Genomic DNA, 57,671 nt, shown 5'->3' with positions numbered 1-57,671 from the left:
ATACCCATTACTATGTCGTGCTCCCCAGTTTCGGTTGGAAGACTGCGCTGGAAGTGATGATCGATTCTTTGCGCCATCCCCTCTTCGATCCGGAAGAGATCGAACGGGAGCGCTCCGTGGTTCTGGAAGAGATCAAGCGCAGCGAGGACAATCCCTGGTCGAAGATTTACGACGAATTCACCAGTTTGGCTTTTTCCCGCTGCCCGTACCGGCGCAACGTGCTGGGAACGCAGGACTCGCTGCAAACGATTACGCGCGATTCCTTCAACGATTATTTGCGCAATCGCTATCATCCCAAAAACGTTACGATATCCATCGTGGGCGATATTGGATTGCAAGAGACGCAGGACGAGCTGAACCGTCTGCTTGGCGATTTCGTCCAAGAAGCGCCGTCCGAAGCGAATCGCGCTTGGGACGTCATTAACGCTCCTTCCGAAATCGTCATTGAAAGAGACGTAAACCAATCCTATCTTCTTATCGGCTACCCTACGCCAAAGTTATTAGGAACTTCTCGCGAATACGCTCTGGATATCCTTTCTATGATATTGGGCGAAGGGCGCTCATCCCGTTTGCACCGGAGGCTGAACGATGAATTGGGCATCGTTTCTTCGATCGGCTGCGACGCCTGGAACCTGACTCACGCTGGACTGTTTATGATTGAGGCCGTGACGGAACCTTCCAAGATTCCGCAAGTGGAAGCGGAGATCGAAAGCGAATTGAAAAAAGCGCGGGAAAAGATTACGGAAGAGGAATTGGAAAAAAGCAAGAGCATGTCGCGCGCCGATTTTGCTTTCTCCAACGAAAAAATGATCTCGATCGCCCATACTTACGGTTATGGCCGCATCACGGAAGGGATCGATTACGCCGTGCATTACCAGGAAGAAATTGAAAAAGTTACTCTCCAGGATTTAGCGGAGGTTTACGATCGCTACCTTTCGCCGCAGAGGCGATGCCGGGGTTTGTTGCTTCCGAAACATCCATAAGGCGGCAAGGGAAAAATTAGTCGAAAATAAGCGTAATACTATTCGAGCCAGGCGCTGGACGCAAATTTACTCTTTGGTGATTTCGCCGATAATGGATGATTATCCCCATCCGATTGGGGGGGCATAATTATGCTGATCGTCTTCATCGAATGGCTATTGGCGTGGTTTGGGGCGAACGTTAGCGGGGATGGCGTTTCGACGCTGAATGGAAGCAGCCTATCGATCTGGCTTTCCTCGATCGAAATTGTCGTATTTTCCTCAATGATGGGGTATTTATCCTTTTCGTTAGATCGGGCCGAATCGAAAATCTCGCGAAAGCCGACGGACGATTGGATCCCGGCGGCTTTTACTCTTCTTTATTTGTTAGTATTGATCGCCATTCACTTCGCCGCATGGGTTCCCGTCGTTTTAGTCGCCTTGCTGGCTTCGCCGATCATTTTGCTTCCACCTCTCTTTCATCGGGTGACGGCGAGGCCGCCATCGACTCCGCCGCCGTTTTTATCGATCGAAGAGAGATGCCGATTGCATGACAATCTCGCGATTCCCAGCTTGCCGAAAGAGTTCATCGAACGGTATCCGAATGCGTCGGCCTACGTCTACAAAAAAAAACTGCCTCACACCGCGGGCGGCCTTTTTCTCCACAACCGCAACCGCTTGCCCGTGGCGGCCCCCACCGATCTCGAAATCACCTTGGATTGTCCATTCACGACTAAAACGGGAGAATTGGCTTTTGGCCGGGAAGTGTTCCGAGCCTATCTTGCGAGGCACAAGAAAGAAGGAAGCATTGTCTCGTTTCTTCCCCAGGAAAACTGGGGGGATTGGCTTACAGGCTTGGAAGCGCGGGTTTGGATGGAGCGAATCGAAAGTTTGGACTTCATGCCGCCGAATCATCCCTGTCTCGGCGGCCTGCCCTACCAGTTTATCGGCGGAATCGGCGAATGGCAGGCGATTTCGCTGCGGCAATGAATGGCGACAATTCATAAAAGGTAAATAATCATGAAACTACACGAACTTGTCCGCCTTATCGAAAACGCCGTTCCGTTGGAATGGGCATTGCCGGACGATCCTGTAGGATTGCAAATCGGCGACCCGGACCGCGAAGTTCACCGCGTTCTTGCCGCTTTGGAAGCGTCTACCGAAATTATTCGGCAAGCGGTTCGTCAAAAGGCGGATTTGCTGCTGGTTCATCATCCGCTTATTTATTCGCCTCTGCGCAAGTTGTTAGAAAATCATCCTATTCAGCGCCTGGCCCGCGAACTGGTGCGCCAAGACATGGCGTTTTACGCCGCTCATACCAACATGGATTTGCATCCGGAGGGAATGGCGAAAGTATGGGCGGAAAAATTGGGCTGCGAGCAGGCGCATCCCTTGGCGTCCAAACCGCAAAGCGGACGGCTAAAACTGATAACCTTCGTCCCGCCGGATTTTACGGATCGCGTACGCCAAGCCTTGGCCGAAGCGGGAGCAGGAGTTATTGGCGAATACGATCTATGCTCCTTTTCCTTGCGGGGAACCGGAACTTTCAGGGGATCGGATCGCTCCAATCCTTTTATTGGCCGCGCTGGCGCGTTGGAAAAAGCGGAAGAAGACCGGCTGGAAATGATCCTGCCTAATGAAAAAAAACACGCCGTCGTCAACGCCTTGTTCGCTGCGCATCCCTACGAAGAACCCGCTTACGATCTTTACCCGCTGGAAGATTTCCGCGATATCGGCCAGGCCGTATGGGTAGCGGAGTTTCGCAAAAAACTAACATGGAACGCTTTTATGGAGAGGGTGAAAAAAAGCCTGCCGCATCCACCGGAATTCGGCGGCGTCCGTCCCGATGCCAAACGAAAAGTCGGACGCATCGCTCTATCTACCGGCAGCGGTTCCAGCGTTTTACCTATCGTAAAGAAATTGGATGTCGACGCCTATCTCACTGGCGAGATGGGGTATCACTATTTATGGGAGGCGAATGAGGAGAGGCTCAATACGGTTACGGTAGGACACGGCGTCAGCGAATCGTTATTCCCCGAAACGATCATTCCTTTATTGCAACGCTTTACGGATAAAATAACCTGGATCGCATCCTGAATGGAGAGGTTGGAGCGGAGTTCACGTCCGGCATATAACCATGAGAGTAAAATCGTCCAAGCGGGTTTTGCCTTTGCGGAAAATTTCCGTATCGTGATAAATGGTTTGGACGAGAACTTCGGGCGATGTGTCGCAATTGCGCAAAAACGTCTCTTTCAACCGTTCGACGCCGTAAAATTCTTTTTCCAGATTGAAGACATCGGTCACTCCATCCGTAAATAAAAGAATTTTGTCGCCCGGCTTCAGCGTCTCATTTTTTTGTTCGTAGCGCTCCGAATTGAATGTGCGAAGAGGGAAGCCAGGCTCGATTTCCAACATTTTCACTCGATGTTCATGGGCGGAGTAAAACATCATGGGATAGTGGCCGGCGGAAGCATAAGTCAATTCCATGGTTCGCAGGTCTAAAATGGAGTAGAACATCGTGACGAAATGTTCTGACGAAAGATGTCGATTCAATTTTTCATTGAAAATTTTCAATGCTTCCTGAGGACTGTTTGCATCCGAAGAAAATTCCTTGACGGCCATTTGAGTCAACGCCATAACCACCGCCGCGGAGACGCCATGCCCGGCGATATCCGCGATTACGATGCCCCATCGATTCTCGTCAAGGGATACAACGTCGTAATAATCGCCTCCCGCTTGCGTAGAAGGCTGATAACGGGCGGCCAAGCGAAGATTCGGATGGGAGGGGAAAGTGCGCGGCAGGAACGACCGCTGAATTTGCCCAACGATGTTAATCTCTCGTTCGATAATCCTTTGCGCCCGTTCCAATCGTACATTCGTCTCGCGCAGATTGTCTTGCAGATCGCAAACGCGCAGTAAATTGCGGACGCGTGCGAGAAGTTCTTTGGGAGAAGGCGGCTTAATGAGAAAATCGTCCGCTCCGTTATCTAGGCCAGCGAGTTTGTTATCGAAATCGCTCAAAGTGAACAGAAGAATAATGGGGATGAATTTTCCTCTTTCCACACTATATTTCTTTATTTCTTTACAGAGGTCGTCTTCAATTTTTTCGGTCATCGAATAATCCATAAGAACAAGATCCGGTTCTATATTTCGCATAACCTCTTGGATTGCTTTTGGGGATTCTTCGATGAATAATTCATATCCGCCTTTCTCTAGCACCTGCCATAATTGCTTGTTCATCATTTGCAGGTAAGAGCTATGAGAACTATCTAAAATAAGAATTCGGCGGGATTTCTCTTCCATTATCGATGCTCGTTGGCAATTTAACTTTGCCAATATTTTTCGCGTCCTAAATACGCAATGGGAAGAAAATTCTGTTTCAAAACTTCTATTTCGAAACAATAAGTAATAAATAATTATTTATATTAAACAATCGCTTCTTTAGTTAAGGAAGCCATACTCTGTTAATTGCATCCAGATAGCTAGATAATCTCATTAACGATTTTCAAAAAGATATATTGCCTCTACCGATGACAAAATTCATTGATTCCTTCCTTGAATCAGAGGGATGCCCAGAGAATGCCATCAACATAAGCACAATAATATCAGTGAGTTAATCTCTATGACTCCTATCTGAGCGAAACGGAACAAATAGATTTTATTCCCAAGCGGGATTTTCTAATTACTCACCATTATTTATTAGTCGGCGTCATCAGGATGCGAATATCTCTATCCTCCGCTTGATCGATAGACCGGCAAAACTCGACGAATCCTTGATATATCGACGGTTCGATTTTCTGCGGGGGAATTAAAAACGAACGCCTCACTACGATTTCCGAACCCTCCCATTCGTAGAATAATGAATAATATCCATATTCCGTCAACAGCAATACATTTTCCGGCAGTTGGAATTGGGCGCCTTGCTCCAGAAAAGCGGAAACGTCGAATCGCAAGATCAAGGGATCGCGGACAGGGCTGGTAGTGAAAACGATCGGCGTTTCCCTCGTCGGTTCGCTTACAAGGCCGGAAGCGTTCGCCCGCGACAAAACCGGCGAAATTTTCAAAGCATTACCGTCGGCGGATTTTATTCCATCCGGCATGACGCCGGAAAAAACGAGCCGAGGCGCCAACGATAGATCGTCCAAATCCTCGATGGAATATTGGCCGATTTGAATACCCGGCAAATCGCGGGTAATCTGGGAATCGGCGAGCCGCTTTTTGATTTCGGGATTGGTCAGCGCTTCGCGTATCTGACGGTCGTAAATTACGTCGTAAGCAAATTCGCCTTGAACGGCGGCGCTGCGGTCGGCATTGATTTTCAAACGCGCCTCCCGCCGGATCAATCCGCTTTCCCATAATTTCGATTCCAACGGTTCGAAATAAGGAATATTCGCATCATAAACTAGGATTACGAATTTTTGCACTTTGGGATCGATATCGTTCAACGGAGCGAATCGGCTGGAGAAATCAGAGGCCAATTGCCGATCGATTCCATCCTGCCGTGGGATGACGAGCATGGTTTGACCGGGGAAATTGAGAAACGGCAAAGGCCGGAAACCATCATGTTCGTCGTTTTCCAGCGCTAGAACCAGTTGCGAGTGGATATTCTCTTTCCGCAGCAGATGCATCGCCAGTTTCATTTTCTGATAGCGGCCCCCCGCCTTTAACGCCACGGTATCCGCCGTGGTTTGTCCGCCGCCCGATTCTTCGATGTTCAGACGTATCCAGTCATAAACCTTCTCGGCGTACTCCCTCGGCGTCTTCGCTTCTGTCTTCAATTCCTTCACCAGGCGATCTACTTCGGGAGACGCCTCTTCGAAGCCTTCCAGCGAACTGCGCAGCCGCTCTACGAAAGCCAGCCAGTCGGGACAAGTCGTCCATTGGAGCGCTGGAACCCGCTCGGAGAGAGTCGGCCCGAAGCGTTCCGGCTTAAGGCCGTCCTGCAGCCGGTTTTCCCATTGATAAATCGTTCGGCCTTCTTCCTTAATAATGTTGGCATGGAAATCATCCGGGTTGCTATCGAGGTTCAGCGGGACGCCATCGGGCTGGATAAGAGTTAGTTTCGAAAGCAGCATAGGATCGTCGTCCGAGCCGAAGAAATAGCCTCCGGCGGAGTAATTGGCGCCGGGTTCGCGGCGTCCGGTTCGTTCCAGATAAGCGTATTCCACAATTGCGCCCTTATCGACGCCGTACATGGAAAGGGATTGTTGGCCGCTTAAATCCTGCACGTTGGATACCGCCCATTCCGTTCCGTCTGGGGCGATGGTGCGTCCCATGATAATTTCAATGTGCTGCCCTTTGGGGATGACGACTTCCGCCCACTTTTGCATCCCTTCCTGGTTGAGAATTTTGATGGCCTGATGGATGTATTGGTCGTAGGTTCCGTCCTCGTGCAATTGCATGACCATAATGTCCAGTAGGTAAATGACCGAAGCGCGCGACGATTCCCACTTATCGGCTTCGTCGATATCGACATCATCCAATGGAACGTCGTATTTCATATAATCGAAATCGCCCTTGTCCTTCACGTCGCGGAAGAAGCGGAAGGGTTTCATGTTATTAGGTTCTTGTTGGCGCCATTGGCGATAAATCTCTTCGGCTGTGTCTTTGCCTTGCGTCAAATAGGCCAAGGCGGCTTGGTTATCCATAATTCGAGTATTATGAGGGAAGCGTTGGCGCAGCTGGGCGTACAACTTTACGGCTTCGTCCAACTTTCCCTGGCTTTCCAGAAAATCGCCGTAGAATAGCCCGTAATTCGCTTCGTAAGGATGGATTTCCATCAGACGCTGGAACAATCCTCCAAGGTCGATTTTGCCCGCCAGTTTTTCTGGGAATTTTACGGCGCGTTCCAGGATAGGCGAATAGGCGGGGAAAACCTGCAAGGCTCGGACAATAATATCTACCACCCGTTCGAGGCTGTTGTTGCTTCCATAATAATGGAAGAGATGGCGGAAGACTTCGTAGGAGGGAAGGAAGCCTTGCAGCGAACGTTCGTAATAGCGGGCGGAATCGGGGATAAAATTTTTCTTGGCGTACAATCCGCCGTAAGAATAATCGAGCATGGCCGTATACCCTTCGCCGAAGAATTCCGGATGCTCGTTCTTAACTTTGTCGATCAGGTCTAACGCCTGATCGGTTTGATCCCGGTCCATGAAGTAAGTCAGCAAACCGACTAATGCGTCTTTGCTACCGGGATACAGTTCCAAGGCTCGGCGCAAGGAAGCCTCCGCTTCCTGATGAAAGCGCGGTTTGGAGCCGGGGCGGGAGTTGGCGTGTCGCAAGCCCGCCTCGCCCAGCATTTCATGCAGAACGCAAAAGTCCGGCGAGATTTCCATGGCTTTACGTAAATTTTCATTTACGGCATCGAACTCCATGCGGTCCAGATGCCACGCCGCCAACAGCAAGCGCTCAGCCGCTTCTTTCGCGCTATGATCGGCATCTAGCGCAAAAGGCAATGAGGGAGAAGCAATTCCTTGAAATTCTACGGAATCAGATTTCTTGATTTCGAAGGGAATTAAGGATAGTTCCGCAAAATCTTTCACGTCGAAAGGAATGCTATGGATGGAAAGAGGCGTTCTGCCATTGGCCTGGATTTTTGCCCGCAGCCACCACGGGCCGGATTGGCGGCTTTTTATCGCCAACAGATTTTTCCCTTTTTTCAATGTAATGGGAAAAGAGACGGCTCTGGACGTATCGAGACGCGCTGAGGATTTTTCGAGTATCGGTTCACCGTTCCACCAAACACGGAAATCCGAAGGCGAGTGCACGGTCATAACCGCATCCTGGGCGGCGCCGGATTCGATGGCGTTTAAGGCGTAGGCGACGCCCTCGGAAGGATAGATCAATGAATCGATATCCAATAAACCGGTTATATCGGCAGGCTTGATAGGATGGATGGCAACCTCGCCCCGCCAGCCGGAGTATTTTTCCTTCCAGCCGGTTTCGGGACCGAAAGGCTTCTTGAAATCCGCCATGCCATAACGCCCGAAGGGACCGACGATGTTCCAATCGTCCACTAGAACGCCCGCTTGCCGCGCCGCCTCACCCGAACGAAGATCAGCCAGCATGTCCAACGATTCAGCCAGTTCATAAGCCAGCCATTGACGTTGGGGATCGGGCGGGGATTGGCTCAAGGCTTGATCGAGCGCCTTCACGCGCTCAGCGGGAGTCCAGCCCTGCAAAGTGGAAAAACCTCCAAACGACAGATAGGCGTCGAGGTACGGGCTTTTAGGATAAGTAACAATCAAATGAGAGAGAATGGCGGCCATACCGGGAGCTTCTCCCTGCGCCCAAGCGCAGAAGAGGAGGCCGCGTAACGCTTCTTCGCCCGAAGCGGAATCCACGGCGGATGCAAAAACCTTTTGAGCCGCTTCGAATCGATTGGCGAACAGATCGCTCCAAGCGTCTTCCATCGGCCCCGCCCACAACGCTGGAGCGGTCATAAGCCATCCGATCATGACAAGCAGAATGGAATATTTTTTTATCGTCATTAGTTCGTCTCCACGAATATTTTTTCGTCTTGATATTGATCGACCAGGCGGCAAAATTCCCGGAAATTATTGTATTTCTCCTTCGGGACGCGGATGGGGCGGAAGACCAATTCTTCTTCCAGATTCACTACGCCGTCCTTCAATTCCGTTTTGCGCGTATAGCGCCCGAATTCCGTCTCCATATTTTGATCCTTGGGCAAATCCGCCTTGGAGAAATTGGGGGGAAGCGCAATGCGCAGGATGTTAGTCCGCGTCCAGGGATATTGCAGCACCAGGTCGTATTCTCTTTCCGAGAGTTGGGCGTAGCGCTGCGAGAGGGATTCGTCGAAGATCGTGGAGGGAACCGCAAGCCGGTTTCCCTGCTTGACGCCCAATTGGGGAATTTCCAAATCGTAAGAGAGGCTTTCGTCTTTATCGTAATCCTGCAAATCGGATAGTTGGATATTCGAGGATTGCGAACCGGGATAGGTTCCGATCAACGAGCGGTCGATGACTTCCTTGGCTTTGGCGGGATTTTCGTAGGTACTGCGAATGACGGGATTGTAAAGCCCCCGGAATTGCGCCCCCCGGCGGCCCTTCGCGTCGCCGTCGGCGTCTAGCGTAATTTCCGTGGTATAGACGCCGCCGTTTTCGTCTTCCTTGGAATAGGGAATGCGTTTGAACTCTGAATCTCCGCTAGGCTTAACGATCAACGTGTTGGCGCCCGCGTCGCCCCAAGGAATTTCCGCCGCTCCGAAGAAGGTGGCCGTGCCGTCGATCCAGGTTTCCTTGCCGTTGATGTTGGGCAGATAATAGATAGCGTGGTTGAACATGCCCAGCATGGGAAGGTCGTAATCGAACTCGCCCAGATGCGTCGTGCGCACGATGACGAAATTGGCTTCGATTCCCAACTCGCCGAGCATGGCCACGGCTAACGCTGCTTTGTCCTTGCAGTCGCCGTACTGGGCGTTGCAGATTTCATCCACTTTGTGCGGTTTGTATCCGTGGATGCCGAACTCCAGACCCAGGTAGCGCACGCCAGTATTCACCCAAGCGTTGACGGCTTTCACTTTGTCCCAATCGGAAAGCGGCTCTTCCAGTTTGAAGCCGTGTTTCTGGCGGTATTCGTCCAGAATCCGCTTCACCCGATCTTTGACAACTGGGCCAGTTATGAATTGATCGCGGGATAAATCCCAGTACCATTTCGTCATGTCCTGCCAGGTTTTGAAGGTGGAAATTTTAATATAGGGCAGGATTTCCGTGGCGGCGGGCATATAAGGCTCGCGAGGAATCGTCGGCAATTGGCTATAGGTCCAATGGTAGACCCGTTCGGTTTCGCTTTCGATAATCTCTGGAGCGTGCGCCAACTCTTCCGGCTTCTTGGCGACAGAGGCGGGATAGTTGGGCGGTATATATTTCCAATAAAAATCACGGGATTTGGGCGTAATAAGCGCGAATTCGGAATGGACGGTCGGTTCGAGATATCCGTCCCCTACATAATAAATATATCCGAAATAATCCGCGTAGATATTTTCGACGGCTTTTTTCTTTTCGTATTCCCATTCCAGGACGGAGCCTTTTTCCAAGGCGGGGAAGCGGAAAATCGCCACGTTGTAATCTCCATAAAGACGTTGAGCCGCATCGGCGGCGGAGGCGGCGCTGCGGCGCTGCGGGGCGGGCGCGTCCAAGAAGGTTCCATCCGGCTTCCATACCCGCGCCTTGACGACGCGGATTTCTTCGCCGCCGCCTTCATAAGAGACGCCTCGCGTTTGCAACATCTTGACGCCGGAGTCCGTCAAGATTTTCACCGCCTCGCGAATCGTCTCGCTGGCGTTGCCGTTGGGATGAACTTTGACAATCTCTTGATGCAGCAGCGTCACGAAATTGGCCCGCGACAGATCAAGCGCGGCGGGAATCTCGATGTCCTGCCAATTTTTCAAATAGGGTGTAGAGTAGGTTTCTTCTTCCGGCTTGAGAAATTTTTGATATTCGATGCGCCAGGGATCGGAGGGACGGCTCTTGGCCGCCTCACCCAAAGAAGCCAATGCTTCCTTGTCTTTTCCCAGGAGATGATAAGATTCGGCGGCGATGCGATGCAGCTCGTATTCCTGCGGCGAGATTTGCATTGCCTCTTTGACCGTCTTCAGCGCTTGCTCGTATTCGCCCCGCGCCTGATCACTGCGGGCCAGATCGAGCCAACCAGCGATGGAAAATGGATTCAGCCATCGTTCCTGTTCAAAGTATTTTTTCAAATCCGCCTCGTTCCGATCCCGTATGGCTCGGTCGCGCAGGTTCTTCAACGCGGTAGACGAGGAGGCGTCTTCTTCCAGAATCTCTTTGGCGAGCGCTATGGTATCCGCTTCCGTCAAATAGAAGCCTCCAATATCTAAAAGCAGATTCTTCGCTTCGAGGTCTGCGGCTTCGGCGATGGAACGGACAATGTCGACAGCCGCTTCTCTCAATCCTTTGCCATTCAATATCCGCGCTTTATCCAGAAGCGCGGCGGAAGGAAGGTCATGATTTTCATCCCATTGGCGGATGAGATCGAGTCCTTTCGTCGCATAGGGCGACTGGCGGTAATAACGAAGCAGCCGCAGGAAAGAAGCGCGGTCATCGGTATCGTATTCCAGGGCTTTCGCATAGGCGAGGCGCTGGCGATTGTCCTGCTTCTCCGCGTCGCCGAGGAGGCGCATGAGAAAAGGATTGCCGTTGAAAAGCGTATTCAGCTGCGTCAGGATGGCGCTAACGCTGGGATCGTTTTCGTCGGCGATATCCCAGTGTTGAATCAACAAAACGTAAAATACTCCCATCAAGGGATTCGAATCTTTGGCTTCGCTCAAGGCTCTCATTTGCTGCAGGGAGATTGGCTCTTGATTGAAGACGGCCGGTGATTCCTGGTTGGGGCGCGGCGTATGCGCTTTGAGATCGGGCTTCGTATCGGCGTACGCGGGATCGGCAATCTCCACCATTTCCGGTTTATCAGGGAGAACGCGGACGAAAACGCCGAATTTTCCTTTCTCTCCCGAAGAGACTTTCAGCAACAGGGTGTTGCTTCCCGCATCCAGATCATCCTCGATGTTGACCTGATCGGGGCGAACGCCGTGATAGCGATTGATGTCGGCGATCAATTTCCCATTCAACCAAACCTTCAACGCTCCCGCATGACCGAAGGCCAGTTTGCAGCGCTGCGCTTCCTGGGACAGGATCGAGGCGGCGAGATAGACGCTCGACTCTTGCGAAGGCGAAACCAGCGCGTGCAGATTAATGTAGCCGTCGTATGGTTCCAAGGGCAACGGACGCCACGCCGTCTCGCGGTAGCGACCCGGATACGTCGCTTCGAGCCGCAGGTCCTCCTCCGGACCGAAAACGCGGGCGTGTCCGCCCTTTTCGGCGTTGTCGAAGGGTCCGCAATACCAAAAGCGCGCGAGAAAACCTAATTGGGAGAAAGATGTTTTCGCTTCTTCCCACCGTCCGAGACGTTTCAATGCGGAGGTGCGTCCGTATTGCAGGCATTCGCGCCAGTGGGACGAAAGTTCGCTGGATTGCAGAATCTCGTCCGTGCATTGCAGGAATTTTTCATAGTCTGCTTTGCCAGAAAGCCGTTTCATCGCTTCGAAGAGATAAAGAACAGCCTCCGGCGTGGAGGTCTCATATCGCATCGCATTCAACAGGCTGTCCAGCGCGTCTTTTTCACTAGCGCGGCTGTCGAGCAGCATTCCCGCGCCCGCTTGCGCTAAGGCGTCTTTGGGATCGTCGGCGATGATTTGTTCGAATGATTTGAGTGCGCCGTCGATATCCCCTCGCCGGATCAGCAATCGCCAGACTTCGTCGCTCTGCGGCGAGGCGCTAAGAGAGGCGGGGAAAAGGAATATCGCAAACAAGGAGACGGCAAGACAAACGGTTTTAGAAATTAGGCGAAAAATACGTTCTTTCATGTTAACTCCCGCTTCCAAGTTCTATGGGATTGGATGTTTCCATTTGGATAGAATATACAGGTAGTAAAAACGTATAAAGAATACAACGGTTACGGACGAATTGCGAGTGAATAACTTCATCATGAAAAAAAACGGGTAAAGCCATTCTCGTAGCCGGGAAATCGGAAGCGGAATATAATGAAATGCCTTAGACTCTTTTTACGAATCCAAAGGGAGGCTTTTAATTTTATGTATTTATCGATTCCTTCGTCTCGAAGAATGGCGTTTTTGTCATTGCTCATTTTTTGGGGCTCCGTCAGCGCCCAGGAATTGGAAAAGACCTGTTTTCAAACCGCCGACCGTTGGTCTCCCTTGTTGGATTTGCGTTCGGACGTCGCCATAGTTTACGGAGTCAATTCCTCTTTCCCTGATCGGATTCGCAGCTGGCGCGAACGGGGTTACGGCATCCACCTTATGACCGGCGTCGCTTGGGGCGGTTATCAGGATTACCTCAACGGGAAATTCGATGGAAAGAATCATCTGGATGAGGGACAAGTACAGCGAAATGGCGAGATGATTATGCACGGCCCCGGCGTTCCCTATATGGTTCCCACGAAAAGTTATATCGAATATCTGCAAAGCCTCGTCAAAACCGCCATCGACGAAGGCGTAACCGCCATTCACTTGGAAGAGCCGGAATTTTGGAACCGGGGCGGCTACAGCGAAGGCTTCAAGCGCGAATGGCAAGAGTATTACGGCGAACCGTGGCAGGCGCAGCACGAATCCCCCGAAGCTACCTACCGCTCCGCCAAATTGAAATACCATCTCTATTTCCGTGCGCTCAAGGATATTTTTCTCTACGCCAAGGATTACAGCGGAAAAAAAGGAACCCGCGTGCGCTGCTATGTTCCCACGCATACGCTTATCAATTATTCCGCTTGGAACATCGTCAGTCCGGAATCGAGCCTTTCCGATCTGCCGGGCATGGACGGCTATATCGGACAGGTGTGGACGGGTACGGCGCGCAGCCCGATCATTTATCGCGGCGTCCAAAAGGAGCGTACGTTCGAAAACGCTTTTCTGGAATACGCCTCTATGGTTGCCATGACCGCGCCGACGGGGCGCCGCGTCTATTTCCTCACCGATCCCATCGAAGACAATCCCAATCATACTTGGGAGGATTACCGGCGGAATTACGAAGCCACTTTTACGGCGCAGTTATTGCAGCCCTCCATCGCCGATTACGAAGTCATGCCCTGGCCCAGCCGCATCTTCAACGGACGCTATTCCGTGGAAGGTTCGGGAGAGAAAAAAGGCATTCCCGCCGATTATGCTTCGGAGATTTTAGTATTGATTAACGCGCTCAACGAAATGGAGCCGTCCAGCGATCCCTTGCCGGGAACGCAGGGCGTTGGCGTTTTGCTTTCCGATACCATGATGTTCCAACGCTTTCCTACGCACGAAAATTACCAAGACCCTGCGTTATCCAACTTCTACGGCATGGCGCTGCCGCTGTTGAAACTCGGCGTTCCTGTTCGTTTAGTACAAATGGAAAACCTTTTGCAACCGGACGTTTTGAAGGGAATCCGCGTACTGGCGATGAGCTACGCCAATATGAAACCGCTCAAGCCGGAATATCACGAAGTCCTGGTTCAGTGGGTGAAGCAAGGCGGCGCATTGATCTATTTAGGCCGCGACGACGATCCCTTCCAAAAAATCCGCGAATGGTGGAACCAGGACGGGCGGAAATTTAAAGCCCCTTCCGAGCATCTATTGGGCTTATTGAACTTTAAGCCGGAAAATAACGATAAAGGCCCTCAACCTTGCGGCGATGGCATCGCCGCCGTCGTCCGCCGCGATCCTAAAGAATTAGTAATGAACCAAGAGGCGTTCGATCTGCTTCCCGCCTTGGTTTCCGATTGTCTGAAAAAATCGGCGGCGAAAAATAAAGACGCGAATTCCTGGCAGCCGAAAAATTATTTCCACTTGCAACGCGGCGCTTACGACATCGCCGCCGCCATGAACGAAAGCGTTTCCGATCAACCTTACGTCATTAAAGGGCCGGTCGTAGATTTATTCGATTCCCAGTTGCCGTTGCTGAAAGAAAAAGCCGTCGCTCCCGATCAAAGGGTTTTTCTCCTCAACCTCGCCCGCGTCAAGAAGCCCGCTCCTTGCATCCTGGCCGCCTCATCCCGCGCTTATGAGGAAAAAAGGGAAAAGGGATATTATTCCTTTACGATGAAAGGCCCCGCTTCCACGAACGGAATCGCCCGGCTTCTGCTCCCCGTCGAACACAAGAGCCTATCGGCGAAAGGGCCGGACGGCCAGGCGATCGATCTACAGCCGCAATGGGACGCCGGAACGCGGACGTTGCTGATTCGTTATCCCAATCAACCGGACGGGGTGGACATCGAAATAGAATATTAAAACAAGGGCGGTGATAGGATGAACAAAACGGATATCGTTTCCTGTCTGAATCGAAGCAGCCTTTTTTCCAGTTTCAAGCGCGAAACCATAGAACTCGCCGCAGGGCGGTTTCGTGAAAAATCTTTTCGCAAAGACGAAATCGTCTTCTATGAAGGCGACAAAGGGGGCGCATTTTATATCGTTGCGGCTGGGGAATTCAGCATATTCAAGGAGACGGGTCGGGGCTTGCGCGAATTAAAGCGGATCGGTCCCGGCGAAGTTTTCGGCGAGATGGCCATGATTACGCTAGAACGCCGGTCAGCGACGGTGAGAGCCGTAAAAAATTCCCTATGTCTTATGATGGACGAAGGGGATTTTTCCGAATGGATGAAAAAGGACGAATCTTTTTCCCGCAATATTTACAAGATCCTATCGTATCGTTTGAATGATTCCAACGAACGCTACACGAAGGAAATATTCAACGCCCATCAGGCGATTATCTTTTCCTTGGCCAGCTTGGCGGAATCGCGCGATCCTACGACGGGATCGCATCTCTACCGCGTTCGCGAACATTGCGCCTTGCTCGCCCGTCTATTATGCGGCCAGCCTAACTACCTGGACGTCACGCCCATATTCGTAGAAAGCATTTACATCGTTTCGCCGCTGCACGATATCGGCAAGGTAGCCATTCCCGATGGAATCCTCTTGAAAACCGGCGGCCTTACTCCCAACGAATTCGAAATCATGAAATCCCATACTACTGTGGGCGCCAAATCGATGATGATGGTATTGGAATACTGCGACAACGAAACCTTTCGCATGGCTCACAATATCGTTCACTACCACCATGAACGCTTCAACGGCGCAGGCTATCCTTGCGGCTTGAAGGGCGACGAAATTCCTATCGAGGCGCGCATTATCACCCTGGCGGACGTTTACGACGCTCTTCGTTCCAAGCGCCCCTACAAGCCTTCTCTAAGCCATCGGGAAGCCGCCGAGGAAATCAACAACATGGCGGGATCGTTTTTCGATCCCGCCATTACGGAAATCATGCTGGCGCATATCGAGGCGTTTGAAGAGATCGATCGGAAATACCGCTCGAATGACGAATAAACACCGATTTTCATGAGACTTTTATCCCCAAATTATTTTCAAGGCTTCATGAGGCTGTTGATAAATAACTCCAATAAATGCGCGGATGTCTTAATTCGGGTTTGTTGCGGATTGGATAGAGCGCCTGCTCCATAGTTCCCGGATGCGGTTGGCGAGAGGATCCTGCGGATTAATTTCCAGGGATTTACGGAGAGATTGCGCGGCGTTAGCGGAGTCTTTCATCTCCAGATAGCATTGGGCGATCAACGCATAGAGACGAGACGATTGCGGCTGTTGGCTGAGAAGCGCTTGCAAATAAGGCAACGCTCGATCGAAATTCCCGCTGGCCATTTGAATCTGCGCCAGGTAAAAGCGCGCTTCTTGGTGGTTGGCATCCATGGAAAGCGTTTTTAAGAATTCTTCCTCGGCTAAATTGCCTCGCCCAATTTCCAAGTAGATGAGGCCCATCGAATAGTGCGTTTCCGCCGTATCGGGATGATGACGCAAATAACTGCGGTAGAAATTGCGCTCCTTCCGTCCCATCCGATTGATTGTATCCAGGCTTTGTTTGGCTAAGGCCGCTTTTTGTTTCTCCTTCTGGAGAGAGTACAACTTGATGAGTTGGAATTGCGCGTGCTGATAAAAGGGATCTTCATTGATGATCTCTTCGAAAATTTTCTGCGCTTCCGCAACCTTTTTTTCCCTGAGAATCGCTTTGCCGTACTCGTACCTCGCGCGTAAATTGGTTGGATAATCTTTTAGAATCGATTCGAATAAAGGCTTGGCGTTTTCACCCCGTTGTTGAACAATGATCGCTTTCAAAACCCGCGCATGTTCATCATTGGGCATCCGGTCTAGAATCGACTCCGCCTCTGGAATCACGCCTTGGATATGCAGAATTACAGCCTTCCGGTATAACGCCATGATGTTGTCCGGTTCGCGCTGTAGAATCTCTTCGATCTGTTCGAGCGCTGGAGGAAATCGTTGCAGGCGGTAATACACGGCCACCAGTTCCTGGCGATATTCGATTCTATTGGGTTGAAGACGAATGGCTTCATGTAGTTCCTCAATGGAGCGCGTCGGATTTCGTTGCTGACTGCCCAAAATTTGTCCTAGAAAATAATGAGCCTGACTATTGGAGGGATGTTTGGCGATCGCGTCGTTTAGAACCGCAATGGCCTTGTCATAGTAACGGCTGACTTGATAGAGACGAGCCAATTGGATAAGCCATGATGGATTGTCCGGTTCTTTCTTGATCGCGTCGAATAATTGTTGTTCTTTCTTCGCGTAGAGAGGATCTTGAATAAGCGGTTCGCTGGGAAATTCATAATCAACGCCGGAATTTCCCTCCTGTTGCGCAGCCGCATCGCCAGGCCGGAAGGAAAGCGCAATTAAAAAAATGAAAATAACCGAGATACAAGGCGCGTTAATCATAAGTTACTTCGGAAAGCGCGTTTTTCCTATTCGTTTTCTTTGACGACAATCCGTTGATTCGCTTTCACATTCTCTAATTTTTTGCTTTCTCCCGACGGCCAGACGATTTCGACAAGATCGGCTTTTTCCTGCCGACCCAGGCCCAAATGAACCACCGCGCTATCTTGCGACAGAAAACTGGAACCGCTCCATAGGCCTTTCGCCAGGCGGATCGTACCAGAGATAAGCTTAACTTTTGCGCCGATGGCTTGCCGATTGGACTTTGCGCCCACTAAAACCAGCTGCAGCCAATTGTTTTTGTTTCCACCGTCGTTGCGAAGAATGGCGGGAGAACTGCTGAGATTGTTCAACACTAAATCGAGATCGCCGTCATTATCCAAATCGCCCTGCGCGCAGCCTCGGCCGATGCGGGGTTTATAAAAGTCATTTCCAAGCCCTTTCTCCACCAACGACATTTTATTGTTTCCCATATTCTCATAAAGCATAGGACTTTGAGCGAATGAAGTGTCCAGGTCGGGACTGTCGGCTTCCGGATAGACATGGCCGTTGCAAAAGAAAAGGTCTTCATCGCCGTCGTTGTCTGCATCCATCCACTCCACTCCCCAACCCAGAGCGGAGTACGTTTTATATCCCACCGTACTGGTATAGGTGATGTCGGCGAAAGTTCCATCCCCATTGCCCAAGTGAACAGTAAACGGTTCTTCCGAAAAATTGGCTACCGAAAGATCCCATTCGAAATCCCCATTCATATCGCCATACGCCGCGCCCATGGAAGCCATTTCCGTCCCATCTTCGCTGTAAGCGATGCCCGCCATGAGACCGGTCTCTTCGAAGGTTCCATCGCGTTTATTGATTAATAGATAACTGGGCATGGAGTCGTTGGAGACATATAAATCGGGATAGCGGTCATTGTTTACATCCGCCCACAGGCACGTGAAACTATACGCGGGTTCAATAGCCGAAAAACCGGAGGATTGGGTAACATTTTCAAAGGTTCCGTCTCCCTTATTATGAAAGAGAGACATTCCCTGCGCTTTATAGGCTCTCGGTCCGGGATAGACCAAAAAACCGCGCCACATCGCTTTATCCTTGTCGCGCGTACTTTCGATCGAGTGGAGATCTAGGTAATCGGCCACTACTAGATCGAGGCAGCCATCCAAATCGTAATCGCCAAAGGAAACACCCGTACTCAGCAGCGATGACTGGCAACCGGCTTCATCGATAATATCGGTAAAATGTCCCTTGCCATCGTTTCGATAGAACCGGTTATCGCCATAGTTGGTTACATAAAGATCGACATCTCCATCGTTGTCGTAATCCGCCGCGGCGCAGCCCATTCCCCATCCGGCGTCTCCCACTCCGGCTTCATCGGTGATATCGGAAAACGCGCCGTCGCGATTATTGCGGTAGAGACGGTTTCTTGGCGGAGGGTTCATTTTCTTATCCAATACGCCTCCATTCACAAAATAAATATCAAGCCATCCGTCTCCATCCGCGTCAAAGAGAGCAATGCCGCCGCCTTTGGCTTCAATGATTAAATTCTTTTTTAGGGGATCTCCGGCGATATGGCGAAAATCAACGCCGGCTTCTTTCGTGATATCCGTAAATTGAACATCGCCGTTAGATAAATCCGCCCGAGTGTTTTGGATAAAAAATAGGATAAAAATCAGATAAGAAACTGGCGTTATCGAAATTTTACCATTCATAACGATTGGAAATTTCTTCTCGCGGGGGTTGGGGGAGCATCAAAGACTCACTCTCCCCCTGAAGAACAGAAGGAGAGTGAGATCGGCTTTAAAAAAACAACTATAAACATACTCTTAGAATCAAAAGATCCTTCTATTTCCTAAAGCATTATGCCATTTGCAAAATCAACATCCTAATCTTTAAAAAATAGACCAATCAAGTAATGAGGCCGCTATCCCTAAAGGATTATTAGAGGTAAAACGCATTTCACGGAAATACTGCACGTCCGATTCATTGCCTTGCGACCATCGCATGAGTTGGAAATTCGTTGCGTCAAAATCGATCCAGTTAATGTTGAAGCCGATCGGCTCATCTTTATCGAATGAAGGAAATACGCCCCAAGGGAATTTGATTTCCTGCACATAGGCTTTATGTTCAAGCATAGGTTTGCTATCTAGTTTGACTGCGCGCTCGATTTTGGCCAGTATTTCGCCTTCTGCATCGTCATCGGTATTGAGCGCGGAGCGGAAGATCGCAAAATCCTGAGGCAATCCGTTGGCCATTATGGCTTCCGAATCGAATTCCTCCTTCATGATAGCCGCATCAATATTAAAGGCGGTTTGCAGATCGAATTCGGAGGTTTGATCGGTATCGATATTGGGAGGAAGCCGGTCGTTATCGTTATCAAACCATATTTCGATGCCATCGTTGGTAAAACCAGGCAGATTGCTCGCATCTCGAGTTCCGCTATACCCATCATCCCAACTGATATAACTATCCTTAGCAATGTTCAATAGATAAAAACCGGTGTCATCCCAGCCAATATACGTTGTCGCTTCAAAATCTCCTTCCCCTTCCGTATCCAACGAAGCCGCCGAACTGATCAATACTTTTTTGGAATTATAAACGAAATGATCCCCCGTTTTTAGAGGAACCTGATCGATCGCATTGCTTGCCGCAATATTGCCGATGTTCTCGGCGGGATCGATATCGGGCAATTCGGCAGGATTTCCATAGAGATTGATCGGCCAATCCGAAGGATCGCCATCGATCTTGATTACGATATTGTCCCCAAATTTACGGCAGTCTATGAATCCCTCCTGCGCGAGAACAGACTGCGCCGCTAAACATAGGAAAAGCGTCAAACTGGCGAATGCGTTGAAACGAAATGTTGGGATCATATTTCACCTCGTTTAAAATGGCGGGATTTATCACCCTTCCGGCGTTAATTAAGTTTCTCGGGCGAACAGGGGGTGGGGATGATCTATAAAATAACTTTCCCCTACGCTCCGAACCATAATAATCGAATAAAAGGGGCGTTCATTCAAAAAATGATAAATCAACCTATTTTCAATATCAAGAGTACTCCCCGATTGCGTCACATATATATTTTCATCAAATTTCTATTTCAATTCGAATGCCTGCATTACCCGTACCAATTAATTCAAACTCTATAGCCTCATGCAAAATTGATGGAAAGGAGTTTTTTTTTAAAAAAACGAAGTGAAGGGATCTATAGAAATCTCTCTTTAAATTAACTGTAGTTGCGAACAAATCAAAAAGAGATGTATCCGGCGGCGAAGAAGCGCTACAATGATCGAACGGGTATTCGGCCGTCTCAAGGAAGAATTTGGAGGAGATCGCGTTCGGGTTCGGAAGTTGGCGAAGGCGAATTTGATGTTTGGGATCGCAGCGCTCACCGTCGACTAATTGTTGCTTTGGGCGATGTAGGGATGAGCCGATTCATGAAGTTCTTCGCGAGTGTGAAGGAAAACTCTGTTCGGAATTAGGTGAGAAACTCAATGGATTAACAATTTTCTCCGAGAGGAAACGACTGCGGCGATCTCCACGATGTTTTTCGTCCTTTTCGACAGCGTCTGAATGAATTTTGCAAGAGGCTTAACAGTTAAGATGAAGTTTAACATCAACGCGTACAACAGACAAAAATGAACGGACGAAAATTGCCTTGGCGGTTCATACAGTTTGGCTTCACATGGGGGCTTCGCATTGGTCTGTTTTTCTTCTGGGTTCATGATTTGAATTCTCAGGAAGTTCCATTCCATGACGATGTTCTGACCTTCAATCAGTATTCGTACGCCGAAGGTTTGCCCTTCAATCCTGAAACTGTAATTTTTCAGGATCGCGCCGGGTATATGTGGTTTGGTTCGAGCCAGGGATTGTGCCGGTACAACGGGTATTCGTTCGAATATTTCGGATACGATCCTCAAAAGTCCAATTCGCTTTCCAGTCCGGATGCGTTGTCGATTTATGAGGATGAGCGGGATCGTCTTTGGATAGGAACCGGCAATGGTCTCAACTGCCTGGACAAATGGCGAGAGAAATGCGAGCAGTATTTCCACGATCCCAATACGGAACGATCGTTGAGCGGCAATCATATCACTTGCCTGATCGGAGGGCCGAATCGCACGCTTTGGGTGGGAACCACCGAGGGTTTGAATCGGATTGATTTAGAAACGAATGCCTGTACGCGATGCATTCATGTTCCCCAATCGCCCGATGAACCGTTATGCAAGGTTATTAGTGCGCTCTATGCGGATAGCGATGGAACGGTTTGGGTAGGATCGAATGAAAACTTGTTTCGATTCGATCCGCGATCGGCTCAATTTACTCGAGTGGAGATTAACGAAACGAATACCATTGAACGCAGTTTGATTACCTGCATTCTGAAATCCCGTTCGGGAAAATTGTGGATCGGCCGTTACAAATCGGGAAGCGCCTGTCTCGATCCCGGCGCATTGCAAGTCATTCATTATAAATGCAAACTCGACGATCCCCACGAAGTCCATCGAAGTCTTTACGAAGACAAATCCGGCATTCTATGGATAGCTACTGGTTCGGGTCTTCTGCGTTTGAATCCGCAGACGGGAGCATGGGCGCGTGAAACCTATCGGAGCGAACGGCTAAACAGTCTGAGCAGCGGAGGCGTTCTGAAAGCGGGAGGAGAACGTTCCGGCGCGGTTTGGGTGGCGACGGACAATAAATTGAACCGATACGATCCCAGCCGATTCCCTTTTCGTATGATCAAACATAATCCTAACGATTCGAACAGCATGAGCGCCAACTCCGTGTTTTCCATCTGCGAAGATGCAAAGGGAACGATCTGGATTGGACTGGAAGATCAAGGATTGAATCGCTACGATCCCAAAACGCAGACCTTCAAACAATACCTTAACGATCCTAACGATCCCACCAGTCTCAGTTACAACACCGTCACCGCTCTCTGTCCCGATCCATCCGGTAAAATCTGGGTTGGAACTCATTTGCGGGGCGTTTGCCTATTCGATCCCCAAACCGAACGCTTTATGAGATTCCCTTGGAACAAAGACGCCCGCGATCCCGTGGATGGAACGGGTCTCAACAACGATATCGTCCGCGCTATTTTAGTTGCGCGGGACGGAAAAGTGTGGATCGGCACGGAAAACGGCGGGTTGAACTTATACGATCCGCACACGAAACGTTTTTCCTATTTCCAATACGATCCCACGCGAGAAAATTCATTGTGCAGCAACGATGTTCGCTCCATTTTGGAAGATCGCAATGGAACGATCTGGGCGGCCAATTCGGATTTTGGCAGTGCAGGCGGCGCGGGGGGAGCGTCAAGGGGAGGACTCAATCGCTTCCTTCCCGAAACGCAATCGTTCAAACGATATCCTTGTACGACAACGCCAACCGATCGATTGCGCCAGCTATCCGGAAACCGAGTCCACGATCTATTGGAAGATCGCCAGGGGCGTTTTTGGTTAGGCGCCAATTCCGGGATCGTGGAGTTCGATCGAGAACGGGAGACGTTTTCCTATTACTCGCCGCAGGCCGTATTGCGCGGCAATGATTTTCGATCTCTTGTGGAATCGGACGATGGGTATTTGTGGATAGGTACGGGATATTCCGGAATCGTACGGTTGAATTTGGAGACGAAAGAAATTACTCAATATGACATTTCCTACGGAATGGAAGATTTGGGATTCCGGATCAACGCGGGGATCAAAACGCGGGACGGTTCGATTTATTTCGGTTGTTCTTCAGGGCTGGCGGTGTTGGATGGAGGACGCATTCGCACGAATTCATACGCCCCTCCCACCCACATACAACGAATTCAGGCGTTGGATAACGACGTCCCTTTAAGCCATTTCGGCGACGCACTTTCGATTCGTCTTCCCTACTGGAAAAACGTTTTGTCGTTTGAGTTTGCGGCGTTGAATTTTACGCGGCCCCTGCAAAACCAATACGCTTATCGGTTGCAAGGATTGGATAAGGATTGGGTGGAAAGCGGAGATCGGCGTTTCGCTCGATATAGTAAAATATCTCCAGGCCATTATGTTTTCCGAGTGAAAGGCAGGAACAACGACGGCGTGTGGAATGAGACTGGCGAGTCCATTCAAATCGTTATCGATCCGCCTTTCTGGATGACGTGGTGGTTTCGTCTGGCGGCGGCGTTGGCGATCGTTTTTTGCATTGGCGGCGGCGTCTTTTTGCAAAGCCGGCATGTACGAGCAGACAATCGCCGATTAGAAAAAGAAGTTCGCGGCCGAACCGCGAAAATCCGCGCCGATCGCGACTATCTGCTCCATATCATTCATACGAGTCCCGTTGTCATTCTTGGATTTTTAGAAGATGGAACTTTGACTTTCATTAATCCGGCGGGGGAAAAAACCTTTTGCATTTCTTCTAACGAACTGCTGGGAAAAAATTGGTGGAATATCGCTTCGAATGGAAGCGAACGAGAGAAAATCGAATCCATCCATCGCCGAATCGCGAACAACGAATTTTACGAGCGCGAGATTCCGTTGACGCTCCCATCGGGGAGAATCCGCACTATCCTTTGGAGTTTTGTCAATCGCTACGATGAAAACGGCCGCCGCGCCGAGATTCTGGCGTTTGCCAACGATATTACCGAACGACTGGAGAATGAAATCCTGAAAGTCAGCGGTCGGGAACAACGGAAGATCGGACAGGAAATTCACGATAGCATCTGCCAGACGTTGACGGGTTTGACTTTCATGTGTTCTGGGCTTTTGAACCAGAAAGAAACCTTGCCGCCATCTCATGAAGAGATGATTGCCAAGATCAAAGACCATCTTTATAATGTAACCGCGCAAAGCAAACAATTGGCGCGAGGCCTGTATTTGCATGAATTGGAAAACCGCGGGCTTGCGCCCGCTTTGAAGGAATTGACGACAACCGTTCAAAGTCTGTTTAACGTTCGTTGCGATTTCCATTCCGAAGGAATCGTCGCCATCGATAATTTTGAAATCTGCACTCATTTGTATCGAATCGCTCAGGAAGCTTTGAGTAACGCCGTCAAACACAGCCAGGCGAATCGAATCGATCTCACCATCAACGCCGACCCTCAAAAAATATTTCTCTCGGTTCGCGATAATGGCGCGGGATTCGATTTCCAAGACGATTCGTCTCAGCGGGGAATGGGTTTGGGAATCATGATCAACCGCGCACGCATGATTAGCGCCTCCTTGACGATTGACGCCCAGCCAGGGAAAGGAACGGATGTTCGTTGCCTGCTAAAAACGAATGTATGAAAGCCGGATTCGGAGAATATCTCTGTGAATGGCGCGTTTAGAAATTTATCGCCGATTCGAATTTGCATTGTCGACGATCATTTGGTCGTCGTCGAAGGATTGACCTATTTTTTACACAATCAACCGAACTTCCAGGTGTGCGGCTCCGCCCGATCCGCTTCCGACGGCCTCCGCTTGATTCGGGAAATGCGTCCGGATGTTGCGATCGTCGATCTATCTCTGAACAACAGTTCCGGCCTGGATTTAATAAAAGACCTTCAATATCAATCGCCTGAAATTCCGGCGATCGTACTTTCCATGCATGATGAATTGATTTATGCCGAACGCGCCATTCGATTGGGCGCGAAGGGCTACATCATGAAAGACCGGTCGTTTGAGACCGTTGTTGACGCCATTCACGCCGTTCTTCGAAAGGAAATCTTTATCAGCGACGCCGTGAAAAACCGGATCATGAACCGGCTGGCTTTTCCCTTATGCGACGGCGGCAATATCGCGGAGGCGCTGACGGATCGGGAACAGGACGTGTTTCGCCTGATCGGCCAAGGGCTGCGTCCTCGTCATATTGCCGAAAAACTGAATGTCAGCGTTAACACTGTGGAAACCCATTGCAGACGAATTCGCGAAAAATTGGAGTTGAATGATATGAAAGCGGTTATCGAAGCCGCTACCGCATGGCTGCAGCAAAATCCTTCCAACGCATTATAATTCTGCTCTCGCCTCCTTCATGTCACGGGATTCCGTGACGCATTCCCCCCGGAATTCCATTCGCAAAAAACAAGGGATTCCGTGATAGTTCGCCTCTCCGTCCGCTTATATAGTAAAGCAAATTACCGGAATCGCTTTCTTTCTTCCAATTGAAGATGTCGATTTGAATCGGTTAGTACTGCATTTCAATCTTTATAAGGATTGGCGCCTATGGGAATCTGCATGGATAGGATGAATATGGAAGAAATTTTCACGAGGCTATTAGACCTTACTTCTCAATGGTCGATCGAAAAAATCGAATTATTCGAAGAACAAAAAAAAGTGTGCGTTCACGTAACGTTCGATCCCGCAGCTCGTTTATGTTGCCCTCTCTGCGGGACGGAAAACGTTTCCCCCTATAATAACCGAAAGCAAGTTTGTCAATATTTTCCTTTTTTTGAGTACCACACTTACATCATATCCCAATCGCAGTTGGTTTCATGCCCGCAACACGGAATTCAAAAGATCAAACCGCCTTGGGAAGAGAAAATTGATGATTATCTGGCATTAAACAGAACCATTTAAAACACGAAGAAGGAGTTTAGGATTATGAAGACAAAATTTCAGGCATTTCTTTTTATAACTTTTTTTCTTTTCTGTAACGCCATATACGGAACGATAGCAGTCGTCTACGCCGCATCCGGCGGCGCGAATAGCATCGATCCCGCGCCTTCTCCGACCCCCACGCCAACTCCGAGGCCGAGAGAGACGTCAATTCCCGCGCCGCAATATCTGCAGGAATCCATTCGGCTCGCTTTTTCTGGTTCAACCGCCGAGGAAAATGGGATTTTTCTTCAAGGCGCGGGTTTTGGCGCCTATCCGCAGGCTGAGGTTTCCTATGGCGCAATCCCTACTGATCATGCATTCGCGGGAGCCACGGACGGGAAAGGAATTATTATTAACGCCAAGCCAGGCGAAGGCGTTATGATTTTTAGTCCGCGAATTGTCAGCCCCAATGCGGCAATGATCCGTTGTTCGGCGCGCACCGACAGCGGCAACGCCGCGATCGTGATTGCCGCGATAGGCGATGAACCCAATCTATTTATTTCGTACAACACGCCAAACAACGGACATTACTTTTTGGGACGCTACAAGCGTTTAACGACATTCTGTACGCCGCCCTCCACCGGATTTCAACCCCTTGTGCAGATTTTCAACCCCAGCAAAACAGAAACATTGATTGCGTATATCGATAATCTGGAAATTTACTCTCTCGACCGTAACCACTATTATCACGGCGATTTTCTCGACGGCGACGAATCCGATCCTTCGATAATCAGCGTGAAATCAGGCGAAGAAGAAATTACTCCTACCCCCGTTCCGTTTTCCTCCACTACTCTTGAAATTCCCGGCCTGCCTGACGGCGCAATGCCTATGGAATTCGTCATGATCCCGGCAGGATCTTTTACGATGGGCAGTCCGGCGGACGAACCGAATCGCGACCCGGAGGACGAAAATCAACATCCCGTCACGATCACAAAGCCGTTTTATATGGGTAAATACGAAGTTACGCAAGCGCAATGGAACGCCATCATGGGGACAAATCCATCGTATTTCGCCGGCAGCGGCAATCTGCCGGTCGAACAGGTTTCCTGGATGGACTGTCAGGAATTTATAAAGAAACTCAACGATCTGAGACAGGGAATTTATCGCCTGCCTACGGAAGCGGAGTGGGAATACGCCTGCCGGGCGGGAACCGCGTCGGCCTATTACTTTGGCGACGACTCCAGCGATCCCAGCGATAATAACTACCTGTGGTGGAACGATAACAGCAGATCCATGACGCACGATGCAGGAACCAAACTGCCCAACGCCTGGGGATTGTACGACATGGCCGGAAACGTCTGGGAATGGTGTTCGGATTGGTTTGCCAATTATCCGCTGGATTCGCAGATTGATCCAACGGGACCGGAATCCGGATCGTTCCGCATCATTCGCGGCGGGTGTTGGTTCAGCGTCTTGGAGGGATGCCGATCCGCCAACCGCTTCTACATTGCTCCGGAAGAGCGCTATCCCGATCAGGGCTTTCGGCTCGTGCGCGTCATTCCCTGAGGTAAGAACTTGTAAATCGCAAGACGGTCGCGTCGCATCGATTGACTGCGTAAATCCCAAAAATCATAGGAGAAAAATCATGAAGCGCATTTTTTCTATTTTTGCCATTCTTGCTATCTTCGTTATCGGCGGCGCAAATCTCTACGCGGCGACGCTGGTCGTGACGGAGGAGACGGAAGCCGCCTTGCGCAACGCCATCGCTAACGCCGCTCCCGGCGATGAGATAACTTTCGATACATCGTTGTTCAAAAAGCTGGAAATCATACTAAGTGAGACCATCCTCATTAATAAAAATCTGACAATTACTGGACCGGAAAACGCTTCTCTGGCTATTTACGGCAACAATCATGAGATTTTTCGTGTTGAAACATCTGGGCAAGGTTGTTATGTATTGCTGCAAAATCTGATTGTAACAAATGGGGTGGCGCAAGGTGAAGCGGGAGAAAAAAAATGCACGGGCGGCGGCGGCGGCGCGGGCCTTGGAGGCGCGATCTACATCAATTTTGCCATCCTGACTTGCCGGAATGTGACTTTCGAGAACAATGTCGCTTGCGGTGGAAACGGCGGCGGCAGCGGCGCATATAACGAGGTCAACGGCGGCAAGGGCGGAAGAGGGTATGTGGGGGGACAATATCGCGATCAGGGAGGCAAGGGCGGCGATGTTTCCACCACGCAGCATAACGGCAATCCAGGCGGGAGCGCCTGCGGCGGGGGCGGCGGCGTCGGCGAAAAAGCGGGGAATAACGCCGCTGCGGGCGGCAACGGCGGCTGGGGGGCTGGCGGCGGCGGGGGCGGCGGCGGTTTATTTTCACGTGCGGATGGCGGTAAAGGCGGCGAGTTCGGCGGAGACGGCGGATGGGGCGAACTTTTCGGCAGCCACGGCGGGGGCGGCGGCGGCGCGGGTTTGGGCGGAGCGATCTACGTCGAGGCCAACGGAGGATTGATTCTGGAGAATTGTTTGTTTCGCAACAATCAAGCGAGTGGAGGAGCAGCTGGTTTGCGCGGGAAAAACGGACAAGGCAAAGGCGGCGCCATTTTCGCTCGCCCGAATGTTTTGTGTAATATCTACAATACGCGATTTGAGAGCAACCATGCTTCGGATGCAAATGGAATAGGCTTTATTCTCGGCGTACAAAACGATACTGCCGATGTCTATGGAGCCGTAACCGCCAATGATCCAACCCCAACTCCAACTCATACTCCAACGTTCACGCCGACGTTTACGCCAACATCGACTCCAACACCGACAGCCACTCCCACGCCGTGGCCCTCGGTAACGGTAACGACGCTTCTTGATGAAAACAACGGGCCGTTCGCCGGTGAAGGCGTATCCCTGCGCGAAGCCATACAATTGATTTCTCTCGGCGGAGAAATCAATTTTGCCGGAAATATCTTGCCGGGAACCTGCACGATCAATCCCTCACTCAATACATTTATCATTGATAGAGAGGCCATAATCAAAGGGCCGGGAAGCGATGTATTGACGATAGACGGGAATAAAATGCGGGTTTTCTTTATTAAAAAGGGAAAATTGACGATCAGCGGAATCCGCATCGTCAACGGATATACTCAGGGAGGAGACGGCGGCGGCGGCAGCGCGGGCGCGGGCGGCGCCGCCGGCATGGGGGGCGCGATTTTCGTCAACCGAGAGTGCTCTTTATCCGCCGAGAATATGGTATTCGAGTACTGCGGCGCAAGGGGGGGGAAAGGCGGAGATACAAACTATGATCCCTGGTATGCAATGAATCTTGGCGGGGATCGGCCCGATACTCCGAGCACGTTGATCTGGCTTGCCGGCGGGGGCGGCGGCGGAATTGGCGGTCATGGCCGCAATGGAAATGGCTCTGCATGGGGAAATGCATACACTCCAATGGCAATTCACCGTACTCGCGGCGAAGGCGGAATCGGTTGGCCTTTGGATGGCGTCCAAACCAGTAATTCGGAATCGGGGGGAGAAGGCGCTGGCGGCGCTGGTTCGCGAAATCCGGGGTGGGGAGGTGGAAACGGAGGATTCGGCGCTGGCGGCGGCGGTAGTTTTATCGAAGGCTCCGGCATGGGGGGATTTGGCGGTGGAGGCTCCGCGGTTCTGCTGAATATCAATAACACTCCTTTTTCCGGGTATAGTATGTCTTTTGGAAAATCCAATGTGGGTGGACTGTTTGGCGGCTCCGGGTATGGCGTTGGCGGCGGCGGCGGCGCCGGTTTAGGCGGCGCGATTTTTGTCCGGGAACAGGGAACGCTTTTTCTTGACCATTGTCATTTCAAAAATAATTTTGCTATAGGCGGACGGGGTGGAGCGGCGAATTTTTTGCAGTATTATCCCACTCCCCGCCGCTCGAATGCGGATGATGGGCAAGGCAAGGGCGGCGCTATCTTCATCATGGAAAATGCCAATGCGAAAATCGGATATATCTATTTTTCCAACAATCTATGCAGTAATGGAGATGGCGTGGGCATCCATTTTGACGCCTTAAATGATTCCAAGGATATTTGGGGAAAAGCCAACGCCTTATATTTGGATGCGTTTCCTAAAACCATTTATTTAAACGCCAACATCCCTCTCAGCGGTCCATTGGCTTACTATGGCGGGATATTAAAGCAGGCGTACGATCTGGCTGTGGAAGATGCGAATCGAAACCAAACTCCGAACACAATCCAATTCGCAATGGACTATTTCGATAACGAGAGTTCGCCGGAAAAAGCCGCTCGAGGATACCGCGAAGCCGTTGCCAATCCGAATATCTGGTCAGTGTTTTGCGATATTTCTATGCTGACAAACGCCATCTTGACGGAAGCCTCCGCAGAGCAGAACGAGTTGCCGGTTTTTACGACCGCGACGTATTCCGGACAGCGCCAGTTTAAAAAATATGCGATCAAAGCTTCGCCTTTGGATTCCTATCAGGCGGATGTCCTCGTTCGTCAGATTCAGCGGCTTCAAGAAAAAAATATATTCGTGTTAGCCGATAATACCGAATATGGCTCCGGAATTCTGGCGGCGTTGGAAAGCCATTCGTCGATTTCCATCCAAAAGAAATTTCTCTATTCGCCTGGCGAGTTGGCGGTGAATCCCGTTAAAGCGCAGCAAGCGGTTGAAGAATTCATCGGCGGCGCGAAAGCGGCCTCCATCGGCGTGATTGCCGGTTATGCGGAAGATTGCAATGCGTTTCTCAAGGTTGTCTCTCAGAATCCGTCCTTGCTCTACCATCGTTGGCTGCTTACCGATGGTTGCATCTTTCCTTCGGCGATTAACGGTCTTCCTTCCAATTATTGTCAAAACAACCTGATTGGAATTACGCCGGGCGTCTCGGGTTATTTGGATCCGGAGAAGAAGGGAATCGATTTTCTATTCGAAAACAAATATAACCAAAAACCGTCGTGGACTAGCGCTTACGCTTATGACGCAGTTCGTATCTGCGCCGAAGTCATTCATAAACTCGCCTATCCTCAACGCGCTTTACTGTTTGATCAGATACCCTTCATTTCCTATACCGGCGTCAGCGGCGGCAAACGTTTCGATCAGGAAGGAGAACTGATCTCCGCCGTCTATGACATTAAGCGAGTCAAGGATAACGAATGGATCACAATCGCCCAAGAACTCGTCGGACAGCCCGTTCCAGCGGCGTCCATCTCCAATCGATCGGCGAAAGCGCTGCACGCTCTCACGCAAGAAAGCGCTATACAGCCTGTTTCTGGGAAATCGTCTTTTTCCGGCGATTACGAAATACTCGGCGAACTGGTCGCGGAAGGCTTTCGTCAATGGCTCTATGGCAACGATCCCGCTATCGGCCATTTCTGGGGCGAACCATTCAATGAGAATGAGTGGAAAGCCCGATCCAGGGATATGGAATTCGGCTGGAATTTGATCGCCTACTATGAAGACACAGCCCGTTATAAAAACACGGAAGGCGTCAATTTCTGCTTTAGCGACGGCAAGCCCTATCATCTATCCTTCGATATGTCGCGCTCCAATCTGCCCGACGCTCCGCAAAGCGGCGCCATTTTGGATATCGATGTATTCACCGTGAACCATTTTTACGATTCCGAGGGACAAGAAAACTATCTCTCGCAAAACCTCGTCACGAAATCCTTTCTGTTCGAAGATTGGCCCAATGAGGGAGAAATGCGCCTTGACGTTTCTTTTATTTATGAGACGCCGAGCGTTCCTGCGGATTCGATTAGAACCATGCAGGACAATTTTCTCTGTTGGAATATGAATTTGATGAACGAGGCCCGTCAGGAAGTAGTGTTAAAGAAAGTCTGGATATGGGCGGCCCCGCCTGACGATGGAGGATTGCCTTCCCTCGACGCCGCCGTGCGGGAATGGGCGATTTATTAGCCGATTCCACTTCGGCCAAATCCTTGTAGCGCTCGTTCACGAGTTCTTTGGACGCCGCCTTGGCGGGAAGGTACGTCTTGAGCATGTAGCAGCCATCTAGGGCGGCGGCTTCCTGCAACTCGTTTTCGTCGGCGCGCAAGACGATTTTTCTTCTCTCGGCGGACGCCGTCAGCCAGGCGTCGATCCGCAGACGGCCGATCTGGGTCTGCACGCGGCGCTGCGCCGTCTCCAGGCTCGCCTTGGGATGGGCTTCCAGGTAGGCGTTTTGACGGCTCGCCAACGTTTCCACGCGGCTGCGATCTCTTCGGGCTTGCAATAGGTGAGATTGGCGAGAGTGCGGTTTTTGACGCGCCCTAACCTATTTTTCTACTTTTCTCATCATTCCATTCACAATCCATTCTCTTCCTTGGCGAAGAGATACACCGCGGAGTGGTCTAGCTTTCCGCATCCTTCTTGATCGAGTTTTTGGTACATGTCATTAGCTAAGGAACAGACGGGAATCTTCGCGGCGCAGTTTTTGGCGATGTCCATCGCGATGCGCAGGTCTTTGGCGTGATAGCCCAGGGCAAAGAAAGCCTTTTCGAAGGATTCTTTTAGCATTAACGGCGCCCGCACTTCCATCATGAAGGATCGGGCGGCGCCTTTGGAGATGGCGGCGATCACTTTTTCGGCGTCGATGCCGCTTTTGCGGGCGAGGACGATGGCTTCGGCGATGCCAGCGAGCGAGCTGGCGATGACGATCTGGTTCACGGCCTTCGTCAGTTGCCCCGCGCCCGCCGGTCCAATGTAGGTCAATGTCTTGCCTACGGCTTCGAGCGCAGGCCGGGCGCGTTGAAAAACGTCTTCGTCGCCGCCGATCATGATGGTAAGCGTTCCTAGCGCCGCGCCTTCGGGGCCGCCGCTGACGGGAGCGTCCAGGATGTCGATGCCGCGCGGCTTTAAGGCGTCGCTCATCTCTTGCGCCAGCTGCGGCGAGCTGGTGCTGCAATCGACGATAATTCCCCCCGGCGCCATGCGAGTGGAAACGCCGTTTGCGCCCATGACGACTTCCTTCACATCGGGAACGTCGGAAACGCAGGTAAAGACCAATTCGCTCTTCTCGCCCACATCCGCCGGGGAGGTGCAGGCGACGGCGCCCGCGTCTACGAGCGGCTTCATTTTGGCCGCCGTGCGGTTGTAGACGAACATCTGGAAGCCCGCTTTCAACAAATTGCGCGTCATAGGATCGCCCATCGTGCCCAGGCCGACGAATCCAACTTTGGTGATTTTCTCTTCGCTCATAATTCCTTCCTTATTTGCCGCGCCATCTGAAAATGAGGCGCTTTACTATGATTGATTCATACTTTAGGCCAACTTGGCGGATTGGGAAATGGACGCTTGACGGGCGAATGGCAAGTTATTGAATCACGGATAAAGCGAATTCTTTTGGATTTCACGGAAAAATCTTTCGTACAGTTTGATTTCTTGCAATAATTGTATTTCATATCTTTTTTTCGTGTTTTCCATTTTCTTTTCGCGTCTTCGTGATTCAAACGACGATAATAGGAAATTCCTTTAATTACCCATCGCGGGTAACATGACTTAATCATGCCTAAAGCTCTATCGACATTCCAATGAGCATAAAATTCTATCTATAATAATAGGGGAAGGATTTTATTTCGCTAATGCCTTGGGGTTGAGATGTCCGACGTTGAAATCGTATTAGAGAAGCTGCGTTCCGATCCCCGTTTTCGGGATAACATCACGTTTTGGCATACGCTGCCTGCGCAACCGCCGCAGTACGCCGAATGGCCGGAAGGCTTTTCGCCCGATATTCGGGCGGCGTTGGAGAAACGGGGCATCGAGTATCTCTATACCCACCAGGCGAAGGCGGTATGGCGCAGTCTTAAGGGGGAGAACGTCATCGTCGTGACGCCAACCGCGTCCGGCAAGACCATGTGCTACAACCTGCCGGTGCTGCATCATCTCGTTACGATCAATCCGGAAGCGCGGGCGCTTTATCTTTTTCCTACAAAAGCCTTATCCCAAGATCAGGTTTTGGAACTGCGCGATTTGGGGGCCAGCCTCAACCGCGACATCAAAATTCACACGTTCGACGGCGACACGCCTTCCAGCGCGCGGCGGGCTATCCGCAATTCCGGCCATATCGTCGTTACCAATCCCGACATGCTGCATACGGGCATCCTGCCGCATCATACGCTTTGGATCCGGCTGTTTGAAAATTTGGAATTCGTGGTAGTGGACGAAGTGCATCACTACCGCGGCGTTTTCGGCAGCCACTTGGCCAACCTTATGCGGCGGCTGCATCGCATCTGCCGCTTCTACGGCTCCAATCCGCGCTTTGTCTGCTGCTCGGCCACCATCGCCAATCCCAAGGAACTGGCGGAAAAACTGTTCGCCCGCAAATTCACGCTCATCGACGAAAACGGCGCCCCGCGCGGAGAGAAGCATTTTATCTTTTACAATCCGCCGGTTATCAATGCGGAGTTGGGCATCCGCAAATCCGTCATCAACGAGGCCAGCCGCATCGCCGCCTCGTTCGTGCTGGACGGCATCCAAACCATCGTTTTTGGGCGCAGCCGCCTGCGGGTGGAAATTCTGACTACTTATCTCAAGCGGGCGATGGAGCGCAACAAAAAAGACCCCAACCGCATCCGAGGCTATCGCGGCGGCTACCTGCCCAACGAACGCCGCGACATCGAAGAAGGAACGCGCAGCGGACGCTATCTGGGCGTGGTTAGCACTAACGCGCTGGAGTTGGGCATCGACATCGGACGCCTGAAAGCCGCCGTGCTGGCTGGCTATCCCGGAACCATCGCTTCTACATGGCAGCAGGGCGGACGCGCTGGACGCTCGCAGGAAGCCTCGGTAGTGGTGCTGGTTGCCAGCTCGGCGCCGCTGGATCAATTCATCGTGCAGCATCCGCGCTATTTCTTCGGAACCAATTCGGAGAACGGACTCATCAATCCCGACAATCTGGCCATCATGGTCAGCCACCTCAAATGCGGCGTCTTCGAGTTGCCCTTTCAGGACGACGAACGCTTCGGGCAGGAGGAGATTGAAGGCGTGATGCGCTATCTGGAAGAGGAGCGGGTGTTGCGGCGCAGCGGCGACAAATGGTTTTGGAGCAGCGCCGCCTATCCGGCGGAAGAGATATCGTTGCGCTCGGCTTCTTCGGAAAACTTCGTCATCATCAACACGTCGGACGGCAACCGCGTTTTGGGCGAAGTAGATTTGCACAGCGCGCCGATGCTGATCCACGAACAAGCCATCTATCTGCATCAAAGCCAGACCTTCGTCATCGACAAACTGGATTGGGACGGACGCACCGCCTACGCCCGCGAGGTGGACGTGGATTATTATACCGACGCCGTGGAAGAGAGCGACATCAAAGTGCTTTCCTTCGATCTCACCAGCCGCATCGATAACGAAAAAGCCAATTCCACCGCCTGCGCCTTTCGCTACTTCGGCGAAACGGCTATTAGTTCCATCGCTCCCAAATACAAGAAAATACGCTTCGAAACCCACGAAAACGTCGGCTTCGGACAAATCCATCTTCCGCAATTGGACAAGCAGACAGAAGCCTATTGGCTGGAACTTTCGGAAGAGCTTGCGCGCAAGCTAACGGAGGAACAGGTTGACCTCGGCGGAGGAATGCGCGGACTGGCGACGGCGCTGAACAACGTGGCGCCGGTGTTCGTCCTCTGCGATCCCAGAGATTTGCGGGCGGTTCCCATGGTGCGTGCGCCGTTTTCGGGGCTGCCGACGATCTACCTCTACGACTCCTATCCCGGCGGCATCGGCATTGCCCGCCGCATCTACGACATCGACCAACAAGTCTTCGCGGCGGCGGACGAACTGATCCGCCAATGCGGCTGCCGCCACGGCTGCCCCTCCTGCGTCGGCCCGCCGTTGGAAGTGGGAAACAAAGGGAAAGAGAGCGCGCTGGCGGTTTTGAATTACTTGAAATAATAGAACAGCGCGATACATTCGTTCTTATACCAAATGCCTTTCGATTTGATGCATTGGGCATGACAAAAAATGGGAGGGCGAACCTCCTGGTGAGCCGCTTACTGTCCAGAACGGTTCGGCAGGAGCCTCACCCTTCCAATCCTATTTGAGCATACATCAAACTGAAACGCATATTGAACGAATCGCGACGTTTATTTCGCCAATTCGCATCAAATCGTTTACGGCGCTCTTTTGACGCAGCGGAAGCCTCTGTCGTCGTCCCAAGGATAGGAGAGGGGCGGTTTGCAGGGGGAGAGGCGGGGGGCGATGGTTCCTGCGAAGAGATTGTCGGCGACGAAGCCTTGCCGGGTTTTGTATCGAAAGCAGCGCGTCCACGATCCGCCGAGTTCGATATGAGCGCCGTCGCAGATTATGGCGTATTCCCAAGCGTTTCCCACCATATCGTAAAGCCCCCATGCGTTGGGCTGTTTGGCGGCGACGGTATGGCTTCCTTTCAGCGAATTGCCGCGATGCCAGACATTACGGTCGTCGAATTCGTCTCCCCAATAATAAACCGTTTCCGATCCAGCGCGGCAAGCGTAGAGCCATTCCGTTTCCGTCGGCAAATCTACGCCCGCCCATTCGGCGTAATGCTGCGCATCCGCGAAACTTATATAAACAACAGGGTAGTTTTCCCGTTGTTTGAAACCGGGCGTTTTCCAGTTGAACTTATTGCCAGCCTTTTCCGCATCGGAGACATAGCCGGTTTCGCGAACGAAGCTGCGAAATTGTTTGACGGCGGTCTCGGTTTTCGCCATCCAGAAACCTTGCTCGATCTCAACGCGCTCCTTCGAATAGGTTACGGTTTCCGTAACGGCGCGGGGAACTTCCGCCGTAAAACTTCCCGCCGGAATCCAGACGAAAATCATTCCGTCTTTGGGATTGCGCCATGTCTTCGGTTTGGAATTCGATGCGGGCGCTAGAGATGCGGATGCAAAGAAAAAAGGGAGCAATAGTAGAAAAGTAAAATTCCTAAACATGATGCGCCTCTAGGTTTAGAGTACGATTTCGAGTTTGCCGTCTGTCAGCATAACGGGATAGACTTTTAGGGGCGTTGGAGCGGGGCCTTTGACGACGGCGCCGTCAAGGCCGAAGATGGAATGGTTATAGCCGTTGCATTGCAAAACGCCCCGTTTGGGATTGAAACTGAGAACCTGATTGCCATGCGTGCAGAGGCGGGACAGGGCGAAATACTCTTTGCGGTTGAAGCGAACGATGATGATCTGGAGCGGCATTTCCGGCCTGACGATGGCGGCTGCGCCGCCGATGGGATGCAGAGAAGCTGCTTTCGATAGGTCGACAATGATAGATTTTTTGCCGATTGCATAACTATCCGGTTCCAAATCCGGCATATCGAAGGGAGATTGCGCCGAGGGCGAGGCGCTTTTTCGCTGTTGGCAAACGCAGCCGGAGGCGGTGAAAGCAGCTAGCGCGGCGGCGCCGGCATGAATGAATTCGCGGCGGTTGAAAGACATGGCCGGGATTCCTTTCTTTTCGTTTTGGAAAGGCTGTATATGGAAGATATCCCATTTTTGCTGGTTCGAATATCCGTAAAAATACCTAAATTCGCACTTCTTAACTCATGTTACGCAGCCTGGGTGAGTGGGCGTCTCGCCCGCAGATTGGAGCAACCGATCCAACGCAGCGCATGGATTTATTTTTTTGTTGCGTTTTCGAATCACGAAACCACAAAAAGACGCAAAAAACACGGACTTCCCGACTTCGCACTTGCAACACCCAAAATTTCACGAATGGCGTCGAAAAGGATTTTCTGACGCCGCCTCCGAAAAATGCTATTCCGGCTGCTGGCCGGACTCAATACTTTCTCTTTCAGCATATACAATTTGTTTGAATTTCGCGAATCCTTTTTTGCTCTGCCGGCTCGCGCCGGAGAAAGGCCGTTCATGCGCATTATCGCCGGGAAATATAAAAACAAAACCATTGTAACGCCGCCGGGACTTACAACGCGCCCGCTTTTGTCGCGCATACGAAAATCGCTGCTGGATATCCTTCAGCCGCATTTGGATGGAAAAAAGTTTCTCGATCTCTTCTCTGGAACTGGCGTGATGGCGCTGGAAGCGTTGAGCCGGGGCGCGTCCTACGCCCTCAGCATCGACGCGGACGATGCGGCGCTCAAGGCCGCCCAAACCAACTTCCAGAAAATCTGCCCCCAGGAAAACTATCGCATCATCCGCGGCGACGTACTGTTAATGATCCCCAAATTGGCGGCGCAACGAAAACCTTTCGATGTGATCGGAGTTACCCCGCCCTTCGGCGCAGGCCTCGTTGACGCCACACTCAAGAAACTAGAAGAATCTCCCGGCCTGATGACGAAGGACGCCGTCGTCTTCGCCCAACACGATGTGGAAGAAGAAATCCGCCTGGATTGGCCGCATCTGGAACACGTACGAACTAAGAAATACGGGCGAAACGTGTTTGATTTCTTTATGCCGTTTGAAGAGGAATAAATCCGGGGGGCGAGGGAAAGGTTTTTTTCTGCCCTTGATCTTGATCAAATAATTTATTCGATAAGCGCTTGTAAGAATTCCACGGCGGCGCGCAAGGCTTTTCCCCGATGGCTGACTGAATGTTTTTTTGGGGGGGGGACTTCGGCGAAATTTTGGCCGAAGGACGGATAATAAAAGATGGGATCGTAGCCGAATCCGCCGGAACCGCGCGGTTCGCGGGCGATGAATCCTTCCGCGGTTTGCCGCGTAGTAAACAAAATCTCCTCGCCGCGGGCGATGACGGCGGCGCAGACGAAACGCGCTGTCCGCCGCTCATCGGGTACGTCTTTCATTTCTGCTAGTACTTTGGCTGTATTCTCTTCGTCCGTCGAATCGTCTCCACGCGCATAACGGGCGGAATAAATCCCCGGCGCCAATCCTAGCGCGTCCACTTCCAAGCCGGAATCGTCCGCCAACGTCAATAGTCCCGTATGGGTCGATGCGGCGACGGCCTTGATGCGGGCGTTTTCTTCGAATGTTTTGCCGTCCTCGACGGCGTCAGGACAATCGGGAAAATCGCTCAGAGCGATGACGCGCCATCCAGAACCGTCAAGCAGTTCCTGCAATTCCTTCAGTTTTTCCCAATTTTTCGTGGCGAGTAAGAGAATTTTTTCCATTCGGCGGTTTATATATGGATGCTTATCAGGGCTTTTCTTCCGTCAAGAAATCCAAGGGCGCTCCATGCCGAAGAATATAAGCGGCGAAGCTTCCGATGGGCGGATTTGCTAACACGGACGCGGGAAAAAGATGCGCTTCCATATCTGCGCCGCATTCTATCATCACGCGGCCCATCGCTTTCGCTCTCTGCCGGATATCCCAATTCTCAATCCCTTCCATAAAAACGGCGATGTCGATATCGCTCCACGGGCCGGGATTTCCCTCAACCTGGGAACCGAACAGATACGCGGCCCGCACGCAGCCCATGCGCGATAGAATACGAACGGCTTCCAGCGAAAGGACTTTTATATCTTCGCGGATTTCATCCATTGCAACTACCTGCTTTTATCTTTTTATATTGCCAACACCGTTTACGGTTTCACGATTCTCCCGAAATATTCCAGCGAGGGCGGCGGTTTGATGATTTCGGAAAAGATAATGCCCGCGCGTACGGGATCCTTTTCGGCGTTTTTCATAATTCTGGCGAGCGCTGCAGGATAAGCCCTCTTCACCGTCGCGGGCTTAACGAAAGCGGCGGCGATAGGGATAGGTTGAGGCGTTGGTGAGGGAGCCGCAGCGGCGGATTGAGGCTTAGGCTCCGGTTTCGGCTTGCGCGGAATTTTTTTTGGACGGGGCGGTTCTTCTTCAACGAAGACCTCATCCGCATCCAACAGTTCTCGTAGAATTTTGCCCCACGGGCTTTCCTGAGCAGGAACGTTGATCGGTTTTTCTTCTTCCAAAGCTGCGGGCTGAGGCTTAGGCGCCGGACGTTTCGGGGCTGGTCGAGTTCTATTATCATCGGGCGAAACGGCTTCCCAAACTGGCCTTTGATCTGGGCTGACAGGTGGAGCAGACTGGCGCTCCGGTTTGGGTTGGACAACAATGGGCGGCGTTGAGGATGGAACGTCGCCGTCTTCATCCTTTTCATAATTTCCTTTGAGGAAGGAACCAACGCCTTGTATCAAAACGGCGATCAAAATTACTAAGGGAACGATTAAATCTTGTAAATCCGACATCGTTATTTTCCAGTCCTATTCTATGATACCGATAATAATAGCACGAAAACGGCGCAATTCATGAGTAGAACCAATAGACTAGGTTTTAGGAAGAATGGCGCATCCCGCCGTTTCTAAGGGCCGAAACGATAGATATCCCCCCGGCTAACGACGCCATTGCTTGGCTCGTATGCCACAGCACCCCACGGAATCGAACCGCCGCGATCCCAATCCTGCGTCGTTTGATCGGGACCGAAACCGATGATGATCCAGTTGGGCGAAAGTTTGCCGGGACCGTAATGATGCTGGCGCAAGTCGAGAAATACGTTTTTAGGCCACTCGCTGGCAGTATCGTTGTGGTAAATGTACTCTTTAGCGGAGAGATGCCCCGGCACGCCCCATTTGTTGAAGGGATCGATGGGAATGGTATTCATGTAGGGCGTGGGCGATACCAGTTCCTCCAAGCGGGTGAAGGATTGAAACACCCCGCCAGTGGAAGAATTGGGAAAATCGTTGCAATCGATGCGGTATAGTTCCATCGCCGTGGCCATCGCTTTGATATCTCCCTCCACCCGCGCGATTTTGGCTTTGGTCTGAGCGAGCAGAAAATTGGGAACGGCGATGGCCGCGAGGACGCCGATGATCGCCACGACAATCAAGAGTTCGATGAGTGTGAAAGCGCTCTTTGTCATTGCAATACCCAGCGATAAGAATGAATTTATTATAGCAGAAGAAGTAGAAATCGGCGTTTCGGTTTGATAGAATTAAGCCCTATCTCAATGGAGGGATTTAAGGATGAACCAGGATAATCTACCCGCAACCAAAGGGAAATCGTTTGAAGAACTAAAAAAGATTAACGAACACGGCGCCGAATATTGGAGCGCAAGAGACCTTCAGGTCATGCTGGGGTACAGCCAATGGCGCCGATTCGAAGAGGCGATTAAAAGAGCCGTCACTTCTTGCGAACAATCGGGAAATGAACCGGCGAACCATTTTGCCGGCGCCGGCAAAATGGTCGAACTTGGTTCGGGAAGCGTTAGAGAAGTTCCCGATTTCCACCTCTCACGCTTTGCGTGTTATCTTATAGCCCAGAACGGCGATCCGCGTAAACCGGAAATCGCTTACGCTCAAAAGTACTTCGCCATTCAAACGCGGCGACAGGAACTATCGGAGGAATTGGCCGCCGATCTTGAGCGGCTGGAATTGCGCAAGCAAACCTCGGAGGAATTTAAAGCGCTGTCAGGAGCAGCGCGGGAGGCGGGAGTTCAAAATAAGATGTTCGGCGTTTTTCACGACGCTGGTTATAAAGGGCTTTATGGGGGATTGGGAAATGTAGATATCAAAAGAAAGAAGCGCATCCCCGAAAAAGAAAATCTGATGGATCGCATGGGAACCACCGAATTAGCGGCCAATCAATTCCGCATGACTCAAACGAGAGACAAATTGGCGAGAGAAGGAATTCGCAACCAGGAAGCCGCCATCGGCGCGCATCATCAAGTTGGCCAAGAAGTGCGGGAAGCCATCAAGCGGATTGGCGGGACGCTGCCGGAAAATATTCCTCCCGCCGAGCACATCAAACAAGTGGAACAACGGATTAAAAAAACGCCAGCGAAATTGAAATTGGACGATGAAGACGCCAAGGGATTGATTGGCGGCGAGGAAATCGGATAAGTTGAAAATCGAACGACTAGCAGCAATGGTTTGGAGAAAATAGATTATAATCTCATGTTACGCGCAATGGATAATTAAAGGAATTTTTTACACTCGTCGATTGAATCACGAAGACGCGAAATGAAAAGAAAAACACGAAAAATAAAAAACTAGTTAGGGCAAGGGATCGCGCCGTAAGAAGGATTTTTCTTTGGAATCCCGATGAATCAGTGATTTGAAAATTTCGCGCCTTTTCGTGTTTTCGTGATTCAAAAACGCAGTAAGAAGGCAGGCTATTTCTTAGGGATGAAGATTGATCCAAAGGGCGAGAGAATTGAGATTGCGTAACATGAGTTGTTAGTTGAAAGTCCATCCTCATGACGGAAAAAGCCATTCCCCATACCCTAGCCGTCATCCCGGCGCGCGGCGGTTCCAAAGGGCTGCCGCGAAAGAACGTGCGCCTATTGGGCGGCATTCCACTGATTGCCCATACCATCCGCGCCGCATTGCGAAGCCGCATCGAGCGCGTCGTCATCTCTACCGACGATGAGGAGATCGCCAAAATCGCCAAAGGCTGGGGCGCGGAAGTTCCCTTCCTGCGTCCGTTGGAGTATGCCGGAGATTCTGCCACGTCGCTCTCCGTGCTTCTCCATACGCTGCGTTTCTTGGAGGAAAAAGAGGAGTATTCCCCCAATCATGTCGTATTTTTGCAGCCGACTTCGCCGTTTCGCAACGCCCGCCATATCGACGAAGCGTTGGACAAGCATCTTAAATCGGGCAAAAAATCGCTCATATCCGTAACGGACGTGCAGGAATTTCATCCCTATTTTATGTTTTCCATCGACAACGCGAGTAATCTCGAACCGCTTTTCATTCTCGAAAACCGCCCCCTGCGCCGCCAGGATCTGCCCGCATTCTACCGGATTAACGGCGCAATTTATATTTCCAAACGCTCTTACTACGACAATCTGACGGATGACGCCGCCATCTTCGATTGGGCCTCGTTGGCGGCTTACGTCATGGACGCGCCCAGTTCTGTGGATATCAACGATTATCTCGATTTTCAGAAAGCGGAATTGATGTTGAAGCATGAAGGGGAACATAAATCATGAGGCGCATCGCCGTCGTTACCGGGACGCGCGCCGAGTACGGCATTCTGCATCCGGTCATGGAGCGCATCGCCTCTTCCCCGGCGTTGGAATTGGCCGTCATCGCCGCTGGAATGCACCTCTCGCCGGACTACGGCTTGACGGTGCGCGAGATCGAACGGGACAAAATGCCTTTGGCCGCCAAGGTGGATATGCTCTTCAGCAGCGATCTGCCCTCGGCGATGGCTAAGGGGTTAGGGATTGGCATTTACGGGATGGCTCAGGAGGTCGAGCGCCTCAAGCCGGACGCTGTCGTCATATTGGGGGATCGTGTGGAAGCTTTCGCCGGGGCTATTGCGGGCTTGTTTGGCGGGGCGGTTCTGGCGCATATCCACGGCGGAGAGGTTACCCAGGGCGGTTTCGACGAATACATGCGTCACGCCATCACCAAATTAAGCCATCTCCATTTCGCCGCCACTCCCAAAAGCCGCGAGCGAATCGTCCGGTTGGGCGAGAATCCCGATTATGTCTTTCATACGGGGACGCCGGGACTGGACGCCTTGCAGAAATACCCGCGCTTATCGGACGAGGAGATTTCCCAACGCATCGGCTTTCCTCTGCCGGAACGCTACGCGTTGATTGCGCAGCACCCCGTTTCCACTCGTCCTCATGCCGCCGCCGCCGAGATCGCCGCTACGCTGGAGGCGTTCAAGCGGTCGGGACTGCCCTGCTTCCTGATGTCGCCCAACGCCGATGCAGGCGGACGAGAGATGTTGGCTAAAATTCGCGAATATCAAAAAGGGGATTGGTTGAAAACCATCGTCCATGTTCCCCGCGCCGTCTATTGCAACCTCTTGCGCCGTTGTGCGGTTTTGGCGGGCAATTCCAGCTCGGGAATCATCGATTCGCCCGCTTACGGCGTCCCGGCGATCGATATTGGCGATCGGCAGGCGGGACGCGAGCGCGGCGATAACGTTATCAGCGCTCCGCCCATCCAAACGGAAATCGAAAAAGCCATTGATCGCGCCTTGAACGATGCGGAATTTTTACGAAAAGCGTGGAACACGGTCAATCCCTACGGAGATGGCAAGGCTTCGGAGCGGATCGTCGAGATTTTGGAAACGGCGGATTGGGAACGGACGAAAAATGAAAAACGCCATGCGGCGGATTTGTGATTAATTCTTTCTGCTCTTGAGCGTTCTTTGCGGGGTGGCAAGGGGAAGGCTGTTTTTGCCCTTGATTATTATTCTCGACTTGTGAGTAAAGATCGGCAATTTTGGGAGAGAAATTTAAAAGCAGTATATTCATCGGTGATTGGTATAACTCTTTTTTAGGAGTCTAATTTATTTTATGGTTTTGTTAAGTGAACGATGCAAAGTTCTCTTGGCCCCTGCGAGGCGCTTGGAGTTATGGCCATATCGGGGCTTGATCCGTCAATTGGCGGCGCGGGATTTGAAGGCGCGTTATAAGGTTTCGGCGCTGGGATTTTTTTGGAGCCTTTTGCGGCCTATGTTGACTATCGCCGTTTTAGCGGGCGTGTTTTCCATGATGGGACTGCAAAGCGCGCGGTATGCGGTTTCCTATCCCGTTTTCCTGCTGGCCGCCTATATGCCTTGGTTTTATTTTTCCATGGGATTGATGGAGGGCGTCCATTCGCTGCTGGGGAATTCCCATCTTGTGAAAAAAGTATATTGCCCGCGGGCGGTTTTTCCGGCGGCGGTGGTTTTGGCTAACCTAGTCAATTATCTATTGTCGTTTTTCGTGCTGTTGCCGATTTTATACGTCCTGCCGTTGGCGCGTCCCGCCTGGACGTTGTTGCAACTGCCGCTGGCCGTAGCGGCGCTGACGGCGTTCTTGTTGGGATTGTGCTTCATCGGATCCGTATTGAATGTTCTCTATCGCGATACGACGCAGATCGTGGAGTTTCTCGTCTTCATCTGGTTCTATCTCTCGCCGGTGTTGTACGACGTGTGCGACGTATCTTCCAAACTGCCCCGGTACGGCGTCTATTTCTATTTTCTCAATCCCATGGCGGGACTGTTGGAATGGCATCGCTACGCCTTCCTCTCGGCGCATCTCAATATGAACCATCCGGAAAGCGCCGCCGTTAACGGATTCATTACCCATTGCGCCATACCCTACGCCGCCACGGTAAGCCTCCTCGCGTTATGGGGAGGATATCGCTTGTTGAAGCGATTGGAGACGCGGGCGGTGGACGAAATGTAATCCAAAGAAAAAGGCGCGCATCCTGCTGGACGCGCGCCCCGTTAACGCCTTCTAATCCCTTTTTTACGATTTCGCCTCTACTAAGAATTTCATAATGGCTTTTTGCGCATGAAGCCGATTTTCCGCCTGATCGAAGATAATGGAATTGGGCGACTCTAAGACGGCGTCCGTCGCTTCCTCGCCGCGATGAGCCGGGAGACAGTGCATGATAGCAGCGTTCTTAGGAGCGAGGGCGACAAGTTCCTCGTTGACCTGATAAGCCTTAAAATCATGCAATCGCTGCTCTGTTTCTTCCTCCTGGCCCATGCTGGTCCATACGTCGGTATAAATCGCTTCCGCCGAAACGATGGCTTTGCGGGGATCGCGTTCGAACATAATGGCGCCGCCGGAATTGCCGGCCAATTCTCGGCCGCGGTCGAGAACATGAGTCATCGGTTCGTAGCCGTGAGGCGTGCTGACCGTCAGATTGAATCCTAGCATCCCGGAAATGAGGATGAGCGAATTGCATACGTTATTGCCGTCGCCGATGTAGACGAGATTGAAGCTCTCCAGGCGTCCGCGTCCGCGCAGCCGATCCCAAATGGTGAAGACGTCGGCCACGGCCTGACAGGGGTGGTCTTCGTCGGAAAGAGCATTGATGACGGGGATCGATGCGTATTCCGCCATCTCCATGATTGTGGTCTGCTGGAAAACGCGGGCGGCAATAATATCGACCCAGCGGGAGAGATTGCGGGCGATATCCTTGACCGGTTCGCGCTTGCCCAGGTTGATGTCGTGGTTGGTGAGATAAATGGAGAATCCTCCCAGCTGTTGGATGCCCGCTTCGAACGTTACCTTAGTGCGCAAAGATTTTTTCTCGTTAATCATGGCCATAGACTTGCCCATAAGGCTAGTGCGGAAGCGAAACGGATCGTCTTTCATTTCCGCCGACAGTTTAAGAACGGCCCATAGTTCGTCCCGGTTAAAATCAGTAACAAAACGAAAATCGCGTTTACTCATGGCTCTCTCCCAGAGATGAATCGGCTATTCTTCAATGCCTTCTTGATTATGAATAAAAAAAATCGGTCTCGTGGACGATCTCATTAGTTTCCCAATTTCATCGAATCATACATCGTTCCAAAAAGAATCCATGCCTCCCCCTTGGCAGAGGGAGGCATATTTGACGCCATCGAAATGGATGGTTTTATCTCAAACGTAGGATGGGTTGCGATGTTTAACCCATCGATTTCCTACGGCAATAATTCATCCAACGCAGCGATTGCCTCGAAAAGCAGATTCTCTTCGATGATGAGAGGCGGCAGGAAGCGCAAGACTTCCGGTCCCGCCGGTCCGGCGATGTAGCCGCGTTCGAGCAATTTCAGGAGAAGTTCGGCGACGGGAAAATTCATTTGGACGCCGATCATCAATCCTTTACTCCGGACTTCGAGGATGCACGAATGTTTCTTTTTCAATTCGTTCAATCGGTTCCGGAATTCCTGTCCCAGCCGTTTGGAACGCTGCGGCAATTTTTCGTCAAGAAGAACGTTGAACGCGGCGACTCCAGCGGCGGCCGCCAGGGGATTGCCTCCAAACGTGGCGGCGTGGGTTCCGGGAACGAACGCCTGCGCCGGTTCGTCCTTGGCAAGCAGCGCGCCGATGGGAACGCCGCCCGCAAGACTCTTCGCCAAGGATATCAGATCCGGCTCGAAGCCCAATTCCTCGCTGGCGAAAAGATGTCCGGCGCGTCCGAGGCCGCATTGCACTTCGTCGAATATCAGAAGCAAATTGTTTTCGTCGCAAAGTTGGCGCACCTGCTTGAGGTATTCCTCATCGCAGGGATAAACGCCGCCTTCGCCCTGAACGGGTTCGATCAAAACAGCGCAGACCGATTTGTTAACGGCGGAGCGCATGGCTTCGATGTCGTTGATGGGAACATGGATAAAACCTTCCACCAAGGGTTGGAAGCCGTGATGGTACTTGGTCTGACCCGTAGCGGAAAGCGCGCCCAGCGTGCGGCCATGAAACGAATTCTTCAAGGCGATGATGCGATGGCGTCCTTCGCCGTATTTATCGAAGGAATAGCGCCGTGCCATTTTGATGGCCGCTTCGATAGCTTCGGTCCCGCTGTTGCAGAAAAAGACTTTATCCGCCGGGCTGTGTTTCACCAGCAGGCGCGCTAGTTCGACCTGGGGTTCGATGAGATACAGGTTGGAGACGTGCAGCAGTTTTCCCGCCTGCTCGCGAATCGCCGCCGTTACTTTGGGGTGGCAATGGCCCAGGTTGTTGACGCCGAGTCCGGAGAGAAGATCCAAATATCGACGCCCCTTGGAATCCCATACGTAGGCGCCTTCGCCGCGAACGAGCGCGAGGCTGCGGACTCCATAGTTATTCGTTAGATACTGTTGGGCGTTGGTTTGGATCGTTTCCGCCGTGGTCATTTTATTACCCTTTCTTCAGATGGTTCAGCGGTCGGGATAGACTTGCGTCCCGACGCCGGTATCCGTGAATAGTTCCAAAAGGACGGAGTGGGGAACCCGTCCATCGATGATATGCGCTTTCTTCACCCCGCCGCCGATTGCCCGCAGGCAGGCTTGAAGTTTTGGAATCATGCCGCCGTCGGCTTTGCCGGAGGCGATCAATTCCCGCGCTTCGCTGGCGCTGAGGGAGGAGATGATCGAATCGGGATCGTTTTTGTCTCGCAGCACGCCTGGCGTATCCGTCAAGAGAATCAAGCGCTCGGCGATCGTAGCGCGGGCGATTTCGCCCGCCGCCGTGTCGGCGTTGATGTTGTAGGCGTGGCCATCTTCGCCGACGCCGATGGGCGAGAGTACGGGGATAAAGCCGCCCTGCTCCAGCGTGCTCAATACCTTGGCGTCGATGGATTGAATCTCGCCGACATAGCCGATATCGATGGCGTTGTCGGGATCGGCCTGGGTGCGGTGCATCAATTTTTTGACGCGGATGAGATTGGCGTCCTTGCCGGAAAGCCCCACGGCCTTACCGCCTTCCATATTCATAAGGGCGACGATCTCTTTGCCGATGGAGCCGGTCAGCACCATCTCTACGATATCGACGGTCTCTTTGTCCGTTACGCGCACGCCGTCGATGAATTGCGTATCCCGTCCCAAACGCTTCAGCAATTGCGTAGCTTGAGGGCCGCCGCCGTGAACCACGAGCGGCCTCATGCCGACATAGTCGAGCAATACCACGTCGCGGCAGAACTCCTGCTTGAGGTCTTCCTTGTTCATCGCGGCGCCGCCATATTTGATGACGATGGATTTGGCGTAAAACTGGCGGATATAAGGCAGCGCCTCGATCAGATGCTGCGAGAAGAGTTCTCTGTCCGACATGTTGGTTGATACCTTTGCAATTATGCAAAATCGTTATGCGTTATGGTGGGCTACGCTTCGCTTTGAGCCCACCCTACCCAACTGGCGTCTCATTATGGCGTTTCTGAATCACGAAAACGCGAAATGGCGCGAATTTCACGAAATTTTCGCATCTCGGATTTCACAAATTCTCTTGAATTCCACGGAATAATCTTCTCCACATCGCGAGTTCTTAAGTCAACCGCTTTTATTTTCTATTTTTTTCGCGTTTTTCTTTTTCATTTCGCGCTTTCGTGATTCAAACAACGAACGCAATAGATGAGTAGGGTGGGCTCAAAGCGAAGCGTACCCCACCATATTTCCACGCCATTCATCATTCGAAAATCGATCAGATGAAAACCATAATTTTATAATCGTTTTGGATTTTCGCATCCGCTGCAATATCTTTTTTCCAAAAAAATTTCAATAAATCACCTTATTCAGCGAATATTCGATAATCCCCACGGCTCCGGCGCGCTTGAGAGCGGGAATGATTTCGCGCACGATCTTTTCATCGACGACGATCTCCAACGCGCTCCAGCCTTTTTGCAGCAGGCTGGAAACCGTCGGATTGGTGATGCCTTCGGGCAGCACTTTGAGGACGGCGTTCATATCGGCTTCGCGCACGTTCATCTTCAAGCCTACCTTTCCGCCCGCTTCGATGGCGCCGGAAAGCAGCATGGCGATGCGCTCCAGTTTGTCCCGCTTCCAATCGTCCTTCCAGGCGTCATGGTTGGCGATGAATTTGGTTTGCGATTCGAAAAGCGTTTCCACGATGCGCAGTTTGTTGGCGCGCAGGGAGGAGCCGGTTTCCGTCACGTCGATAATGGCGTCGACGAGCTGCGGAACTTTGACCTCCGTTGCGCCCCAGGAAAATTCCACTTCCGCTTTTACGCCATTCTGTTCTAAGTAGCGTTTGGAGGCGTTGACCAGTTCGGTGGCGATGCGCTTGCCTTGCAAGTCCTTGACGCTTTGTATAGGGGAATCTTCCGGAACGGCGAGCACCCAGCGCACGGGACGCGTCGAGGCCTTGGAATAGCAAAGAGTGGCGATTTCATGAACGTTGGAATCGTTTTCCAAAATCCAATCATGCCCGGTGATGCCCGCGTCCAAGGCGCCGTCTTCGACGTAGCGCGACATCTCCTGCGCCCGCAAAAGCACGATGGAGAGTTCGGGATCGTCCGTTTCCGGAAAGTAGGAACGCTCGCGGACGGAGATGACGTAGCCCGCCTTGCGAAATAGTTCGAAAGTCGATTGCTGCAGGCTGCCTTTAGGCAAACCCAGGCGAAGAATTTTCTGGTTCATGGTTTTACTACCTTAATTTTATTATTTCATCCGGCGGAAACGCGAAAGAACTCGAAATTCCGCGATATTTCTCATCCCAGCCTTGAAAGGCTAGGCTATTTTCAAATGCCCCTTTAAAGGGGCAAACGACACTAGCCATTTCAACGGCGGGTTTACTTTTCTCGCCGTGCGTATCATGACTTACTAATACAAGGATTACTCCATATCCTCCACAATCGTTACCGGCGTTCCGTAGGTAACGATCTTATAGAGTTCGATAACCGCTTCGTTGTACATGCGGATGCAGCCCGCGCTTTTGCGGAAGCCGATGGTTTCGGGGGCGTTGGTGCCGTGGATGCCCAAGCCCGTCTTCTGTCCATCGGTGGTGGAGATTCCCATCCAGCGGACGCCGAGGGCGTTTTCGGGATCGCCTGGCTCCGCGACTCCGCCTTCCGGCTTATACCATTTGGGATCGATTTGCTTTGTGGTTATGACATATTCCCCGGCGGGGGTTTTGTAACTTTCCGTACCGATGCCGACGGGATACCACTTGATAAAGCGACCGCTCTGCGAGAGAAGGTTGAGGCGGCAGTTGCTTTTATCGACGACGATGTGAAACGGCTCTTTGGGAACCTTGATTTGCCGTCCCGGCTTAAGCGCGTTGGGTTTGAAATTGTTGGCCTCGCAGAGAAAGGCGGAGGTGGTTTTATAGATATCGCTGATTTTGTCGGCGGAATCGCCGGGCTGCACGGAATAGAGTTGGCAAAATTCGTCCAGCCGGGGCGACCAAAGCCGTTCTGAATTGATCTTGGTGATAAAATCCTTGGCAGCCGCTTCCACGTTCGGGTTTTTGGGTTTGGCGTCGACAATTTGATAGAAGAGTGACAGCGCTTTTTCGGGATCGCCGGTGGCGTAGGAGATGGCGATTCCCGCTAGGGCCTGCTCTTTAATTTTATCGTCCGAAGATTTTGACGCGTCTTCGTAAATGGAACGCGCTTCGTCAGGCTTTTCGTTAATGAGCGAATTGGCCAGATTCATACGGGCTTCCAGGCGATAGACGCTTTCGGGAAACTCGTCTGCAATCCGCCGCCACAGGCCGATCGCTTCCTTCGCGCCGAGTTTTTCATAGGTCTGGGCGAGAAGATAAAGGGCTTTATCGGCTTGCTCGAAGCGTTTTCCCCGTTCGACGACGGGGAGAAGATTCTTGACGGCGCCGTTGTAATCCTGAGATTCCAGCATCGCCTCGGCGAGGTGCATTTTATCCAAACTGTCTTCCTTCGCTTTGCGCTGTTTCATGGTCAGGACGAATGCGCCCATAGTAGCCGCGATGACTACAACCAAAACGAAAATGGCAATATTGCGAATCATGTCATCCTCTCAATTCCAGTACTTTTTTCCTGCGTTCGGAAGCGTGCGTAGGATGGGTCGCGCCGTTTGACCCATCGATTGCAAATATACATAAACCTGAAGGGTCAAAAAACGCGACCTATCCTACTTTTCTACGCAATCCTGACTATGCCGTTAGCCCATTCCTAAAAAAGAAAGGGATAAAAAAAGGAAATACCCGCTTCGATGAAGAAGCGGGCCATTTTCCTAAAAAAATATTATAGTCGATCGCAGCGTTCTTCGTAAATGAAGAATGTCAGCTGACAGGCTGCATTTTCTTTGAGACTTTTTTAGGCCCTTGCTTCTCGAGCACGAATAATAGGGGGCTGGCGACGAAGATCGACGAATAGGTTCCAATGACGATGCCGATGAGCAGCGTAAAGGAGAAATCGTGAATAACCGATCCGCCGATTAGATCGAGCGCAATAAGCACGAAAAGCGTCGTCATGGCTGTATTAACGGTTCGCGACAAGGTTTGGTTAATGCTATTGTTGACCAGTTCTTTGAAATTCATGATTTTCGAAGTGTAATTTTCGCGGATGCGGTCGAAGACGACGATCGTATCGTTAAGCGAATATCCCAGCACGGTCAGCAGTGCGGCGACGATGGGCAGGTTGAATTCCGTGCCGGTGAACGCCAGGATCGCCAGAGTGAAGAACAAATCGTGGAACAAACAAATAACGGCGGCCAGGGCGAAGCGGAATTCGAAACGGGCGGTGATGTACAACAAGATGCCGATACTGGAGAATATTATGCAATATACGGCTTTCAACAGCAATTCGCCGCCTACCTTGGCCCCAACGGTGTCTGTTCGCAACACCGTAAAGGGATGATCGGCCTGAAGGGCGTCTTTGACCTTCGTTTCGAATTGTTGCGAGGATTCGACTTCGCCTTCGCGCACGCGGATGAGCATCTGATTCTCGCTGTCGAGAACTTCCTGGATGATGGCGCCTTGAAGGCCAGTGGAGGAGAGCCGGCTGCGGACATCCTGGACGTCAGTCTGATTTTGGAAGGCGACGAGCATTTCCGAACCCCCCGCGAAGTCGATGCCCTTGAAACTGGACCAGAATACGGCGAGGTAGAGGAATCCAATTACGCCGATGGATAACGTCGTCGCCAGACAAGTGATGGGATAGGAGAAAAAGTTGATATGCGTCTTGCCGAAAAAATGGATTTTTCCGACGTTAAGCGTCTTCATGCCGTAAGCGAACATCACATCGAGGATGACGCGGGAAACGAAGACGGCGGTGAACATGGAAATCAGGATGCCGAGAGAAAGCGTTACGGCGAAGCCCTTGATAGGACCGGTTCCGAACTGGAAGAGAACCAAGGCGGTGATCAACGTGGTGATGTTGGAGTCGAAGATGGTCATGAAAGCGCGCCCGAAACCCTTGTCGAGGATGAGCTGAATCGTCTTCGATTTGCCCTGAAGCTCCTCGCGCAAGCGTTCGTAGATAAGAACATTGGCGTCCACCGCCATGCCGATGGTGAGCACAATGCCGGCGATGCCGGGAAGAGTTAATGTGGCTTTAAACATGGCCATGCCCGCCAGAAGGAGAAACAAGTTCAATATAACGGCGACGTCGGCCACGATGCCGGTTACGGCATAATAAACCGCCATGAAGACGATGACTACGGCGCCGCCGATGACGCCGGCCATCAAACCTTTATTGATGGAGTCGGCGCCGAGAGAGGGGCCGACGACGCGGCTTTCCGCGATGCTGAGCGGCACGGGCATGGCGCCCGCGCGCAGTACGACGGCGATCTGGCGCGCTTCTTCGCGGTCGCCGATGCCGGTGATGCGGGCGCTGCCGCCCCGGATTTCGCCTTCAATCCTGGGCGCCGTATAAACGCGGTTGTCCATGACGACGGCCAGACGCTCCCCAACGTTTTCTCCGGTGATCTGGGCGAAAGTGTTGGCGCCCTTGGCGTCGAATTGCAGCGAGACGTTAGGCTGGTTGGTCATAGGATCGAAATAGACGTAGGCGTCTTTCAGGCTCTTGCCTGTGAGGCGCGTTTTACTGTAGAGAAGATAAAGATACCGATGGGGGAAGTTGTAATATTCGGTGGGCTTCTCCTCGGCGCCCCATACGAACATGTATTCGCCGGGAATGAGGCTCTTCACTTCTTTGCGGGCCAGGATTTCGCTGACGAGACGAACATTGTCGGGATCTTCCACGGCCAATCCGGAAAATCCCGTTGTCTTTTCGGCGAAGAGGGTGAGAAAATCCTCTTCTACAAGCGCATCGATATCGCCGATAATCTGCCCCAATTCTTCCGGCTTGGGCAACAGGTGGAAGCTCAGTTCCGCCGTAGCCTGCACCAAGTCGCGCACGCGGGCGGGATCGCTGAATCCGGGCATTTCCAGCACCAGCCGGTTGGGAGGCTGGCGAACTAGAGCCGTCTCCGCCACGCCGTACTGGTCGACGCGGTTTTCGATAATGGCGGCGGCGCTGCCTAAAGCGTATTCCGCCTTGCTTTCGACTTGCTCGTCGTCCAGGCTGGGATCGTTCTGGCGGATGTCCGCTCGAACTTTATCCATATCCACTTCGATAACCATGTGGACGCCGCCCTGAAGGTCTAGTCCCAGGCGGATGCTGTCGTCCTTCAGGTTGCGGAACCAATGGCTGACTTCGTCGATTCTCCTTTTTCTTTCCGAGGCGTCGATTTTCTTTTCTTCATAAAGTTTCTGTACTTCTTCCAACTCGGGGGGTTGTTCGAGGTTGCGCGCGACGGGATCGTAGGAATAGAATTTGAGCGTCGGCATCAGCATCCAGAGGGAGAAAAGAATAATTGCGGCAATTAAAACGATTTTCCAAACCGGAACCCTCTGCATAATCGGATAAACTCCTTTGGGAAAGTTAACGAGAAGAGTCCGCGCGCCTTGCGGACAGCCGGAACAAGGGAACGCGCAAAGAACAAATATTACATTCGCCGTTGGGGCTGTCAACATGTATGAATATATGAAGGCGGCCTGAAGATTATTATACGCTCTGGTTGGAGGAGCGCCGCGCTATGCGTTTTTTTCCTCGGCGAACGTTCTTTTGGGGCTTCGCTCTCATTCTTTTGCTCTTTGGCCGGGTACGCATCGCCCCGCCGGATTTGGCTTTCTATTATTCCTGCGGGCGGTCGTTGGCCTACGATTTGGATTTTTGCTACGCCAACGAATACAGCCATTTTCGTTTCGCCCCCCACGAAACGTATCTTACGAAGCCAGGTTATCCCGCCAACGATTGGCCGATAGGGACGGGAATCGCGTGGATTCCCTTTCTGGCGGCGGCAAGGCTGGCGAAATCGATAGGGAGTTGGATCGGAGGAGGCTCCCCTCCCGATGGTTACGGCTGGATCGATCAATGGATTGTTACGTATGGCTCGACGTTGCTTTACGGCGGAGGGACGCTATGGTTGTCCTATTTTTACGCCCGGCGCATGGGAGCCGCCAAGCAGGCGGCGATTTGGGCGACGGCGTTCATCGGGCTTGGCAGTTCCTTCACTTATCATCTTTATGTGAACTCCGCCGATTCCCACGCACCCTCCGCTTTTTTTATCGTCATATTCTTGTTGCTATGGCGGCGGCAAAAAGCCAAACCATCGTTCTATCACGGCTTGGCTTCCGGATGCGCCCTAGGAATGGCGGCCTTGATTCGCCCGCATAACCTATTGTTTCTTCTTACGCCCATTCTGGAAATCGTATGGGATAAACGCAATCGACGCACGCAGGATGCGCCTTTAAGGAAGGATAGCGCGGCATTCGCCGCCCTGTTGGCGGGAACCATAGCGTTCTTTTTTCCGCAGATGTTGCTATGGAAGCAATTGTACGGCTCCTGGCTGGCTTTGCCGCGATCGGAAGACGTTTTCTGGCTGCATCCTCATCTTTGGGATACGTTATTCTCCGATTTTCACGGCATGATCTCCTGGTCGCCCTTGTTTGGCTTGGGGCTATTGGGGCTGTCCTTGAATCGGCGATGGCTGCCGCTAGCGGCGCCGGTTATGCTGCAACTTTACATATATTCATGCAATATCGCTTGGTGGTCGGGGGGATCGTTTGGCAACCGGCGCATGTTGGGATGCGTTCCGCTGCTCATTCTTGGCTTAGCGGGACTATTCGAACGCATCCCAAAAGTCTGGCTGAAAATCTTAGCGGCGGCTTGCGCGTTATGGACATGGCTATTGCTTAACGCCGAAGTGGGAGGAGCGATTCGGCTGGATCATTATCAAAAGTGGAGCGAAATCATCCTCGCCGTTTCCAATGGATTTTGGAATGGAATCGCCCATCAAATCCCCTTTGACGAGTGGCAAAATCATTTTGCTGAACGTTTGGCTGGATGCGCCATTGCGCTAGCGGTCTTGGGGATCGGTTATGTCATCCTGTGTTGCAGCCAGGGTAAGAGGGCGGCGCTGTTGGCGTGCGCTGTGATCGGCTTCAATCTACTTTGCCTCGCGGCGATTCCCCGCAGTTCCAAGGCGCTGCGGACGGCGGATGTATCCGGGTACAATCGATACGATCGGTTTTCGTGGGTGATCTATTACGAAAAAGGCTTTTACCTGGCGCTTAGAGGCCGGGATTTGGAGGCGTCAGAGAGCTTGCTTGCAGCGGTGACGCTGGAACCGAGCCATTCGCAGCCGTGGATGTATATCGGCGAGATTTGCCGCCGCCTGAATTGGACTCCGTTGGATTATCATTATTTCTGCGCCGCTATGATGCAGGGACAGCGGCGGGATTTCTTCTTAAAAAAATTCGTTGATATCATCGATAAGATGATCGATTTCGACGCCAGCAATCGCCATCGGTACTACAATCAACGCGGCGTCGTCCATGCGTTGCTGGGAGAATCGATTGCCGCCGAGGAGGATTTCCGCATGGCGGCGCTGCTCGATCCGGATTTCATCTATGCGAAAAACAATCTCCAAATCCTGCGCGAGAGAAATCAAGGCGCTCAAATGCCTTGGCAATGGAAATAGGATTTGCCGTAACGCAGTGCGAAAGGACGCCTTGGCCTTGATTCACTTTTTTTCTCTATGAAATCCATTATTATCCATAAATTGCTAGATAGAACATTTTCTTTATCTCGAATTTTGGAGAATAAAATGAAAGCCATCCTCAAAATATTCGCCGTCATTCTTCTTCCCGCCATCGCCGCCGCCTCGGATCAAACCAACCGCCTCTACCAGCCCGGCGGCATGTGGATGCCCCATCAAATCGCCGAACTTCACGGCGAAACGCTAAAGAAGATGGGCTTGCAACTCGATCCCGCCGTCTTCGCCGATCCCTTGCAATTTCCCCTCAACGCCATTGTCAGCCTGGGCGGCTGCTCCGCTTCTTTCATTTCCGCCGATGGCCTTATCATCACCAACTACCATTGCGTACGCGGCGCCTTGCAGTACAACTCTACGGAAAACGCCAACCTCCTTAAAACCGGATACCTGGCCCATGACCGCAGCCAGGAACTGTTCGCCGGTCCCACTGCCCGCGTCTATGTCGTTACCGCCATAGACGATGTAACCGAGCGCATGTTAAACGGCGCCGCCGATCTTGCAGACGGCTTGGAGCGCTATAAGGAACTGGAAAAGCGCGAAAAGCAGATCGTGGAAGCTGCCGAAAAATCGAAGCCCAATACGCGCTGCGAAGTCGCCCGCTTCTACGGCGGCGGCAAGTTCTATTTGATAACCAAACTGGAGATTAAGGACGTGCGCCTCGTCTATGCCCCCCACAACGGCGTCGGCGAATTTGGCGGCGAGATCGACAATTGGATGTGGCCCCGCCACGACGCTGACTTCTCTCTCCTGCGCGCCTATGTCGGCCCCGACGGCAAGCCCGCCGAATATTCTAAAGACAACGTCCCTTATAAGCCCAAATCCTTTTTGAAAATCGCCGATGAAAGCTTCAAACCCGGCGATCTGGCCTTCGTCGTCGGTTATCCCGCCGTCACCGAACGCCTCACGACGGCGAAGGAAGTCGTCGAGGAAATCGAATGGCGCCTGCCCCGCACGATCCGCTTTTATCAACAGCATATCGACGTCCTCAACGCCGTCGCCAAGGACGATCCCGATCTGAAAATCAAAGCCGCCTACACCCTGGCCGGACTCGAAAATTATAAAAAGAAATACATCGGAACCCTCGAAGGCGCACAAAACGAAAAACTGGTGCAGAAGAAAAAAGACGAAGAAGCAGCGCTGACGCTATGGATTCAATCTTCGCTTCAAAACAAACAGGAATACGGAAATATCATCGAAAAAATCAACGGATTGATCGGCGAATCCCAAAAATCCCGCGAGACGAATCAAACATTGAAATTCCTCGCCTACCGCCGCACCGCTCAGCTGCTTAACGCAGCCATCGACATCGTGCACATGGCGGAAGAACGCCCTAAACCCGACCTCGAACGCGATCCCGATTATCAAGAACGCAACTGGAAGCGCCTGGAGCAAGCCCAAGAACGCCTGCAAAAAAATTATTCCCGCGCCATCGAACAAGCCATATTCGAACTCGACCTAAAAGATTGCTTTTCGCTGGAGGAAGAGTTGCGCCCGCAAGTCGTAGAAGACTTCCTCGCCTCCGCCGATGTTTCAGACGAGACGATCCATCAAAAAGCGGAGGAATTATTTAGCGGGACGAAATTGGGAAACCTGGACGAGCGCCTGAATCTGCTGCGTTCGGCGTCAATAAAAGACATGCAAAACAGCGAAGATAAACTAATCCAATTCGCCCTAAAACTCAGCCCCTGCCTGGAAAAAATCAAGGATAAAGAGAAACGCCTTTCCGGTGACATGATTCTCGCGCGCCCCATCTACTACAAAGCGTTGGAAGCCTTCCATCAAGGCGTCCTCGCGTCCGACGCCAACGGAACCATCCGCATCTCCTACGGAACCGTG

37 protein-coding genes (1 of these 37 running past the window's edge) are annotated in these 57,671 nt (G+C 51.8%); 18 read left to right on the top strand and 19 right to left on the bottom strand.

Annotated features, from left to right (window positions below; all coding sequences use genetic code 11):
* The 3 genes from AB1656_09725 to AB1656_09715 form a co-directional block, all read left to right on the top strand.
* On the top strand, positions 1–983 hold the 3' portion of the coding sequence (locus tag AB1656_09725) for a pitrilysin family protein (protein MEW6235653.1). Its footprint begins 280 nt before the window's first position; the window shows 983 of its 1,263 coding nt (coding positions 281–1,263); the start codon falls outside the window, past its left edge; its stop codon occupies positions 981–983.
* 129 nt (positions 984–1,112) lie between these two features.
* Positions 1,113–1,949, top strand: coding sequence for a hypothetical protein (locus AB1656_09720; GenBank protein MEW6235652.1), 837 nt, complete (start codon positions 1,113–1,115; stop codon positions 1,947–1,949).
* A gap of 30 nt (positions 1,950–1,979) precedes the next feature.
* Entirely contained in the window at positions 1,980–3,056 is a 1,077-nt protein-coding gene (locus tag AB1656_09715) for a Nif3-like dinuclear metal center hexameric protein (GenBank protein MEW6235651.1), read from the top strand.
* 21 nt (positions 3,057–3,077) lie between these two features.
* Here AB1656_09715 and AB1656_09710 read toward each other — a convergent pair whose 3' ends face one another.
* From AB1656_09710 to AB1656_09700, 3 genes are all read right to left on the bottom strand, one after another.
* The gene (locus tag AB1656_09710) at positions 3,078–4,199 is read right to left on the bottom strand and encodes a SpoIIE family protein phosphatase (protein ID MEW6235650.1); all 1,122 of its coding nucleotides are present in this window, start codon (positions 4,197–4,199) and stop codon (positions 3,078–3,080) included.
* Positions 4,200–4,651: 452 nt separating this feature from the next.
* Positions 4,652–8,449: a DUF3857 domain-containing protein gene (locus AB1656_09705; protein MEW6235649.1), complete on the bottom strand. Its 3,798-nt coding sequence runs from the start codon at positions 8,447–8,449 to the stop codon at positions 4,652–4,654.
* Positions 8,449–12,363, bottom strand: a complete 3,915-nt coding sequence (locus AB1656_09700; GenBank protein ID MEW6235648.1) for a DUF3857 domain-containing protein — start codon at positions 12,361–12,363, stop codon at positions 8,449–8,451. The genes AB1656_09705 and AB1656_09700 overlap by 1 nt, the downstream gene beginning before the upstream one ends.
* A gap of 228 nt (positions 12,364–12,591) precedes the next feature.
* Between AB1656_09700 and AB1656_09695 the strand changes: the two genes are divergently transcribed.
* A complete protein-coding gene (locus AB1656_09695) occupies positions 12,592–14,769 on the top strand; it encodes a hypothetical protein (GenBank protein ID MEW6235647.1) in 2,178 nt (725 codons plus the stop codon).
* A gap of 18 nt (positions 14,770–14,787) precedes the next feature.
* A complete protein-coding gene (locus AB1656_09690) occupies positions 14,788–15,861 on the top strand; it encodes an HD domain-containing phosphohydrolase (GenBank protein ID MEW6235646.1) in 1,074 nt (357 codons plus the stop codon).
* A gap of 90 nt (positions 15,862–15,951) precedes the next feature.
* Here AB1656_09690 and AB1656_09685 read toward each other — a convergent pair whose 3' ends face one another.
* The 3 genes from AB1656_09685 to AB1656_09675 all read right to left on the bottom strand — a co-directional run bounded on the left by AB1656_09685 (position 15,952) and on the right by AB1656_09675 (position 20,141).
* A complete protein-coding gene (locus AB1656_09685; GenBank protein MEW6235645.1) occupies positions 15,952–17,274 on the bottom strand; it encodes a tetratricopeptide repeat protein in 1,323 nt (440 codons plus the stop codon).
* A 26-nt stretch (positions 17,275–17,300) separates the two neighbouring features.
* Complete coding sequence (locus AB1656_09680; protein ID MEW6235644.1) at positions 17,301–18,980, bottom strand: CRTAC1 family protein; 1,680 nt, start codon at positions 18,978–18,980, stop codon at positions 17,301–17,303.
* 180 nt (positions 18,981–19,160) lie between these two features.
* Entirely contained in the window at positions 19,161–20,141 is a 981-nt protein-coding gene (locus tag AB1656_09675) for a sugar-binding protein (GenBank protein MEW6235643.1), read from the bottom strand.
* Positions 20,142–20,553: 412 nt separating this feature from the next.
* Here AB1656_09675 and AB1656_09670 point away from each other — a divergent pair, with 412 nt between their 5' ends.
* The 5 genes from AB1656_09670 (at position 20,554) to AB1656_09650 (ending at position 31,647) form a co-directional block, all read left to right on the top strand.
* On the top strand, positions 20,554–20,670 hold the full coding sequence (locus AB1656_09670; GenBank protein MEW6235642.1) for a transposase: 117 nt from the start codon (positions 20,554–20,556) through the stop codon (positions 20,668–20,670).
* Positions 20,671–20,906: 236 nt separating this feature from the next.
* The gene (locus AB1656_09665) at positions 20,907–24,515 is read left to right on the top strand and encodes a two-component regulator propeller domain-containing protein (protein ID MEW6235641.1); all 3,609 of its coding nucleotides are present in this window, start codon (positions 20,907–20,909) and stop codon (positions 24,513–24,515) included.
* A gap of 24 nt (positions 24,516–24,539) precedes the next feature.
* On the top strand, positions 24,540–25,220 hold the full coding sequence (locus AB1656_09660; GenBank protein ID MEW6235640.1) for a response regulator transcription factor: 681 nt from the start codon (positions 24,540–24,542) through the stop codon (positions 25,218–25,220).
* A 588-nt stretch (positions 25,221–25,808) separates the two neighbouring features.
* Positions 25,809–27,311 (top strand): formylglycine-generating enzyme family protein, encoded by a 1,503-nt coding sequence (locus AB1656_09655; protein MEW6235639.1) that lies wholly within the window; start codon positions 25,809–25,811, stop codon positions 27,309–27,311.
* A gap of 79 nt (positions 27,312–27,390) precedes the next feature.
* Positions 27,391–31,647, top strand: a complete 4,257-nt coding sequence (locus AB1656_09650) for an ABC transporter substrate-binding protein (GenBank protein MEW6235638.1) — start codon at positions 27,391–27,393, stop codon at positions 31,645–31,647.
* A gap of 387 nt (positions 31,648–32,034) precedes the next feature.
* Here AB1656_09650 and AB1656_09645 read toward each other — a convergent pair whose 3' ends face one another.
* Positions 32,035–32,928, bottom strand: coding sequence for an NAD(P)-dependent oxidoreductase (locus AB1656_09645; GenBank protein MEW6235637.1), 894 nt, complete (start codon positions 32,926–32,928; stop codon positions 32,035–32,037).
* 399 nt (positions 32,929–33,327) lie between these two features.
* Here AB1656_09645 and AB1656_09640 point away from each other — a divergent pair, with 399 nt between their 5' ends.
* Entirely contained in the window at positions 33,328–35,619 is a 2,292-nt protein-coding gene (locus AB1656_09640; protein MEW6235636.1) for a DEAD/DEAH box helicase, read from the top strand.
* Positions 35,620–35,837: 218 nt separating this feature from the next.
* On the opposite strand, the gene AB1656_09635 is transcribed toward AB1656_09640, so the two are convergent.
* Together AB1656_09635 and AB1656_09630 are read right to left on the bottom strand one after the other, a co-directional pair.
* A complete protein-coding gene (locus tag AB1656_09635) occupies positions 35,838–36,638 on the bottom strand; it encodes a formylglycine-generating enzyme family protein (protein ID MEW6235635.1) in 801 nt (266 codons plus the stop codon).
* Positions 36,639–36,653: 15 nt separating this feature from the next.
* Complete coding sequence (locus AB1656_09630; protein MEW6235634.1) at positions 36,654–37,133, bottom strand: Rieske (2Fe-2S) protein; 480 nt, start codon at positions 37,131–37,133, stop codon at positions 36,654–36,656.
* Positions 37,134–37,562: 429 nt separating this feature from the next.
* On the opposite strand from AB1656_09630, the gene rsmD reads away from it, so the two are divergent.
* Complete coding sequence (rsmD, locus tag AB1656_09625; protein ID MEW6235633.1) at positions 37,563–38,126, top strand: 16S rRNA (guanine(966)-N(2))-methyltransferase RsmD; 564 nt, start codon at positions 37,563–37,565, stop codon at positions 38,124–38,126.
* A 53-nt stretch (positions 38,127–38,179) separates the two neighbouring features.
* Here the strand turns inward: rsmD and rdgB are convergent, their stop codons facing one another.
* The 4 genes from rdgB to AB1656_09605 all read right to left on the bottom strand — a co-directional run bounded on the left by rdgB (position 38,180) and on the right by AB1656_09605 (position 40,509).
* Positions 38,180–38,782 carry an RdgB/HAM1 family non-canonical purine NTP pyrophosphatase gene (rdgB, locus tag AB1656_09620; protein MEW6235632.1) on the bottom strand — a complete coding sequence of 201 codons (603 nt, stop codon included), beginning with the start codon at positions 38,780–38,782 and terminating at the stop codon, positions 38,180–38,182.
* 25 nt (positions 38,783–38,807) lie between these two features.
* The gene (locus tag AB1656_09615; protein ID MEW6235631.1) at positions 38,808–39,152 is read right to left on the bottom strand and encodes a nucleotidyltransferase domain-containing protein; all 345 of its coding nucleotides are present in this window, start codon (positions 39,150–39,152) and stop codon (positions 38,808–38,810) included.
* Between the two features lie 41 nt (positions 39,153–39,193).
* Complete coding sequence (locus tag AB1656_09610; GenBank protein ID MEW6235630.1) at positions 39,194–39,838, bottom strand: hypothetical protein; 645 nt, start codon at positions 39,836–39,838, stop codon at positions 39,194–39,196.
* Between the two features lie 113 nt (positions 39,839–39,951).
* Complete coding sequence (locus tag AB1656_09605) at positions 39,952–40,509, bottom strand: prepilin-type N-terminal cleavage/methylation domain-containing protein (protein MEW6235629.1); 558 nt, start codon at positions 40,507–40,509, stop codon at positions 39,952–39,954.
* Between the two features lie 103 nt (positions 40,510–40,612).
* Here AB1656_09605 and dinD point away from each other — a divergent pair, with 103 nt between their 5' ends.
* The 4 genes from dinD (at position 40,613) to AB1656_09585 (ending at position 44,781) form a co-directional block, all read left to right on the top strand.
* Complete coding sequence (dinD, locus tag AB1656_09600) at positions 40,613–41,488, top strand: DNA damage-inducible protein D (GenBank protein MEW6235628.1); 876 nt, start codon at positions 40,613–40,615, stop codon at positions 41,486–41,488.
* 356 nt (positions 41,489–41,844) lie between these two features.
* Positions 41,845–42,579: an acylneuraminate cytidylyltransferase family protein gene (locus AB1656_09595; GenBank protein ID MEW6235627.1), complete on the top strand. Its 735-nt coding sequence runs from the start codon at positions 41,845–41,847 to the stop codon at positions 42,577–42,579.
* Positions 42,576–43,730: a UDP-N-acetylglucosamine 2-epimerase gene (neuC, locus tag AB1656_09590; protein ID MEW6235626.1), complete on the top strand. Its 1,155-nt coding sequence runs from the start codon at positions 42,576–42,578 to the stop codon at positions 43,728–43,730. Before AB1656_09595 ends, neuC begins: the two co-directional genes overlap by 4 nt.
* Before the next feature lie 175 nt (positions 43,731–43,905).
* Positions 43,906–44,781: an ABC transporter permease gene (locus tag AB1656_09585; protein MEW6235625.1), complete on the top strand. Its 876-nt coding sequence runs from the start codon at positions 43,906–43,908 to the stop codon at positions 44,779–44,781.
* 63 nt (positions 44,782–44,844) lie between these two features.
* Here the strand turns inward: AB1656_09585 and argF are convergent, their stop codons facing one another.
* From argF to secD, 6 genes are all read right to left on the bottom strand, one after another.
* A complete protein-coding gene (argF, locus tag AB1656_09580) occupies positions 44,845–45,780 on the bottom strand; it encodes an ornithine carbamoyltransferase (GenBank protein ID MEW6235624.1) in 936 nt (311 codons plus the stop codon).
* Positions 45,781–46,010: 230 nt separating this feature from the next.
* Positions 46,011–47,198, bottom strand: a complete 1,188-nt coding sequence (locus AB1656_09575; GenBank protein ID MEW6235623.1) for an aspartate aminotransferase family protein — start codon at positions 47,196–47,198, stop codon at positions 46,011–46,013.
* A 24-nt stretch (positions 47,199–47,222) separates the two neighbouring features.
* Positions 47,223–48,110 (bottom strand): acetylglutamate kinase, encoded by an 888-nt coding sequence (gene argB, locus AB1656_09570; protein ID MEW6235622.1) that lies wholly within the window; start codon positions 48,108–48,110, stop codon positions 47,223–47,225.
* Positions 48,111–48,551: 441 nt separating this feature from the next.
* Positions 48,552–49,433: an ATP phosphoribosyltransferase gene (hisG, locus tag AB1656_09565; GenBank protein MEW6235621.1), complete on the bottom strand. Its 882-nt coding sequence runs from the start codon at positions 49,431–49,433 to the stop codon at positions 48,552–48,554.
* A gap of 195 nt (positions 49,434–49,628) precedes the next feature.
* Positions 49,629–50,780: a L,D-transpeptidase family protein gene (locus tag AB1656_09560; protein ID MEW6235620.1), complete on the bottom strand. Its 1,152-nt coding sequence runs from the start codon at positions 50,778–50,780 to the stop codon at positions 49,629–49,631.
* A 274-nt stretch (positions 50,781–51,054) separates the two neighbouring features.
* A complete protein-coding gene (secD, locus tag AB1656_09555) occupies positions 51,055–53,634 on the bottom strand; it encodes a protein translocase subunit SecD (protein ID MEW6235619.1) in 2,580 nt (859 codons plus the stop codon).
* 179 nt (positions 53,635–53,813) lie between these two features.
* Between secD and AB1656_09550 the strand changes: the two genes are divergently transcribed.
* Positions 53,814–55,760, top strand: a complete 1,947-nt coding sequence (locus tag AB1656_09550; GenBank protein ID MEW6235618.1) for a hypothetical protein — start codon at positions 53,814–53,816, stop codon at positions 55,758–55,760.
* A gap of 126 nt (positions 55,761–55,886) precedes the next feature.
* A partial coding sequence (locus tag AB1656_09545; protein ID MEW6235617.1) for a S46 family peptidase occupies positions 55,887–57,671 on the top strand: 1,785 nt, incomplete at its 3' end.

Source organism: Candidatus Omnitrophota bacterium (assembly GCA_040755155.1).
GTDB lineage: Bacteria > Hinthialibacterota > Hinthialibacteria > Hinthialibacterales > Hinthialibacteraceae > JBFMBP01.
Note: the sequence above shows the minus strand (reverse complement) of the source record. Positions and strands in the feature narration are given on the sequence as shown.

What these genes read in the sequence shown, in the direction of transcription:
- AB1656_09720 (MEW6235652.1), top strand. Translation starts at nt 1,113, where the DNA reads ATGCTGATCGTCTTCATCGAATGGCTATTGGCGTGGTTTGGGGCGAAC.
- AB1656_09715 (MEW6235651.1), top strand. Translation starts at nt 1,980, where the DNA reads ATGAAACTACACGAACTTGTCCGCCTTATCGAAAACGCCGTTCCGTTG.
- AB1656_09710 (MEW6235650.1), bottom strand. Translation starts at nt 4,199, where the DNA reads ATGAACAAGCAATTATGGCAGGTGCTAGAGAAAGGCGGATATGAATTA.
- AB1656_09705 (MEW6235649.1), bottom strand. Translation starts at nt 8,449, where the DNA reads ATGACGATAAAAAAATATTCCATTCTGCTTGTCATGATCGGATGGCTT.
- AB1656_09700 (MEW6235648.1), bottom strand. Translation starts at nt 12,363, where the DNA reads ATGAAAGAACGTATTTTTCGCCTAATTTCTAAAACCGTTTGTCTTGCC.
- AB1656_09695 (MEW6235647.1), top strand. Translation starts at nt 12,592, where the DNA reads ATGTATTTATCGATTCCTTCGTCTCGAAGAATGGCGTTTTTGTCATTG.
- AB1656_09690 (MEW6235646.1), top strand. Translation starts at nt 14,788, where the DNA reads ATGAACAAAACGGATATCGTTTCCTGTCTGAATCGAAGCAGCCTTTTT.
- AB1656_09685 (MEW6235645.1), bottom strand. Translation starts at nt 17,274, where the DNA reads ATGATTAACGCGCCTTGTATCTCGGTTATTTTCATTTTTTTAATTGCG.
- AB1656_09680 (MEW6235644.1), bottom strand. Translation starts at nt 18,980, where the DNA reads ATGAATGGTAAAATTTCGATAACGCCAGTTTCTTATCTGATTTTTATC.
- AB1656_09675 (MEW6235643.1), bottom strand. Translation starts at nt 20,141, where the DNA reads ATGATCCCAACATTTCGTTTCAACGCATTCGCCAGTTTGACGCTTTTC.
- AB1656_09670 (MEW6235642.1), top strand. Translation starts at nt 20,554, where the DNA reads ATGATCGAACGGGTATTCGGCCGTCTCAAGGAAGAATTTGGAGGAGAT.
- AB1656_09665 (MEW6235641.1), top strand. Translation starts at nt 20,907, where the DNA reads ATGAACGGACGAAAATTGCCTTGGCGGTTCATACAGTTTGGCTTCACA.
- AB1656_09655 (MEW6235639.1), top strand. Translation starts at nt 25,809, where the DNA reads ATGAAGACAAAATTTCAGGCATTTCTTTTTATAACTTTTTTTCTTTTC.
- AB1656_09650 (MEW6235638.1), top strand. Translation starts at nt 27,391, where the DNA reads ATGAAGCGCATTTTTTCTATTTTTGCCATTCTTGCTATCTTCGTTATC.
- AB1656_09645 (MEW6235637.1), bottom strand. Translation starts at nt 32,928, where the DNA reads ATGAGCGAAGAGAAAATCACCAAAGTTGGATTCGTCGGCCTGGGCACG.
- AB1656_09640 (MEW6235636.1), top strand. Translation starts at nt 33,328, where the DNA reads ATGTCCGACGTTGAAATCGTATTAGAGAAGCTGCGTTCCGATCCCCGT.
- AB1656_09635 (MEW6235635.1), bottom strand. Translation starts at nt 36,638, where the DNA reads ATGTTTAGGAATTTTACTTTTCTACTATTGCTCCCTTTTTTCTTTGCA.
- AB1656_09630 (MEW6235634.1), bottom strand. Translation starts at nt 37,133, where the DNA reads ATGTCTTTCAACCGCCGCGAATTCATTCATGCCGGCGCCGCCGCGCTA.
- rsmD (MEW6235633.1), top strand. Translation starts at nt 37,563, where the DNA reads ATGCGCATTATCGCCGGGAAATATAAAAACAAAACCATTGTAACGCCG.
- rdgB (MEW6235632.1), bottom strand. Translation starts at nt 38,782, where the DNA reads ATGGAAAAAATTCTCTTACTCGCCACGAAAAATTGGGAAAAACTGAAG.
- AB1656_09615 (MEW6235631.1), bottom strand. Translation starts at nt 39,152, where the DNA reads ATGGATGAAATCCGCGAAGATATAAAAGTCCTTTCGCTGGAAGCCGTT.
- AB1656_09610 (MEW6235630.1), bottom strand. Translation starts at nt 39,838, where the DNA reads ATGTCGGATTTACAAGATTTAATCGTTCCCTTAGTAATTTTGATCGCC.
- AB1656_09605 (MEW6235629.1), bottom strand. Translation starts at nt 40,509, where the DNA reads ATGACAAAGAGCGCTTTCACACTCATCGAACTCTTGATTGTCGTGGCG.
- dinD (MEW6235628.1), top strand. Translation starts at nt 40,613, where the DNA reads ATGAACCAGGATAATCTACCCGCAACCAAAGGGAAATCGTTTGAAGAA.
- AB1656_09595 (MEW6235627.1), top strand. Translation starts at nt 41,845, where the DNA reads ATGACGGAAAAAGCCATTCCCCATACCCTAGCCGTCATCCCGGCGCGC.
- neuC (MEW6235626.1), top strand. Translation starts at nt 42,576, where the DNA reads ATGAGGCGCATCGCCGTCGTTACCGGGACGCGCGCCGAGTACGGCATT.
- AB1656_09585 (MEW6235625.1), top strand. Translation starts at nt 43,906, where the DNA reads ATGGTTTTGTTAAGTGAACGATGCAAAGTTCTCTTGGCCCCTGCGAGG.
- argF (MEW6235624.1), bottom strand. Translation starts at nt 45,780, where the DNA reads ATGAGTAAACGCGATTTTCGTTTTGTTACTGATTTTAACCGGGACGAA.
- AB1656_09575 (MEW6235623.1), bottom strand. Translation starts at nt 47,198, where the DNA reads ATGACCACGGCGGAAACGATCCAAACCAACGCCCAACAGTATCTAACG.
- argB (MEW6235622.1), bottom strand. Translation starts at nt 48,110, where the DNA reads ATGTCGGACAGAGAACTCTTCTCGCAGCATCTGATCGAGGCGCTGCCT.
- hisG (MEW6235621.1), bottom strand. Translation starts at nt 49,433, where the DNA reads ATGAACCAGAAAATTCTTCGCCTGGGTTTGCCTAAAGGCAGCCTGCAG.
- AB1656_09560 (MEW6235620.1), bottom strand. Translation starts at nt 50,780, where the DNA reads ATGATTCGCAATATTGCCATTTTCGTTTTGGTTGTAGTCATCGCGGCT.
- secD (MEW6235619.1), bottom strand. Translation starts at nt 53,634, where the DNA reads ATGCAGAGGGTTCCGGTTTGGAAAATCGTTTTAATTGCCGCAATTATT.
- AB1656_09550 (MEW6235618.1), top strand. Translation starts at nt 53,814, where the DNA reads ATGCGTTTTTTTCCTCGGCGAACGTTCTTTTGGGGCTTCGCTCTCATT.